We start from the raw sequence: 57,671 nt of genomic DNA, 5'->3' as shown, positions 1-57,671 counted from the left end.
TCATTAAAACGCATTTGAATCGGCTGTGAAAATTCATAACTGTTACCGGGTAACTGATCAATCGCCTGCTCAATGGCCTGAATCAGTTCAGCTCTTGTTTTGTGCGGTTTGGGCCAATCTTTTTTGGGTTTAATTATAATATAAGTATCCGCGACATTGGGCGGCATAGGATCTGTCGCGATTTCAGCTGTACCCAGTTTTGAAAAGATAAAATCAACTTCAGGGACTTTTTTAAGGTTTTTTTCCAATTGATGCTGCATTGCAATCGACTGGCTTAAACTGGTTCCCGGAATGCGCAAGGCATGTAAGGCGATATCTCCCTCATTAAGACTTGGAACAAATTCTGCGCCTAACCGAAAGGCAATCACCACACTGATAACCGCCAGAGCTATGGCCAGGCTGATTACCGCTAACCAACGCTGCAGACAATAGGTCAGTAAATGCTTATAACCAAGCGTGAATTGTTTACGCCAGCCAGATTTTTTCTCCTTTATCGGCCCTTTCAGGAATAAAGCAATCGCAGCCGGAATAAAGGTCATTGAGAACAGAAGCGAGGACAATAGTGCAATAATGACTGTTTCAGCCATAGGCAAAAACATTTTTCCTTCTATCCCAGTCAAAGTTAAAACCGGCAAATACACTGCAGTAATGATTAACACCCCGAAGGCACTTGGCCGAATGACTTCCTGTGTCGCACGTGCAGTAATCTGTATCCGCTCATTACGGGTTAGCAGGCGTTGAGTTCGTTGTTGTTCGCGGGCAAGCTGCTTCATGCAATTTTCAACGATAATTACCGCACCATCAACGATTAACCCAAAATCAAGCGCGCCAAGGCTCATCAGATTTGCACTGATTTTATCATAGACCATTCCGGTAATGGTCAATAACATTGATAATGGAATGACCATAGCCGTAATAAGCGCTGCCCGAATATTACCTAAAAAAATCAACAATACGGCGCAAACCAGTATCGCCCCTTCAAGCAGGTTATTTTTTACCGTATTAATCGTTGCATCAACTAATTTAAGCCGATTATACACCAGTTCGATTTTGGTACCCGGAGGGAGTGATTTATTAATTTGCTCCAACTTTTGAGTTACTCGCTCAGCCACTGTGCGACTGTTTTCACCCATGAACATTAATACTGTACCCAAGACCACTTCCTTGCCATCGGCAGTTGCCGCACCGGTTCGAAGCTCCTTGCCAAGACTGATTTCCGCCACATCTTTAATATGCACAGGCGTACCGTCGTGGCTGGCAACCACGATATTTTTAATCTGTTTAATGGTATGAATCTGCCCGGGAACCCGAATCAGATATTGTTCGCCGTTACGCTCGATATAACCCGCGCCCGTGTTGGCATTATTATTTTCCAGTGCAACCACTATTTCATTGAGGCTCAAACCATAACGAATCAATTTTTTGGGATCAGGCAAAATATGATACTGCTTTGCAAACCCGCCGACCGTATTAATTTCGGCAACACCCGGAACAAACCGTAATTGCGGCTTGATAACCCAATCCTGTATTGTTCGCAATTCGGTCGCATCAAGCCGATTGCCGGGATTATCGACAATATACATCACAATTTCACCCAGACCTGTTGCAACGGGTCCCATCACAGGCGTTACATCGGGCGGTAATTTGTTGCGCGCTTCCTGCAGACGTTCATTAATCATCTGGCGGGCAAAATATATATCAGTGTTATCTTTAAACACAACGGTAATCTGTGACAAGCCATAGCGCGAAAGAGAGCGGCTATAATCAAGTGCTGACATACCGCTTAAGGCCGTTTCCAGCGGCAGGGTAATTCTTTTTTCGACTTCAAGCGGTGTAAGTCCTGCGGCTACAGTATTAATCTGAACCTGAACATTGGTAATGTCAGGTACAGCGTCAATGGGCAAATAATGAAAATTGACGATACCAAGAGCGCTTATAGTCAAAGTCAATAATATAACCAGCCAGCGGTATTTGAGTGACGCATTGATAATCCTTTTGAGCATTGGCTCTCCGTATTTTTAATCATGCTCAATTTGGTTTTTACCCAAATCAGCTTTTAATAAAAAACTGTTTTCCGCGGCATAACTGTCGCCAGCATTCAGGCCTGATTTCACTTCAATCCATTTTGCATCCTGTTCACCAAGCGTTACCGGTGTAGGGATAAACTGCTGCCCTTTACGCACAAACACGACGGTTTTATCCTGCAGCTGCTGAATAGCATCTGGACGAACCGCTACCGGTACGTTGTTTTCTGCCAAAAGAATAGTTCCACTGATATACATGCCAGGCAACCATTCACCAGTCGGATTTGTTAAAATCGCCCGCGCTAATATTGTCTGGCTATCTTCAATGCCGAGTGGGGAAATATAGCTGATTACTGAACGCGCCTCGGTACCGCCGGCATCGGCATTGATGGTAACAGCCATTCCTTTTTTAACCAGGTTTGCCTCTTTACGATAAACAGTCAGGTCAGCCCAGACTGTATCCAGATTGGCAATCTGATAAATCGGCTTATCGCCTTTGGCTAATTCTCCGGCTATCGCCTGTTTTTTTACCACAGTGCCGGCAATTGGCGAATAAATGGTATAGCTTTGCAGGCTTTCGTTACTTTCAACAACCGCAATGGCTTCCCCTTTCACTACAGAATCGCCAAGATTTTTAGTCATTGATTTAATAATGCCGTAATAGCGCGGGAAAATGACTGCGGCATTATCAGTATTTACTCTTATTTTGCCGACGACATCCAGCACTCTCCTGATCGTTGCGCTTTGTGCCTGTTCAATTTTAATCTGATTCCGCGTAACGGCTTCATCCGTGAGTTGAATCTGCCCTGATTCATGAGCATGTCCTGCCGATAGCATAAACAACGCCAGAATAATTGTCAGACTTTGTTTATTTAGCTGCATCATCTCTCCCTAAAATTCCTGCAATCTGTATATAGGCCTTGTGTAATTGTGCATGAGCCTGTTGGTAATGTTTCTCTTCTTCAAATACGGCATTCATTGCGGCAGATAACTCGAAATAACTGTAACGGCCGAGCTTATAACCCTTCTGGGCATAATCAATTGCTTCCCTGGCATGCGGCAACAGAACTTTGGTCACTTGCTCGGCTTCATACGCACTGTTTTCAGCATTAACCGCTAACTGATAGAGATTATGCTCCAACTGCAGACGCAATGATTTTAACTCATAGCATATCTGATTATATTGCGCATAACCGGCAGCAATTTTTCCCTGATTCCGATCAAAAACCGGCATTTCAGCGCCCACTGACATAACGGCGGCATTACTGCCGTCATCCGAAAAATGACGTGCTCCTGCCTGAAGCATCAAATCCGGCCATACCGCTTTTTTAACCGCAATAATTCTTTTTCGCTGCGCTTCTAACTGCAATCTTTTACCAATTAATGCCGGGCTTTGATCCATCTGCTTTTTAATGACTTTCCAGGGCCAAGACCGGTGCCGTAATCCTTTGTCGCTGAATTCGCTATGTGCGGGAATTGCACTGCCTAAAACCCGAGTCAGCGCGGCTTTTGCCACTTTTAAATCAACCAATGCACGGCGCTGATTAAGCACTGCTTCGCCCAAACGAATTTCAGCAAGCTTCAAATCAAGCTGAGCGCCTGCTCCCGCCTGTAATCGGCGTTTAATTTCTGCCACCAGATTTTTATGTAACCGGGTAAGTTTTTGAGTCACCGCATACCATTGCCCAGCATAGTAGGTATCTATATAAGCCGAACCCACATCACGATATATAGCCGATTTTTTAACGTTAATAGCAGCAATTGCTGTCAGATAATCAGCATAAGCGGCGTTTTTTAAGTAATGCAGGCGATTACCCAGCGGTATGGGTTGAGTAATTGAAAACGTTGTTTCAGCAGATTCATAACTTTTATAAACTCCTGATCCGCCAAAATCTTCGCCCTGGAGCAGGAAAAAGGGGTTAGGATATAAACCGGATTGTAATACTTTGCCTTTTTGAACGTTTGACTTGTCAATAGCTGCCTGTAAGTCGGGATTATTCTTCCAGGCAATAATAATTGCCTGCTGGAAAGTAAACAATGACGCAGCAACAGAAATTGGCCATATAACACTGGCAACTAACAGGCTTAACACTCCCAAACGCATTTTATTTGGCATAATATTTCCGCATCAGATACATTGACTGTTTCAATATTTCCTTATCAGGTAAAGCATATTCCATCGGTACCGCCCGTTTGTCAGTAATCATAATATTACCCGAGACTTGTAATGTCGTGAGTCTTTCCTGTTCTACAATCCCCATATTGACATAACTGCCGACCAGCATAAAAGGTTTGCGCTCCTTTTTAAGTAATAAATTCTGGCCAATACTGTAGTCATTAATCGGATTACGGCAGCCGAATATACCCTGCATCAGGGTCGGTACGATATCATAACTGCCAGTCTGATAATTAATTATTCGAGCTTTCTTCCCCGGCCAGTGAATAACCAGCGGCACATGAATCTGGGCATCGGTAAAATTGCTGGCATGTTCCCAGTAGTTTTGATGGTTATCATTAAATTCCTGACCATGATCAGAGGTTAAAATCACAATGCTATTATTCAAGTACCCTTGCTTTTCAATTGCTTCAAGCAGTTTGCCAATTTCGCCATCAACAAACTTTACGGCATTTAAATAGCGGTTATGATAAGGAAGCGGATCAATTTTATTGTTCATTCTGAGCCTGAGACAGTATTGAATAGCCGGTTTAAATTCTTCAGGATAACTCTGGTTACCGCAGTAGCCATGTGCCGCATCATAAAATAAACTGAGAAAAAAAGGCTGTTTTGTTTTTTTTGCAGTATTCTCAGTTAAAAATTTAATTGCCTGACTGGTCATAAAGCGATCTTTGTCGCCAATGTCATAGCCAGGTGCGCCGCCCTTCCAGGCAATATCGGAAATATGATTGAACACAGTTTTATAGAACGGTGGTTTTTTTATACCTTGCGACCATAGAATATGGAATTGATAACCATTAGCAAGGAGCAGATCAATAAAAACCGGAGCAACCTGATAGGATGCCATTGCGCTCCAATACATGGAAGGTAACGAATAAAATAAAGAAAAAATCCCGGCTTGCGTTGAATTACCTCCGCTTAAATGATGCTTAAACTGCAAACCTTTGCCGGCAAAGCGAACCGCGTTCGGCATGGCTTTTTCCTGCAGGGCATCAAAACGCAGGGAATCAACCATTATCAAGATAATATTATAGGGTTTATCAGGTTTTCGGCACTGCATATCCGTCAGTGGGTATTTGACTTTGTCGGTAACAAATAACGGTTGTGAATATTTGTGCTCCGAATAACGATATAAAATATCTTCAACATTGCTGCTGGGAATCAGATAAGAGTACAGCTGAGTATACCAGGGCAAACTGGGTGTCTGCTGGCTGAAAATATTCATATACTTGCTCAGCGACTGGATTAAGGTGAAATAACAAATCAGAAATACACCCAACCACATAATCAGGATGGTATATTCAATATTAAAACGGTTTGCGATAACTATCTTTTGCCAGACCAATCGCACAAGCCAGTACTCAAGCAAAGCTACAAGCACAATTATAATGGCAAAAAACCCCAGCTCCAGTTGCGAAAAACCAAATATCCCCAACATACCGCCGTCAAATACCATGCCGAGGATAGTGGTATTGATGTGAAAACGAAACAGGGAGTAGACCTGACTGTCTGCAATAATAGCCAGCAGGCAGATTACTGCCGTCAAAAAGCTTAAGCATTTTATCAAACGGTTATTGGGGATTAATAATGCAATCAGCAAAATGAGCATTCCTGGCAGAAACGCCAGCAACATCATATAAGTCAGGTAATTCAAAACCGCAAAACTGATAACAACTGCCTTTCCAAGCAGGCTCTCAAAACGGCAGAAAGAATTTTGAAACAAGGTATCCGAAGCCAGCATCGTTTTTAAATAGCCCGCGCCAACGATGCAAAAAATAAACGAATTTAATAAAAATGACCAGATTACAAAGCGTTTGATCAGCCAGTTCTTTTTTAGAAAATTCATTATATTATCAATAAGGTAAGCAATCAGTAATCATAGCTTGCCAATAGCAGAATACCAAGAGGGATCAGGCGTCACTGCCATTAAGTTAAGGGTACTGTCATTCCCGCGCAGGCGGGAATCCATTTCTAAAGTTTGCTCCTTACCTCGTTTGAGGGATGGATCCCCGCCTGCGCGGGGATGACAAGTTCCTTAACTTAATAGCAGTGGATCAGGCGTTACGCACCCGGCGTAACATTTGCTTTCACTTCCGGTTCCGACAAATCCTCCTTCCTGGATTCCAGATTGGTTTTTTCTTTATAAACCTCTTTAACCGCTGAAACGATATAAGTTGCTTTACGTTTTTCGAGACTTTCAGTAGAAGCAAAGGTAGCGGTTACTGCAGAGACAATATCTTTAATCCAGTTAATGAACTTCCTTGCCAGCGAGCTGTTTCTGGACATTTCAACAAGTTCAGGATCTTTAGCCAGATGATGGGCTTGTTGAAAACGATCACTGACAGGTACTGCAGCATCAGTAAACTGCTGTTTCTTTTTATCAATAAAACCTGCCAATTCCGTGTTAGTGATCTCTTTATGATTGTTACAAAATTCATCAAGACCACTGCATACTTTTTGGAGGAAACGATATTGCGGTAAAATCCCCTGTTCAAATTTTGCAATGTCTTTAGTAAATTTTGCTACCGAATATTCTTTGCCAAGCAGTTGCTTGCGATTTTCCTGATAGAATTTATCCAACTCACCCTTAAATTGCTCTCGAAAAGGAGATTGTAACTGGCCCGCCTTAGCCATTGCTTTGGCAAGTATTTTACCATACTCAACATCCAATAACTGTTCATGATTATTTTCATAACTGGTAAGATGCTGCAACCATATCGTATCAGCAAACTCTAACTTATCTGCTTTAATCAACGGATCCAATTCATTTTTCGGATTTGCGAGAATAAGTTCTTTACGCTGTTCTCGCAGGGTATGACGGAAATCATCTATGAAATGACTATCTTTTAAAACAGCGACTTTATCGTCATAAGGTAAATTGAGATTGATAACCAGGGAATAAAACAGTTTGTCCACATACTGCAACGCAGGCACTAACAAAATACCCGGTTTCAGGTAGTTGTCATCTTCAAGCTGACTTACAGACTGGAGCACTTCTTTGTATAACTGCGCTTTCATTTCCGGTAGCTTTTCCATTGCAGCCTTATTAACAGTTCCTAGAGCGCTACCGACACGCTGCAGAAATTTGGAAAGCTGCTGCTTCACAATTTGTATATTTTTTAGCGCATCTCTGTTTCCCCCCTGCTGGGGCAAAAGCTTATCGAGGCTATTCACGAGTTTCCGAATTTCCTTATCCATCATTTCAGGATTACTTAATTCTTCCAGGGTAAAATTTTTAGTCTTTCCTGGTTCCCACTCCAAATTCACCCGCAGCTTCCGCTCGCCTTTCGCCATCAAGCGCGCAACTTCTTTCAATTGATAAATACCATTTTCTATTTGAGTTCTTTGCCTGTTAACATTCGCAAGACCAGTCAATTGATTTTCATTACTGACAATCAATTCTTTAAAATCATTAAGTTTGTCGACTGCTGCCCTATAACGCTCTTGTAGCTCAGGCGCCAAAGACTGAAATGCTGAATTTACACTTAAAAGTTTGATGCCGACATTTTTCATACCCCACATTAATTTCATGACGCCTGCTTCGGGATTAATTTGCTCAAACGCCTCTAAAGCCGAGTTCAGCTCATGAATACCATTTTCCAGCAATTTAACCTGACGCACTATGGCCGGATCATCATCCGCAATGACATGCGGCAATTTCGCGGTAAATCGTGCAGCCACTCTCTTTGACAAAGTAGGTTCACGAGCATCTTGCACATACTTTAAGGCCTGACTGCTGAGCTTCGATATTTTTAATTCCTGCAGAGCAGCAAAATGGCCTCGCATAGTGTTCAAAGAGGACCGTTTTACGGGTAATAATTCGGTTACCGGTTCTGGTTTGGAAAGTGGAACACGCATTGCTTCTACTGACGTTTTTACCGCCTCCAAACTATGCCTGAGCTGATCAGAATTTAAAGTAGCTGCAAGTTCTACCAGTTCCTCCTTGTTACCAGTATTGAGCGCGGCGACAAATTTTTTATCCAACTCGGGATCAAGACGATGGATAATCTCCTGCCCTTTCAGGTATGTTTTTCTGATCGCATCGAGTTCTACTTTAGCGGGCTGAAAAAAACCAGGGCCCGAAGCGGGTCGTTCTGTCAGATACCAGGTTAATTGCCTGGCACACTGGGTAACTGCGTTAACACTGTCCAGGACCAATTTGTTCTGAGCCCGTTGTGTTTCCGGAGAAACCTCAAATAATTCAAGTTTACTTTTGTGCGAGTAAGGCCGCAGCTCATTAAAGCGTATTCCCTGGAGCTTGTGCCGCGCGCTCACAATAACATCCTGTTTTAATACCTGGCTATCTTTTTGTGATTTATAATACTCATTAACGCCAGTCTGCAATTTATCATAATGATTGGTTTCATTCTGAGAAAGAAATTCGACTAACGTTACATTGAATTTTTTCAAATGGTCCCAAATTGATTGTGGGCTTTTTTCATCGTTTAACGCCTCCACAAACATTTTATCCAGTTCCAAATTTTGATGAGCAACAGCAGGCTGAATATCTTTATAATACTGGCGTAACAAATTACGGGTCTTGGCCGGTAAAGCGCTTAAACGCTGCCCCTCGTATTTCCTCAGTAAGCTGAAAAATTTATTACTCTGCCCCTGAAGCCGGTCGACTTCATTAATCGCTTCCTGAGCAGCAATGTTATGATATCCCAGCGCTTCCAGGCGTTGTTTTTGACTACGCTTGATGCACTCCTCAACCACTTCCAGTCCTAACTGTTTTGCAAGCGCAGCCAGTAAAGGGTTGCTGAGAATCCCTGCTTTTAAATAGTTGGTACACTCGATTTCATCAAGCAGGCATAATAAATCACTGATATTTTGCTTAAGCAGCGATTTAAAATGCGCTCTGGTTTCTTCAGTAAGGCTATCTTTTTCAGTATTGATTTGATTAATAAGCTCTTGCAACCCTTGAGCAGTTTTTGCAAATCGATTTAGTGATACATTACCCATTAGTTTATCATCAAATGCAATATCAGCCACCCTGCTCATTGCGTCAAGCTGCACTTGAGATAATCCGATGTTTCTACTCTCCCCTTTATTGTTGAGAGCCTGGTTAATCTGATTAAGAATACCGGGGATCTGGTTTGCGAATTCTACAATTACAGTACTTTGGACACTGGCTTTCGGCGCTGGCTTTAAAGCATTAATTCCCGCAGCAAGCATAGCGCCCGAATTATTGACCGCATCAAACTGCTTAATCTGTTCCCAGGCAGCGGATTGCTCGACAAGTTGCAACGTCTCCGTCAAAACCGGTTGTAATAAATCAATATCCGGGCCAAGCAAACCGCCTGCCTCCGATATAATAACGCTAAAATTACAGACGGTCTGGTAAAGGTTCCAACATGATTTGGCAGTTTGTATCGGACTCAAGACCATATTGCCCAGTGCGGCTTTTTTGTTCTCCAGGCCGTTCACAATCTGCTCGGCGTAATAAAGCGAATTAAGCAACGTTTTGACAGCAGCAACCTGTGGCGCATCCTGTTTAATATCGGTATATGGCAGTGCGCTTAAATCAAACTTGATTTTTTCTATTACAGCATCAGACAAATTCGCTTCCAAATGCGTTACTATTTGCGCCCGAGCCTGTTGAATAGTGTCTTTTAGTGACATAGCAACCAATGAATTATTATGATACATACAGTATAGTTTAAAAACAGCGGCAGTATAGCTTATGGGAGCATATTAAAGCCTGTGTGTCATATTGGCCTGCTGTTGTTGAAAAGCCTCCAGCTCTTGTATAACTTTGGTCAGGGTGGCGTCATCTTTATTTTTTAGCTGGGATAAAATGCGATAGAGTTCATTAGTTGTGGTATTGCGTCCGCGAGCGTGATAATGGAAGAATTGTAAATACCTACTGTATTTGAATGCACACAACTTACTGATTGAGTCGATACAAGCAGGGTTTTCGAGGTTGAGATAACCCTGAAGCTCTATCACGCCCCTGGGTTTTTTACCAACCCTGGTGAACTTCTCCCAATAGCTGTCATTGCTGCAAATGCCAATCAGGAGTTCAAGTAGTTTATCCTGTTGCGTTGCTGCTGCTTGTGTTGCGGTGGAATGTGGCAGCGCGTTGTGGTTGGACGGTTTGGCTTCTTCTTCAGATAATACGGATTCTGGCACAGCGTCTGATGCTGGAACCGGATCTGGTACTGGAGCAGTACCAGATGTTGCAACCGGGTCTGGTGCTGCAACAGCACTTGGTGCTGGAAAATCGCATGGAGAAACCGTTTTGTTTATGGGCGCTGCTCTTTCTAACAATTCCTCTGCTTTAATTTTGCCTTTGATAATATGTTTTGTCAGCCGCATTAAATGGCGAAAAGTTGGAGCAGGTTGCTTGTTGTGGCGGCGTGCATACTCGGCCTGCTGTTCAAATACCCTTATTATTTCCTGTGCCATTTCCTCTTCGATGCCCTTCTCTTTAACAATAGCGAGCATTTCATCACCCGCTAATGGCTGGAGCCCGGTATTGATTAACCGCCGAGCGAGAGCGGTACCTGTCGGCCTTCGGCCAGCAAGGGTGATGGGATTTTGCGTACCAATCAAGGCGCCGCCTGGCTGCCCGTGTTTTTCTCCATTGGGTAAATTTCCCGACAGCAAATCATTATTCAAACGCTCCATCATTGGAGAACTGTTGATTTCATCGGCAATAACAAACGCGCCTTGCTTAAACGCTTTTTTAAGCAGCGCTTCCTTCTCGGCAGGCGACATACTCACTGGCATACGGTAAAACGCTTTTGCGGGAACCACGGCATCACCCATATACGCCTCTTTAAACCCATGGGCAAGCAAGCGATCCATGACCAGCTCACTTTTACCGACCCCCGGATCACCCTCGATAATCATTCCGCCCAATCCGCCAAATTTTTTTACTGAATTAGTGGCTTGCTGACGAAAGTCATGCAAATTAAGCAAATCATCGAGTTGCTGGCAAAGGGGTTGGCGGGATGGCGTGATAATGAATTTGGTTTTTACTTCGGAATTAAGGTGCGCTGGCGCATGAACAAATTGCGTTTTCGGCTTAAATTCGGTATTAAAGGCATTTTTCCTGTGCGAAGGCACACAGGCCAGTCCTAATTGCCAGGCATAATGTTCTGCCAAAATCAGCGGGTCGCTCTCCGGGTGTTTGGCATGATAGCTGGCCGTTAGCAGCGCCATCATTTGTAATTCGCGTGGCGAAATGAGCACTTCGGTTGTTGAGCATTCAACCAGAAAACGATAGACAGCCAGAATTTTGTGTGCAATTGCCTCGGCTTTGCCAGCACAGGCTGTATTGGCAAAAATTGGTTTCAGGCTATCTTCATAAATTGCCTCTGCTGGCAAAGGTTCAAATACAATCGCATTACCATGCTGTTTAAACAAGGCAGGCAAGATACGTTCGCCGCCATAGTTTAGCGGATTGGCTGCAAAAATGACTTTATGGTTGTCAGTTAAAGGATGCAATATGCCATCAATCAATATCGTTGGCGGTTTATTGAATAAGCCTTCAAACATAGACCAGTTATTGGAGCCGATATTGGCCTCATCAATAAACAGCACTTTAAGCGTGTCTGATGTATCTTCAGCCCAGGCACGCAAGTTATTTTCCCCATAATGAACTTTAACGCCCGAGGGCTCTAATACCTCCTTAATAAATGTCGTTTTCCCCACTGCAGTCAGACCAGTTAAAAGCGCATAGGGGGCATAGGACAAGACCTGATTAATTATTTTAAGGCGGCTTGCATTAAAAGCACTGGCAATAGCTGCACTGTTTGTCAAATCAAAATCTGGTAATTGGGTGTAAGCTGGAAGAGCGGTAATACCTTGCCAGGCTTTATCACTGTTTGCTTCTGGATTAGCTCGTAAATACTGGAGCCTTGCTTTTAATTGGGCTAACCCCTCGTTGTCATAATAGTGCTGATCCAGACAGGTAATTTCACTCTCAGTATACTCTGTTTGCAAGATAGTCAGTTTATCGCTTGCAGTAACTGACTGGCGTGTGATTGGCAAATAGTGAAAATATTCCGCTTTATCCGTAACCAGCGTTAATTGACCGGAACCTGATTTAAGCAGCCAGGGTGATAGCGCATCGGCCATTTCCCGGCTAAAACGCCCTTTGAGAATGATCTGTTTATTAGCGGCTAACATCTTTGGCAAGGTACGCCCTTCCTTCCAAAATTTAAAAGCCAGCGATTTTTCATCCAGATGACAATGAATATGTTCAATCAATTCATGCGGGGCACACTCTGAGATATCAATAACAACCGCCTCCGGATCGGCCGCAGTGAGCGTGGCGACACTGGCATCGAGATCACTGCTTTCAATGATCTTAACCTGGTCTGCATTAAGCGCATAAGGCGGTGATTTTAGTGCAGGCGCCTTAAGCTCAGGCGGTAAATCAAGGCTGGTTGTGCAATGAACTTGCAAGCGCACCTGATGTTTCTGGCATTCGGCGAGCAATAGCGCCCATTGATCTTCTGTGAGTTTACGGGTCAGGTTGACTGCCAATGTTTTATTCGCCGAGTCTGCGATAAGGCCTTGAACCGTATCAAGTGTTTCCCGCTTATTATCGCAATGATACTGCTGTAAAAAATTATAGAGTTTCCCAGGGTTTAACGGGAGGGCCTCTGAACTTAAGCCCTCCTGCCATTGCACCTGGTTTATCAGTGACGCCCAGTCATATCCCTTTTTTGTAATTAATGAGAAATTCTCTGGTAATTTAATCCGTTCGTTGCCGTGCCTGATTTCGCCAAGCGTTTTTGCCTGCTCCCAGAAATAGACAAATTCCGGATCATCCCACGGCCCGTTTTCGATCACTACCGGCTTGCCGGATTCAATGGCTTCTGCAAGGCTGCCAGGTTGGAAAATCAAATCCTGGCCTTTAATTATCCATCCCCCCAGCAGACGTTCCTTCCAGTCTGCCCCGTTAAATAGTTGAATAGGGATGCTGTCGTTGGGAATAGCTGATGAGACAGACAAAGCTGGATAACTTGCTTTAAGGTTTTCAAGCGGCACACTGCAAGCGATGCACTGCTCAAAACGGGAATAAAAATCACTACCTTGATAACAGGTTGGTTTATTCTTGTTTTGTATCCCAATCACCAGGGCGCCTTTAGGCAGCGCGGTGCCATCGGCATGGCGTTTATCATCGAGCAAGCCATTAAAACAGATTAAATCATCGTCGCTGAATTTATCATAATTGACCACCAGAACCGGTGGATTGGCTGGATCATTATGGGCCTGGAGGAAATCAAACAAAGGGCCACCCGGACCTTTTGTGATCACTCCTTTGCCATTAAGGCTTTTGACAAAAGGCGCTGAACATACTAAATCCTCTGCTGAATTGATATAAAAAACTGGCCGCGAGCGGGCAACGCACTGCGTTTGTAATGTTAATCCAAGGGCGTTTACCTGTTCCTCTGAATCACATCGTACCAATAATTTTTTGTGTTCCTTGCTTAATAAGGTCTGGCAAAATGATACAGGCTCGGTAAGCGGCAGCGTGGTTTCTTTCCATGTCGTGAAGTAATTTTCTAACGCTTTATTCGCCCGCAGGGGCGGGTTATCCGGTTGTTGTTCGTGTATTTTTGCTGCTAATGGTGCAGGAATTTCTGACTGCGAAGGTTGTGAAGCCGTAGGCTTACGGTTAAGGTTATCATGAATATTTACTTTGGCCGGATAGCCGCCCAAGTCATGCGCTACCCAACACCCATTATGCAAAGTTTCCACATAAGCGTGGCAACCATTCTCTACTATTCGGGCTTGAATATCAGGGCATTGTTGTTTTAGCAAATCGCAGAAAGCAAGGGCGCGATGGCGGCATGCACCTGCTTGTTGTTGCTCAATAGCTGTAAGGTATTCCTGACCCGTAAGCGGACCGGAAGGCAGCTTGAGTTCAGCTACCTTATACTGCCTAACTGTTTGCGCCAGTTCTTTTACTTCATTTGGCACGGAAAAGTTACTATTTGGTACTTCTACCAAAAAATCCAGAACCGTTTCAACAGGCTTCCCTGTAGTACGGATATAATACAGGTTATCACGTTGAGAATAGGCCATCTCTACAGGCCCTGGTTCAACATGGTAATGAGTGACGTTTTCATTGGCGGATAATGAGCGAACAGCCTGCCATTTATGGGTTAAATGCAGCACCTGCTTACCATAAAATCGCCGGCCATTTTTGACTTTGGCAAGCGTTTTTTCCAAGGCCAAAATATCGCCTTGACAGGCAATGGCAGGCCGTTCGACAAGATCAAGTTCACCTTTATTATAGATAGTGAACGCATCATTGACGTTACAAGGATCAGGGTTAACACTATAGGCATTAAATACCGCATGACGCTCCTTACTCACATCAGGCGGGTTACCCCCATCAAGCGCATAAAAGACACGTTCGACATTAAACTCTTTATCAGGGTCAGGTTTGGTGTCTGCATCCAGTTTATGCTGGTGGTTTTCATAAATCGGTGGTGTTGCCGTTAAAGAAAGTTCTTGAGTTCCTGGAGCAAACTCTTGAGTGTCTGGTGGAGCATAATTATTTGAACTCTGGCTAAACTCTTTTCTTATATGATTAATGCTTTCCCAGTCCAATTTTTGCCGTTCAAATTTTTGTCTTAACTCGGCTGAAAGCGATGGACAATTAGTTATCCGAATAAGGTATAATCTGGGGGCTTTGGCTATAAGCGTCAACAAGGTTTTGTCATCAATACCGCAGGTGTCGATAGTCAGTTCTTCCAGATTATCAAAATCAAAGGCACTCACTAGCTCAGAAATTGAACCTCTGACATGTTTAAGGGCAATTTTTTTGAGCCTCGAGGAGCCTTTTACGGATTGTTGCGGGTTTTCTGCTGTAAGAGTAACATCACGGAGATTTAAATATTCTAACTTTGACAGGCTAAGTATTCCCATATACAGGGGCACTATGCCGGTCTTATCCAGGCTAAGTGCAGTTAAATTGGGAATTTGGCTAAAGATACTTTGAAAAACACCTTCTTTAATATGCGTACATGAAATCTCAAGATGTTCGAGAGCATTTAAAAATAATTTGATGGTCGCATCTTTGCGTAGCCCATCGCAGTTTAAGATAGACAAGCGCTTGATATTGGGTAGGGCTTGCAAAAAATTTTGCAATTGTTCTGGGTAGATAACGCATTCATCTAGCGAGAACTGTTTAAGTGTGGGCCATTCAGGAAGCGGCGTATCTGTATTAAAAGCTCCCTTTTTAGTTACCTTTTCCAATTTATACGTATGCAGGGCAGGCAAAGCAGACGCACCCCATACTTCACCATTAAATGCACCTGAGAGGGTAAGCTCTTTTAAATGCTTGCTTGTTTCTTTATCGAGCAGGAAGGTTTTTGTATTAGCTTCAGGGATACTAAGGCTGACTAATTTAAATTTTTGATTGGGTATTGATAAACTTTCTTTGTTATTCCGGCAGGCTTTTGTCAGAAGATTTAATTTTTTTAGATTAGGGCAACCTGCCAGAAACGCCTCTATCTGATTGTCCGTAACCTCAGCATCACAAAGACTAAGTTCTTCCAATCGGGGTAATGACATTTTTTCAATTTGGGTTAGGTTAAAACTGCAGTAACTGGTTTGAAATATTTTAAGGGTACTTGCGTTAGGCGCGAGCAGATTCTTGATAAAACCATCGTCTATGTCAAAGCCACTGTATCTCATTGTAATGTTTTCAAGGGCAGGAAGGCAGCAGGGATGCGTTACAGTAAAATCAGAGATATAGGATGCGAAAAGCAGTTTCTTTAATTTTGGGGTTTTTGCCAGGATTTCAGGGAGCCTGGCTATTGCTCTATCATCTAAATCACCTAACCGCAATTCTTCAAGATCAGCAAGCTGTTCAATATTAAATATAAAACCATTGCATTCAATGCTTCCAGTTTCTATCAAAACATTTAAGTTATACTTATTGAGTGTAAGGCGTTTGATTTTTGTCAGGCATTTTGCTTGCGGCATTAGGGTGTTTAATTGCTTTAGCAGTGCATTTGCATTATCGGAAAAGGAACTATGAACTATCGTTGTAACCAAAGGAGAGCATTGAGGTAAAAAGGCTGCCAGCTTTTCATCCAAATGTACATCAAAAAAGGGATAGCCGGAAGAAATAAAGTATTCGACATCCCATTGATCAAGATAATGCTCATTGGGATCAGCTTGCTCGTCCAGTAAAGAGTCAAGCCAGTAATCGTTAACAATATGAACTTGATCATGCCCTAGTTTATAATCAGCTGCTGTCTTTTTTAAAATATCTTCGTTCTTAACTGGCGTGATATTTTTTCTGATTTGCGGATCGTCTAGTAACTCGATGTTATCCGTGCTTAGCTGGAGAAGACGTGAGTCTTGCCAGATGTAGATGGGAAATTGCTTTTCAAGCAGTGCCCGGATGAGCGACTTGATTTTCTCTCTTTTTTCTTCTGCCCAGTTTGCAGCACGCCAATCAGCTAAAACTAGCGTTTTCGGTTTTAAATTAACCTCCAGCGTATTGTTACGCCAATAAGGCAAGCCTCTTAACAGCCGATTGATATCGATACTGCCTTGCGGTGTAGCGCTGTATTTTTGTTCGCTGGTTTTTTCCCTTAAATATAAATCGTTCAGATTAGGCATTCTGCTGGTTTTATTTGGGATCGATATGATTATTATAGATCAGTATGCATATTATTGCGCCGACATGAAATGATCACTGAAATCAACTCTTTGCATACATTGGACGAAATTACATCCTTCTTCGGAAATCTCCAGCGTTACATTCACTTTAAATAGCTTTATAATAAATGCTTTCCCAGGGACTTGGATTTTAAAAAAATGGAAGAACTTGATTTAAAAAGAAAAGACGTATTCTTTTTACGCGCCCTGGAGCTTGACGAGCTCCTGCTCATCGTTTTTGGCGTCACGCTGGCTATAATCCTGTTTAGCGTTTATCTTCATGACAAAACCCAGAAAAAACACGCAGTATTGCGTAATTTCCCAGTTATTGGACATTTTCGTTATCTGTTTGAATACCTTGGCGAATTTTTCCGTCAATATTTCTTTGCCGGCGACCGGGAGGAGCTTCCGTTTAATCGCGCAGAGCGCTCATGGGTATACCGGGCGGCAAAAAACATCGATACCACCATTGGTTTTGGCTCTACCCGTCCGCTCAATCTGACTGGTACAGTATACTTCGTTAGCGCTCCGTTTCCTCCGCTTGGAACCAATGAGGCAACTATAGAACCGCTGATCATTGGCCCATTCTGCTCCAAACCCTATTCCTCCAACCATATCTTTAACATCTCCGCCATGAGCTATGGCGCCATCTCAAAACCCGCTGTTCGCGCTTTATCGCTCGGCGCAAAAAAAGCAGGATGCTGGCTGAATACCGGCGAAGGCGGTGTTTCACCTTATCATCTGGAATCAGGCTGTGATGTGGTTGTTCAGATAGGCACCGCGAAATACGGGGTCAGAGACAGAGACGGCAATCTGTCTGACGCCCGTTTGCGTGAATTGGCTGCCCACGACAATGTGAAAATGTTTGAAATCAAATTAAGTCAGGGCGCCAAACCCGGGAAAGGCGGTATCCTGCCAGCAGTCAAAGTAACCGAAGAAGTGGCTGAAATTCGCGGTATTCTGCCGCACACCGATTCAATTAGTCCTAATCGCCATACTGATATCAGTAACGTTGAAGAATTATTGAATGCCATTGAACATGTCCGCCGGGTAACCGGTAAACCGACTGGCTGTAAATTCGTACTGGGCAGTTATGAGTGGGTACATGATTTATGTCTGGCTATCCATAAACGCGGTGTGCAATTTGCGCCTGATTTTATCACTCTCGACAGTGCAGACGGCGGTACGGGTGCATCGCCTCAGGGGTTAATGGATTATCTGGGTATTCCGATTCAGGAGTCACTGCCGCGTTTAGTTGATATTCTGGTGACTTATAATCTGCGCAAACGGATCCGGGTTATTGCCAGCGGCAAATTAATTACCCCGGCCAATGTTGCCTGGGCGCTTTGCGCCGGTGCAGACTTTGTGAATTCAGCACGCGGTTTTATGTTTGCTCTGGGCTGTATCCAATCTATGCAATGCCATAAAAATACTTGCCCAACCGGTGTGGCAACCCACAATCCCAATCTGCAACGCGGTCTGGTTATCGAGGATAAGGCCGAGCGAGTCTATAATTATGCGAATAACATGGCTCACGAAATTGCTATTATCTGCCACTCTTGCGGTGTGGAAGAACCGCGCCAATTGCAACGCCGCCACGCCCGTATTGTGCGGGAAAATGGCTTTTCAGTTCCTCTCTCAGAGCTGTTTCCGGATCAGCAACCGTTAGAGCAATACCGTTAATATCAAATGATCGGGCAAATTATAACTTATTTGCCCGATAATCATCGTACCCTTTAACCGTAATTTCCATATCCTCGCCTTTTTTATAAGGAATAGTCGCTTTAACTGGTTTGTTAACGCTATCATTCAGGCTATTTTTAAGCGTATCGGGAAGCTTATTGTTGATAGAATTAAGATCCCTGATAAATTTTTTATAACTGGTCCATGAACTGCTTTCAACATTTTTAAACCCGGCAGAAAAAAATCCAACAGCCTTATCCACGGTTCGATGCCGACGATGGTGCGATATAATTGCAGTCTGGTTAATGAAATTGGTTACAGTTTCCGTCTTTAGTTGCGGCTCTTGTAATGTCTGCCTGATTTCTTGGGCCAACTGAGTGTACAAGGCTATTTTATCGCCGCTCCCTTGCCTGGAATAAGCAGATGCTGCTGTCGGGGAGTTTTGCGCCTCCAGACGTTTTAGCTCGCCGTTAATATGAACCAGTAATGATGCAAGCACCCGATGCTCTGGATGCTCGTGCTCATTCTGAATTAAAGATAAAGAACATATAGGCTCGCTCTGTTCAATTGTTTGTGCAAGCCTGATTTTTTCAACATCGGCACTAGCTGGAATACCATTTTCTTGTAAAAATCGGCTGTGGCCTAGTTCTTGTAGCGAGCTTTTAACCAAATCACAATACCAGGCAGGGTGTCTTCCTGTTTGTTTCCACTGGTTGAAATGCTGTCTGGCATTGTTTTCGACATAACTCTCGGGATTAATTGGCTTCATAAAAGGCGCAACCGTCTGATAAAATTTAACCAGATAGGTATAAACAGCCTGCTCTTCTGTAGTCAAATCATTCAGTGGCGGAATATTCTGATTTGAATTTGCAAGGTTCTGTATCACTTGCAGCCTTTGTGCAACATACCTTTGCTGATTCGCAATTGCTTCTTCCGGATCAACCCCATTCGCCAGTTGCAGCGCTTCATCATAAATTGTCTGCCACTGCTGCCAATCAATTGCCAGTTCGGGTAACTGGCTGCATTCGGTAACCAATTTCTGCGGATCAATATGTTGACCTGATTTTAAAAAGTCAAAACCGGTTTTTCGCGCTATCTCATAAAGACTTGCGGTCAGGTTAATTTCCCTCTCATCGTCTTCCCTGAGCCTTAATGCCGCACCAAAATCAAAACGAAAAGTATTCCCATTTCTGGCCGCAATATTTTTTGCAACACAATCGACATCGCCAGCAACAAAGGAAGCAATAAGCATTTTTTCCATGCCCGGCGCAGTCGTGGAAAAGGGCTGCAGATCATTACACCATTTGGAAGCAACCATCCACTGGCCCGGCGGAGGTTGCTTTATTAAACACACCTCAGGCGCATTATCCGGGCCGGCAAGTTGCCGATAAATCTGGCTGGCGATAACTTCTCTTACCGCATCAATTGGCTCAGAAGGTTTAAACAACCAACGTTGCCCGGCTTCATCCTGATAAACCCCACCGACATGAATACCACCGGTTTTAGGCTCTATAAAAGAAAAGGTTTGTTGAATACCTTCAGCGGGCGATAAAAATGCTGTGGTAATTTGCTGGGGTAAATCAGGCATAATCTTTCCATTTTCAATTTGATTATTTTAATTATAGATTGATTATATTAAAAGCATATTAGAGAGTATGAATGTATTTTTTAAAGGAGTGCTGTAAAGCCTAACACTCCTTTCTTAATTAAATAAAGAGCGAAGCCGGTTCACCAACTCACCCAGCTCCTCACTACCATACGGCTCATCAACAATCCCCGCCTGCCAAAGGCTATGCGGCCAGGCCTCATCGTGTTTAAAACGAGCAATAATATGTATATGAAGCTGATTAACAATATTACCCAATGCGCCAATATTTAATTTATCTGGCTGGAAAAAAACTTTCATTTGCGAGGAAACCCGAGAAATTTCCTGCATTAACACAATTTGCTGCTGCTGATTCAAATCAATAATTTCACTGCAATTACTCACGCGGGGCACCAAAATTAACCAGGGGAAATGACGATTGTTTTTAAGCAGAATAGTTGACAGCTTGCCTTCTGCAACCGCAATTGAACTTGCCAATAAACGTGGATCAATCTTAAAAAGCTCGGACATGGATAACAGCCGCAGACAAAAACAGGCGGCAATTATGCCGCCCTTTTTATTGATAATGCAAATACAGACAATGAAAACAAATTTTTTTGCAAAAAAATAAAAAAAACTATTGTTAGTTCTCCCTGTTTTGCGCTATGTTGAATTATCCCATATGGTTTATGGGTCGTTTATGGATGAATGCGGCTATTGAAATTCAGAAACAATAGCTGATGCTTAAGCAAAAAGGAGGATTTATGGCTACGGGCGAAGTTAAATGGTTTAATAACGCCAAAGGTTGGGGATTCATTATGCCGGCAGATGGCGGCGAAGATATTTTCGTTCACTTTTCTGCAATTAGCGGCACAGGATACAAAACTCTTGTTCCAGGACAGCAAGTAAGCTATACACTGGAAAAAGGGGATCGCGGTCTGCATGCCTCTAATGTTGTAGTAACAGCTGAATCAGTTTCAGAAGAAATGGCCTGAATCTGATAAGCAGACTCCCGGCGTAAAGCATCAGGGGAAATCCAAGGTAGTGTCCATTATGCTGCTTGACGCCGTTTTTTCATTGTTGTGAATCATATCTCTATGCTAAGACTACTCGGTTTTCTGGTACTGGCTCTGGCTGCGTCTTCAATACATGCAATTGATCGCGGTTATGAAACGCATGAGCACCGTACTAAAAAAATGAAGATTGCTCCGCAGCTGCAACAGCCGGATATGGAAATTTATATCCTTGGTCTGACTATTCATGACAATAAACGCACGGTCACCTTCAGCCTGCTTCGTAAAGAAACCAAAGCGCCGGTAATTTTTGAAGAACTTGCGCTGGTACACACGCAACGCATCCATGCCATGATTATTGATGACAGCCTGGAAGATTATAGCCATGTCCATCCGGTAGCAACGAACAAGCCCGGCGTGTATAAAATCACTTTTGATGCCAAAAGGAGTACTGGCAATTACACCTTATGGCTTGATATTACTCCGCAAAAGACCAGAAAACAGCTTATTCTTTCATCGATTTTGCCCTTTGGTAAATTTAAACCGGCAATTATCAAGCGCGTCCCATCCATGACTGCTACCGTGAATGGTTATACCTTCAAACTCTCGTTCAATACCCCTGCCCTGATCGTAGGCGAACCATCCATGGGTAAAGTAGAAATTTTTGATTCCCAAGGACAGCCAGTCAAAAACCTGGAACCAATCATGGGCGCCTATGCCCATATTGTCGGCTTTAGCGATGATCTGGAATCACTGGTACATATCCACCCTATGGGGCCTGAGCCAGTGAATATGACTGACAGAGGCGGTCCTGTACTTGAATTTCATTTAGAGCCTGAAAAGGCTGGATTCGTCAAATTGTTTGTACAAGTAATGATTAACGGTAAGGAGATATTTGCCCCCTTTGGCCTGGATATTGTGAAAGGCTATTAATAAAGGTCCGGAGCGCTGCCAACTGCTTAATGTTTCCATGCTGGATTGTTTCACTTCGTTTGCAATGACAACTGAATATTATCTATACTGAAAAGGCCGTAATATTCTTTGCACAAAATTATCTTGCAGGTTCCTGCGGTGAGGCAATTCTGTGCCGAGGTTATATTTAACTGAGGGGATTAACCATGAAAATAAAAACAATTTCAGCCGTTGTATCAGCGTTAATTTTAATCAGCTCTGCCGCTCACGCCAATTGGGTATGTAATGTGGCAAACAAACGTGGCGAGCATTGGACATTTACCGCACCAACTCAATCAGCAGCGCAAGGTATGGCGCAAACCGCCTGTGATAATAACAGCTATAACATCGCTAATTGTAATCCAGTCTGCTTTGACAACGGCGTTTCAGGCGGACGCTGGCATTGTGTGGTAAGCAACCTGCGTAATGAGCATTGGTCGTATTTTGCGCCCACTCAGGATCAGGCAATGGCTTTGGCTAAAAATGCCTGCGATGCAAATAGTATTAATCCTAATAATTGCAATCCGTCTTGTGTGCCAGAGTAGAAAGGTAAAATCCGTCTGGGCTGAAGAAGCGCTGTCTCGAAGTCTCAACGCAAGCCTTCGAGACGGGGCTTGCGCCCCTCCTCAGGCCAAACCAGCTGCTAGTCCAGCAAACCTAACTCTTTTACCATATCACGCTCTTGACGCAACTCATTCAGCGTAGCATCGAATTTGGCTTTACCGTATTCATTCAGCGGCAAACCTTCAATAACACTCAAGTTACCGTTATCACGACGGCAAGGGAATGAGAAGATTAAACCTTCATCAACGCCGTACTGGCCAGTAGAGCTCAGGCACATTGAGAACGACTCGCCTGCTTTGGTGTCAGTCACCAGATGATTGACACCCTGAATAGCCGCGTTAGCTGCAGAAGCTGCAGATGAAGCGCCACGGGCTTTAATAATCGCAGCGCCGCGCTGTTGTACAGTCGAGACAAATGTGTCTTTTAACCAGCTTTCATCAGTAATCACTGTTGCAGCGGATTTGCCATTAATTTTAGCGTTATAAAAATCAGGGTACTGAGTTGCTGAATGGTTGCCCCAGATAGTCATATTGCTGACAGCAGTAATATCAACACCAGCTTTTTGAGCCAATTGAGTGCGGGCACGCAGCTCATCAAGCGTCGTCATCGCATAGAATCGGTCATTTGGGATATCACGCGCATGGTGCATGGCAATCATACAGTTCGTATTACATGGGTTACCAACTACAAACACACGGACATCATCAGCAGCGCGATCATTAATAGCCTTACCTTGTTTAGTAAAGATACCGCCGTTAATCTGCAGTAAGTCAGAACGCTCCATGCCTTGTTTACGAGGCACTGAACCCACCAGCAATGCCCAGTTAATTCCGTCCATTGCGTGATTCAAATCAGCCGTACAGACAATTTTTTTCAACAAAGGAAATGCGCAGTCATCCAGCTCCATTGCAACGCCTTCCAGCGCAGGCAGAGCCGGCTCCAGTTCAAGTAATTGCAACTCAACTTCGGTATTGGGTCCGAACATCTGCCCTGAAGCGATACGAAACAGTAAAGCATAACCAATTTGGCCTGCTGCCCCAGTGACTGCTACTCTTACACGGTTACTCATTATTCTTATCCTTCTTTAACCACTGTTTAACTAATAACAACGCAGCAATACTGCGCGCCTCCGACCTTGCATAACGGTTTTTCACGCATTATACCCTTTCTGTTTTGCCGGTAAACCTTAATTCATGATACTATTGCAAGCATTAACAAGCCAGCCCGTTTTTAATACAATGCTACCCGTATCGCTTTATATTCATATTCCATGGTGCATCCGCAAGTGTCCTTATTGCGATTTCAACTCTCACAAAAGCCCCGGGCAATTGCCTGAACAACATTATATCGACGCGCTGCTGGCTGATTTCAAGCAAGATTTAAGCCATTTTCCGCACCGGTTTATCCATAGCATTTTTATCGGCGGCGGAACGCCAAGCCTGTTATCAGCCGATGCTTACCACTCTCTGTTGACCGAGCTGCAAAAACATGTGACGTTTGCGCCTGAGCTTGAAGTCACGATGGAAGCTAATCCCGGCACCGTCGAACAACAGCGATTTAATGATTACCGGCAAGCCGGTATTAACCGCCTTTCGCTGGGAATACAAAGTTTTAATGCCGATAAACTGAAAACTCTTGGCCGCATCCATGACGACAAACAAGCGCATAAAGCGATAGAAACCGCACGCCGTGCCGGGTTTGACAATTTGAATATTGATATCATGCATAGCCTGCCTGGCCAGTCTGCCGCCGAAGGGCTGGCAGATTTGACTACAGCACTGACTCATCAGCCAGAACATTTATCCTGGTATCAGCTGACGATCGAACCGAATACTATATTTTACAAACAACAACCCCAGCTGCCTGATGAAGATACCAATGAAGCGCTGGAGCTGGAAGGTTTTGAGCGCTTGGCCGCCTACGGTTTCCAACGTTATGAAATATCAGCCTTTTCCAAACCCGGACGCCAGAGCCGTCACAATCTGAATTATTGGTTATTTGGCGATTATTACGGCATAGGCGCTGGAGCTCATGGAAAATTAACTGTTTCTGCTCCCCATCAAATCTATCGCACCCGAAAGCAACGGCAACCCACGGATTACCTCAATCCAGACAAGCAGATCATGGCCGCCAGTGAACTGCTATCCGCAGACTCTCTCCCCTTTGAGTTCATGCTCAATACTACCCGCCTGCAGCAACCGATTCCGCTGTCTCTTTTCACTGAGCGTACCGGGCTTGATTCAGAATTGCTGCAACCTCGTCTTGAAAAAGCAGCCAGCCTTGGTTTGATTACATTAAATGACAAACATTGGCAAGTGACTGAATTTGGCAGGCGCTATACTAATAATTTACAGGAAATGTTTTTACCAGAACAGGTAATTACCTGAGTCGCCCTGGTTTCAAAAATATTCCCGGACTCAATCTGCACCTCCCTTAATGCACATCAAACAACAAGACTGCCTTATTTTTGACACTCCGGCAGGTTTTCGCTACAATAATGGCCATACAGTCCATTTTTAAACCCTCATTATGAGCCGTCCCAGTCATTTTTTTAAAGACGCCGCCTCCACGATCAGAATCGGCAAAAAAAGGCAGAAAAAAAATCTTCAGAAAAAGAAGCCTGAAACAATCCGCTCCCGTGCGTATGCTAAAATTGGCGGAATAGAGCTCGTTACCGCATTGTTACAAGTTGCAGAAACCCTCTGTTATGCCCTTGAAATCCCTTATCTATTATTAAAAGGTAAAATGGCAGACAGTGTTAACTCAGTGGGTAATATAATACTTACCGCGTTAACAGCCACTTTGAATTTTATTAAATTCGCCTGTTCTCTCCTATTGACGCTACTTAATATTCCACGAGATACAATCAAAGCATTGCAATCAAGCCCGGATACAACCAGTAGCCTTGATAAAGCGCAGAGTAATCAAAATTTACCATCAATGTGAGCTTGTTATATGAATTTAATTTATTCTTCACATTACTCCCGCTTTCAATGATAATAGCGCTTCTATTTGACCAGGAGACGTCATGGGCGAGATTCTGTTATTCTTTTTATTAATTGCTATTGGTTATATTTGCGGCTCTTTTTGCTCAGCAGTTATTGTCAGCAAACTGTTCGGCTTACCGGATCCACGCAGCGAAGGCTCCAAAAATCCGGGCGCAACCAATGTCCTGAGACTGGCCGGAAAAAAATATGCAATTATGGTACTGGTTACCGACATGCTTAAGGGCGTTATCCCTGTCATCCTGGCCAAAATACTGGGAGCCGGCTTAACTACCCAGGGATTTGTCTGTTTCACTGCCGTATTAGGACACATGTACCCGGTATTTTTCGGTTTCAAGGGCGGTAAAGGCGTTGCGACAGCTCTGGGCGCTATTCTTGGCTTAAACCTGATTGCAGGCGCTGCGGTTATTGCAACCTGGCTGCTGATTGCCAACTTCTACGGTTACTCCTCACTGGCATCAATTATTTCAATCACCTTGGCTCCGTTATATTCAATTTTGATTCTAAAAAACATGGATGCGTTTCCGCCGCTGTTTTTCATTACCCTGCTTATCCTTTATAAGCATGCCGACAATATCACCCGGCTATGCGACGGCGAAGAACCTAAAATCAAATTCAAGCAAGACAAACATCAGTTATCCGACATAACAGACGAAATTATCGTTGAAAGCAGCTCCAAAAATCCCGAGGAATAGTAGGTTGGGTCGTTTCGACCCAACAAAAACCTACGCCTCCAGCGGCCAGCGCGCCTTAACCTCTACCGACCAATTCTCGTCCCGTTGCCCCGCCAGCAACCGCAAACAACCCGCATAAGCAACCATTGCGCCATTGTCCGTACAATATTCAATACGGGGAAAATAAAGCTCTCCCCCAACATCCTTGACCAGGCGCGCTAATCCCTCCCGCAACGCCCGATTGGCCCCTACCCCGCCAGCAACCACCAGACGTTTAATCTGAGTCTGCTGAATAGCCCGCTTTGATTTAATCAATAAGGTTTCAACTACCGCCTGCTGAAAAGCATAGGCAATCGCCGCCCTTGCCTTTTCATCCTTGCGCGAATTACTCCAGGCCGTTAACGCATGCGTTTTTAAACCGCTGAAACTGAAATCCAGCCCCGGCCTGTCAGTCATGGGCCGCGGAAATACCGGCGTCACTTCGTCAGGCAATGGCTTGTACTGATCTGCAAGGCCGGCAAGCAATGCACCGCCGGGATAAGGCATGCCCATTAATTTGGCCGTTTTATCAAACGCCTCTCCTGCCGCATCATCAAGCGTATCGCCAATAATTTTATATTTTCCCAGCCCCTGCGCCTCAAGCAATTGAGTATGTCCACCGGACACCAGCAAGACCAGAAAAGGAAATTCCAGCTCAGGCATATCCAGTCTGGCCGCCAGTAAATGCGCCTCCAGATGATGTACCGCGATAGCCGGAATCTGTAACCCCAAAGCCAGACTCTTGGCAAAACTGGCGCCGGTTAACAATGCGCCGATTAAACCGGGACCAGCGGTATAGGCAATCGCATCAAGCTGCGACTTTTCAAGCCCTGCCTGCTTCAAAGTCTGATCAACTAAAGAAACAATGTATTTTACATGATCACGCGAAGCAAGCTCAGGTACAACGCCGCCATACTGCTCATGCAATTTAACCTGAGAATGCAGAGTATGCGCCAACAAGCCCCGTTCAGAATCATAAATAGCAATCCCGGTCTCATCACAGGATGATTCCACCCCTAAAACACGCATTTCTTCTCCTGCTTCATTTTCGAGTTATAAATCACGGGAGCCAAGTATACCGGTAAAAAAATAACATACCAGACAAAAAACCTTGACGATTTGACAAACTGCCACTAGAATTGCCAACCTATTACATTTAATTATATCAGAGGACTTATTAATGCCCACAGTTCGTGTGAAAGAAGGTGAAAATCCTGAATACGCACTCCGTCGTTTCAAACGCTCTTGCGAAAAGGCTGGAATTTTAACTGAATTACGCCGCCGTGAATTTTACGAAAAACCAACTGCTGAGCGCAAGCGCAAGCAAGCCGCTGCTATCAAGCGTCATTTGAAAAAAATCTCTCGTGATGCCAGTTCTTCTTCCCGTCGTGGCGGTAAGAGACGTAAATAAATGAGTATCAAAGACCGTATAAATAGTGATGTTAAAGAAGCGATGCGTGCCCGTGAAAAGCAAAAGCTGGACACGCTGCGTTTAATCACTGCTGCAATCAAACAAATCGAAGTCGATGAGCGTATTACGGTCGATGAAGAACGCATGCTGGTCATCCTTGATAAGCTGGCCAAGCAGCGCAAAGAATCCATTAGCCAGTTTGAAGCCGCAGGCCGAACTGATCTGGTAGAGCAAGAGCAGTATGAACTTGAAGTTATCAGTCAGTATTTACCAGAGCCGTTGTCGGAATCAGAAGTTAACGCCCTCATCGAGAAAGCAATCACTGAACTCAACGCTGAGAAAATCAGCGACATGGGTAAAGTCATGAACTACCTGAAACCGTTGCTTCAGGGTCGTGCCGACATGAGTAAAGTTAGTGGATTAATCAAGGCCAGACTGAGCTAATAAGGTAATGTCCGGCTTGATACCTCGGCCTTTTATCGATGAGCTTCTGCACAAAACAGATCTCGTTGAGCTTATTGACGGCTATGTTCCGTTAAAAAAAAGAGGCAACAGTTATTTAGCCTGCTGCCCTTTTCATTCTGAAAAAACCCCATCCTTCAATGTCGTTGCCAAAAAGCAGTTTTACCATTGCTTTGGTTGTGGCGAAAGCGGCAATGCCATCAGCTTTGTGATGAGTTACTTAAACCAAAGCTTCGTTGATGCGGTGGAAACACTTGCCTCCCGCCTGGGTATGCAAGTTCCCCGCGATAGCCAGCCTGAAAAGACTCAACAAACTCTAAGCCTGTATCAGCTCTTACAACGAGTCAGCCAGTTTTACCAGCATAGCCTGAAAAATAATGGTGCAGCCGCCGTCGATTACCTTAAAAACCGTGGCTTGAGCGGTGAAATTGCCAAACGCTATCAATTAGGCTATTCGCCTGCCGGCTGGAATACGCTGGAGCAGCATTTCAAGCCCAATAAAGCCGAGCTTATTACTACCGGCATGCTGATTAAAAACGATGATGGTAAAACCTACGATCGCTACCGCAACCGTATTATGTTCCCTATCCATGATCGCCATGGCCGGATTATCGGTTTTGGCGGCCGCGCTATTGATTCGGATCAAAAACCGAAATATCTGAATTCGCCCGAAACCGTTATTTTTCAGAAAAACCGGGAATTGTACGGCCTGCACCAAATTATTCAGAATAATAAAACCATTGACCACATTTTAATTGTCGAAGGCTACCTCGATGTCATCGCGCTAGCTCAGCATGGCATTAATAATGCCGTAGCGGCACTTGGTACAGCAACCAGTACGTACCATATCCAGCTGCTCAGCAAACATACCCGGCAAATTATTTTTTGCTTTGACGGCGACGCTGCTGGCCGGCAAGCAGCATGGCGCGCGCTGGAAAACAGCCTGCCGCAGATGGACGGCGACTTAGACGCCCGATTCGTATTTTTACCTGAAAATCACGATCCTGACAGCCTGGTCAGAGCCGAAGGCAGTGAAGCATTCAAAAAACGGCTGGCACAAGCAATACCGCTTAGCCAATACTTCATCGATACATTAAGCGAAGGCATTGACACGCACAGCATTGCCGGTAAAAGCCGGTTGCTCAATGCCGCCACCCCATTCCTGCAAGCTATGCCTGAGAGCAGTTATAAAATTCTGCTGGTTGAAGAACTGTCGCGGGCGACACATATTGAAAACCATCGGATTACCCAATTAAGCCAAGAGAAAAAGGTAACCCAGGCTGATCGCCCCAAAAACTCACCAATCAAGCGCTCGCCAACCCGTTTGGCAATTGCCCTTCTCATCCAGCATCCGGAAATTTTTAGTAAATGCCAGAACGACATTGCAATCGATGAGCTCGATAGCGAGGAACAGGCGTTACTGCAACAACTCCTCAGACAAGTTGCAGACGCTCCGAATACCAATACTGCGGCACTTATTGAGCCCTGGCGCAACAGCGATTACTTTGATTCCCTTATTAAACTGGCCAGCTGGCAACATCAAGTGCCTGAAGAAGCATTAGTCAAAGAATTTATTGATATTATCAATTTTTTACAAAAACAGAGCCTTGAAAAAAAAATTAACCAATACATTGCAAAATCCCGAAAAGAAGGCTTAACTGTGTCTGAACGAATGTTATTACAAAATATGCTGAAACAGCGCCACCAAACCGTGCATGATAAAAAATAAAGCACTTTTTTGCTGGCATGTTTAGTATAGCGGGTTTATAATTAAATCCTTTTGTAGATTTAATCACTCTTGATAAGTGCCTATGACCATGAATGAACAAGAACAGCAGCGCTCGCAGATCACTAAAGTGATAAGCCTTGGTAAAGAACAGAATTATCTGACTTATGCCCAGATTAATGATTTGCTTCCCAATATTGTTGATACGGAACACTTTGATGTCATCATCAGCATGCTTGAAGGCATGAACATCAAAGTATTTGAACTACCGCCCAGCGAAGATGAACTGGCACTGTTGGGTAACACCGAAGAAGCGCCTGAAGACGTTGAAGAAGCGGCGGCGGTTCTTGCCTCTGTCGACAAAGAAACTGGTCGTACAACCGATCCTGTACGTATGTACATGCGTGAAATGGGTACTGTTGAACTGCTGACTCGTGAAGGTGAAATCCGCATTGCCAAACGCATAGAGGAAGGTATTTATCAAGTACTGAAATCACTGGCTCACTATCCGGAAACTGTCCAGCTGGTGCTTGACGATTACGAACGTGTTCTGGTTGAAGAAATCCGGCTTAGCGAAATTATCAGCGGTTTTGCAGACGGCGAAGGCGATGAAGCCGCCCCTGCCTCCAGCATCGGCTCCATGCTCGAAGAATCAGATGACGCTGTTAGCGAAACTGCCATATCGCTTGACGATGAGGATGAAGACGGCGACGGCGATGGTACTTTGTCTGAAGCTGATGACGGCCCCAGTCTGGAACAGGCACAAATTTATTTTGATGAGTTACGCGCTACCTATAATGACGCGATGGATAGTCTGCGCAAGCTTGGCCGCAATAACAAAAAAACGCTCCAGCTGCTTGAGCTCATGTCAGAGGCATTCCTTAAACTCAAACTGACATCAAGACAGGTTGATAAACTGACACGCCACTTCAGACAGCTGCGCAACCACATTCGCGAATTTGAGCGCACTATCATGCGGTTATGCATTGAAAGAGCCCGCGTTCCACGCAAACTGTTTATCGATACATTCCCCGGTCAGGAAACCGATCAAAACTGGCTGCCAGACCTAATTAGCAAACACGGCAAAAAGCTTGATATGACCCGTATTGAAGAATACAGCGAAGAAATCAAGCGCCTGCAATCGAAACTGGCCGCTTTTGAAGACGAATACGGCTTAACGATTGCGGAAATCAAAGACATCAACAAAAAGATGTCAATCGGCGAAGCCAAAGCACGCCGTGCCAAAAAGGAAATGGTCGAAGCCAACCTGCGTCTGGTTATTTCAATCGCCAAAAAATACACCAACCGCGGTTTACAATTCCTCGATTTGATTCAGGAAGGCAACATCGGTCTGATGAAAGCGGTCGATAAATTCGAATACCGCCGCGGCTACAAATTCTCAACCTACGCCACCTGGTGGATTCGTCAGGCCATCACTCGCTCTATCGCGGATCAAGCCCGCACAATCCGTATCCCGGTACATATGATTGAGACCATTAACAAACTCAACCGCATTTCCCGCCAAATTCTGCAGGAAACAGGCCGCGAGGCAAGCCCTGAAGAACTGGCGCAAAAAATGGATTTGAGCGAAGATAAAATCCGCAAAGTATTAAAAATTGCAAAAGAACCCATTTCGATGGAAACACCGGTAGGCGATGACGATGATTCACACTTAGGCGACTTTATCGAAGACGTGAACATCGAATCCCCAATCGACAAAGCCACCGCAGCCGGCTTGCGCGAAGCCACTCTGGAAATCCTGGAGACACTTACACCAAGAGAAGCCAAAGTCCTGCGCATGCGCTTCGGTATCGAAATGAACACCGACCATACACTGGAAGAAGTAGGCAAACAATTCGACGTAACCCGCGAAAGGATCCGTCAAATCGAAGCCAAAGCCCTACGAAAACTGCGCCACCCCTCCCGCTCCGAGAAACTGCGCAGCTTCCTGGAGGGAGATGACACCTAGTCTTCCCCCAAAAGTTGATGGATAATGCCCACAAGCATTATCCATCAAAAAAATAAAAATATTCTGGCATTATGCCGAATAAGCGATTACAATTACACCGTTTTCGGGCCTATAGCTCAGTTGGTCAGAGCAGCGGACTCATAATCCGTTGGTCCTAGGTTCAAGTCCTAGTGGGCCCACCAATTAAAGCCAGTTAAATCAATAACTTACAATCGACTATCCCAACCCCTCAAAAACCATTGTGGGGATTTTGTGGGGCACAGTAAACACAAACTCATAAACTAACTACCTTACGTCCATGAGATGTATCTTTTTCTTTCCTATTATTTGGATTACGAAGCAACGTGAGAATTACCCCACTTTGTTGCTTTTCGCAAACCTTATTTCCAGCTTCATATAGATTCTGCAATTCAGCTGATGAGTAATGTGTTGTAATACGACCTGAACGATGCCCAAGCAGATCCTGCCTGTCTTCAAAACTCACTCCCACAGAACGCAAGCGTCTGCCAAAGGTGTGTTTCAGATCATGAACACGCACAAACTCCAAACCAGCTTTCTTACGAGCCTCTTTCCAGCCTGTATTATTTATACGGGTAATCGGATTGCCTTTAAAGGTAAACACAAACTGCTGATGCTTTCCTCTTTGATTATCAACTACCGATTTTGCCGTTTGATTACAGACAACCAAGCGCTCTTCACCATTTTTAACCATTTCAGGCGGAATGATAAAAACCATTAAGTGTGACAACTGAGGGATCTTAATTTCCCAATCCCATTGTAAGTGACACACTTCACTCTCTCTGCATCCTGTATTCACCGCAAATAGAGCCATTTGCTCTAAATGCGATGGCAACTCAGCAAAAAGCTTATGTTGTTCATCCCAACTTAACGGATAAGGCTTACGTAAATCATCTTCTGGCAATAATTTAATTTTGGGTGCATGCAACAACCAAGTTAACCCAAATTCATCAATCCATTCGGTTGCAGCCAAATTACAGATACGACGTACTATTTTTAGACCATGGTTAATCGTTCTTGTTTTAACCTGATCCTGACGTCGCCCGTCAATAAATGGCTGTAAAGTTCCCATATGAATCGAGTCTAAAGGCATTTTACCTATATACTGAACCAGAACACGTAAACGCCCTGCATCAGAATCAATGCTGCGCTTATGTTGGTTTTCATCCAAAAATTTAATTGCTGCTTCCATAAACGTGCGTTTGGGTCTTACTCCAAACACACTCGCTTGCCTTATTTCTTCTAAACGTTTTGCAAAGTATTTTTCTGCTTCTTCGAGGTTGCCCGTACCAGTGCTTTCTCGAATTCTGCATCCAAAGACCGCTTTATCGATGTGCCAATAGTCACCTCTTTTGAAGAGACCCGGCGATTTTTTTCGTCCCATTGTTCCAAACTCCTCTGCTTGGTTACCGCAGGACGACCACTACACTGTATATAATCGTCCACCCAGGCGTCTAAATCAAGTCGATCAAATGCAACCCCCTGAACTCCCATTGGAATTTCAACCAAGTTAGGTCTGACATCTTTATTAAATCGATGACGATCCATACCTACATAGGTAGGAGCGTCTCTAAGACGGATTAGCCTTGGTAAAATGCTACATATGCTCATATGTCCTCCAAACCCTTGGTGAAAATAGTGATTTTCTTCACCTGGGTTAATACCTGGTTTATTTTGCGTTCCATAAAAAATTCAGCCGTTTATTGAATGTTGAGTGATTTCATACTTGATTACCTTGGGCTTACCCCATTGATACATTAATTTGTCTAAAGCTTTTAGGAAGAGGTAAATATTTTTTAAACTGCTTTTCTTGAATATGTATTTCAAGAATCATTTGATATAAACGTACTAATTGCATATCGGAAGAAAAATTACTTGGTACAACATTATCACAATAAATTGTACGAATATTTTTTATTGAAGAATTAGAAAGATCCGCAATATTCTGTAAACTGTAGTTGGTAGATTCCAAAATATATTGAATAATTCCTTTATAAATTTGTAACTTGGTATTCATCTCCATGAACAACACTCCTTTAACTATCTTATCGGGTAGCTAACTTATTCATTACAAATTCAAATTATCCTCTATTTTATTTGCTGGTATAATCAACAACGTGATATATTGACGATAATTATTCTATTTAAGAATGTGATAGCATATTAATTGAATAAGTATATTCAATTAATGATAAATTATATGCGTATGCACATTTTGTCAACCATGTAATGAATAATTTTATTCATTTTAATTGGAATATTTTCTAAATGACGATGACGTTAAGTAACAATTTACAACAACTCATGCGAATTCATGGCAACACATCTGTAAGTGAATTAGCTCGATTAACAGGAATACCGCAACCAACTATTCATCATATCCTTACTGGTTCAACAAAAAATCCACGCAAAAAGGCTTTAGAAGAGTTGTCGCGCTTTTTTTCTATATCTGTAGAACAATTAATTGGCCAGGAGCCATTACCCACAATTATTCCTGATGGAGTAAAGAAGGATTTGCAAATTAGCGCTATCCCTATTGTTGAATGGAATGTATTAAAAAACTGGCCAGCTAGTAAAGCTGATATTCGAGACAATCAAGAAATACTACTCAATAAAACAATAGCAAACGATTCTTTTGCTTTGATAATCCCTGATGATTCAATGCTGCCTCGTTTTCAGCAAAATACATTGTTGATTTTTGATTCTGGTAAGACGCCTAAAGATAGAGACTTTGTAATAGTACATTTATCAAAAGACAATAAAATTGATTTCAATCGTTTGTTTTATGAAAATAACTCTTTCTATTTACGCCATGATTTAGGTGATGGAAATTTGCAGTTAACCAAATTAGACCCGTCCCATGATCGCATCCTTGGAGTACTCATTGAAGAACGGATCCAGCACTAATTTGTTGTTCGATTTCAATGGGTCCTTCATTTAAGCTAAATACGAAGGGATTAAAGTTTGTATGGATGTCGTAATGATCTACTTGCTCGACCTTTTTAAGATACTTGACCAATAACCATGCAGGAAAAACCATAAGTACTGCGCAGCCCATTTTCCATAGATAACCACAAACCATCATCCATCCAAGATGGTGATCTGTCAATTTACCAAAATAATTAAGTAAGTCCACGATAACGGTCAGCAATGCTTGGCCTAATGCAGTGGAAAGTAAACTTCTTAAAATGAAGAATTTACCTTTTAGAAAAATTTTCCATTTTGATAGCAAATAAATGTTCGTCAACTCTCCAATGAGCAAGCCTATTAGCCCTGAGCAAACATATCTTAATGTGGGATCGAAAACGATTTGATAAGCTGTAGCTTGCGTAAAAAACTCCGGTGCAGGAAGGTGGGATACTGTAATGACAACCAGGGAAAAAAGAAACTCTGCCAACACACCAATCCAGATAAACAATCGGGGATAGGCATAACCATATACTTCACCAACAATATCACAAATACTAAAGGTTAGAGGAAATACAAAAATACCTCCAGGCTCTAGCATTGTACCAACTTGAGTAATTCGGCTTGCCAAGCAGACTGTGGACAATAAAAACGTTAGATAGAGACCTAATAATAGATAAGGATACTTATATTGCTTCTTACGTTCCAAAGCGGCAAAAACTGAGACTGTAAATAATTTTGTGTAACTACATTTTTCAAAAAACTTCCTTTCTCAAAACAATACTCCTTACACTAAAACTATATACCTTTTTTGATTTCGTATTCTTTTACTGTTTCTCTAACACCAGCCATATAACCAATTCTATTAGCATCTTCAGGCTTAAACTTTGCTATTAATTCTTTATCTTTCGAAAGTTCAGAAGGTGATTTTTTTATCGTAGTTGCTTTGAATTTAGATTTTATTTCAAGCAGATATTCATCGACTTCAGACGTCATATGCTGGACTACAATAGAGTAATCAGGTTTTAATCGCTCTACTGTAGCGATATAAGTAAGAGTCCGAACGGTTTTAGAATCCAGATTATCTATTAACTCATTGTCCATGATGATATCACTGATATTTTTTTCTTTTATATGTCTTTCGGACAATTTAACTACTGCTTTTGTAAAGCCAGTTTTTTTACACTCAAAAATATCAACGATCTCATACTGTGGCTTTTTTGCTGTTTCAGCTACAAACTCCTTTAGCATGCAAGCTAACCACTCATACCAACCAATCTTTTGTTTCATAATCCTTTACTCACATCATCCCAATTGCACCAACACTCTCTTTACCATACTCAGGCAATAATAAGTCTTCAGGAAATTGTCCACTTCTATTGATGTACTCGGAATGTTCCACTGAGAAACCAGCTTTTACTAAACTACGATCTAATACTTCCTTAGTGATCCAATGTACAAATTTAGGCAAAGAGCTTGCCCTCCCACTGCTTTCATATTTTGCTGGTTCGGTGATTTCACCAGGCCATTCCTCATTATCCTCAACACGTCTATTGAATTCAGGAATAAAGCGTTGCCAATTTCTTAAAAAAGGTGTTTCACAAACGATGTATATCTTTCCTTTGGGAGCTAACAATTTTGCTAACAAGGCTAATGATTCTTCTATCTTACTGCCAGTGAAAAAGTGTAAGACACGACAAATCAAAATAGCATCAAAATGCTTCTTAGGAAGGCCAAGTAACTCATTGGGTAACTCACCAGGTACAAGAACTAGCTTACTGCTATCTCCAGTTAAAGAGTCAGTGGATTCCTCTACTGTTTCCAAAAAACGTTTACGAACAACGGCTAAATTTTCAGGATCAATATCATTACAAAAAACAGTTGCTCCTTTTGCAATCGCTTCTAATGTTGCCGCACCAAAAGCTGCACCTATTTCTAATACTTTACCCCCATTTTTAGCGGATAAAGCTGCATGCTCAATGAACTTCTGTGAAACGGGATCACATGGAGTTGTTGTAAACCCTCCAAAAGGATTATGGGTTTTTGTAAATATACCTGTGCTTTCTCTTGAAGATGGGGCTTCTACATGTGCAATACTTTTTGGATCTGTAACAATATTGTTATCGAGATCTATGCTAAATCCGTCCATTTTCGAGATACTCCACGGAGACTGGATCGGTGACTCCGTTTCTAAAATCTGTTCATCGAATAGTTTAGTTGTTTGATCAATCTGTGCTTTGAATGATAAAAGAAATGTAATTGTGGGCGTACCAAAATGATGCTCCCATCGTTTAGCTCTAAGATGCTGAAAATCCTTTATAAGTGATTCACTACTTAGATGACGATAAAAGCCTTCAAATAAAATGGTTGCTTGAGTCATGCAGAGAGATTTATTAGCTTCTTTACTTTTGATTATCTTATCTAACTCGGAAAGAAAAACCAGGCTCTTTTCTGAACTACCATAGGTGTTGTTGTTTTTTCCAACGATCTCTTGAATGCCATTACAAAAATCTAAAAACTCCATTTAAAACACTCCTACATCCTAAAACCATTGCAATATATAATTAAGACTAATTAATTTCAATAATTTTATTCAAATATATGATGACAGCACTTCGAATCGCAATTTGTGCAGTTATTCCTGTTTTAATTACAACATCCTCATTTTTTAGGCATTCAATTGCTAATTTGATCTATATCCAGACGATTTCTTTTCAATCAATTGTTTTGTATAGCGCAATGCATTATAGTGCATTACATTTGCTATCAATTTTGGAGGCTATTTTGGCGACCAATAAAACCGCAACCTTAACAGTAAGAGTTGAACCAAACTTAAAAGAAGCTTTGCGTTTAGCCGCGCAAGTAGAACATCGTTCTATTGCTAATATGCTAGAGGTATTAATAAAAGACCATTGTGAAAAAAAGGGCATTACCCTCACACATAAAAATCAACGAGAGGAAATCGAGTTATGATTAAGACAGTCAAGCAGGCATGTCGTTTTAACCCTGTTATTCATGATTATAGAATGAGTTCCGGCATTGAGAATCTCGCTGACCTAATTAATGACCAAGATGATGGTGAAGTTTTTTTCTCGAGAAATTTTGTTACTCATGGTATGGAACAATTGTTTCGTGAAGGTATGTTGAGATTATCAGGAAAATCTGATCAAGCTGTCTTTGAATTAACACAAGCTATGGGTGGTGGTAAAACCCATATGATGATAGCTCTTGGGCTTTTAGCAAAACATACGCATTTGCGTCCAAAAGTTCTAAGCAGAGAACTAAATTGTCGTTTACATTTTGATAAAGCCCGCATAGCGGCATTCAATGGAAGAAATAATCCAGACAATTATATATGGGGAGATATTGCTACCCAACTTGGAGCAGCAGAGGAAATTAAAGAATACTGGGTTACTGGCCCTAAAGCCGTAGATCAAAAAAAATGGAAGGATATTATTGGTGATAAACCCACACTGATTATGATAGATGAACTTCCTCCTTATTTAGACAATGCTAGTACACAAGTATACGGTTCCGGCACTTTGGCAAATATGGTCGTGTATAGCCTTAGTGCTCTGATGAGCGCTGCTTTAGAATTACCAAATTGCTGTATTGTTATTGCCAATTTATCTGGAAGTTACAAAGCTCAAACAAAGGCATTGGCCGATTCAATATCGAATTTGCAACAAGAAACTCGTCGTCAAGCTATGACTATCACCCCTGTGCAATTATCGGGGAATGAAATTTATGAGATTTTAAAAAAACGTCTAATTGATGAATTACCCGATGAGAAAATAATTAACGGTATTGCGGAAGAATATGCACAACAAATTAAAAAAGCAGAAGATGGCGGATATATTGTTGCAGCAAGTATAGAACAAATAGCCGATCAAATTCGTGAAACCTACCCATTTCATCCTTCATTTAAGCACCTCGTAGCACTTTTTAAAGAAAATGAAGGTTTTAGACAAACTCGTGGTTTGATGCAGTTTACTGCCAGGTTGCTCAAAAGCGTTGAGCAACGTCAAATTGATGATGTTTTTCTTATTGGGACACAACATCTTGATTTAAATGATGAACAAGTTAAAGATGAAATCGAAAGGATTTCACCAAAATTGGTTCCAGCTATTACTCGGGATATCGCAGATAAAGGTGATGCAACAGCAGAATTAATTGACTCTGAGCATAGCACAGATGCTGCCACTCAATTAATGACTTTATTGTTGGCTTCATCATTATCTCGAGTAGTTGGTGGGCGGATAGGATTATCAGAAAGCGAAATCATTGAATTTTTAGCTGCACCAAATAGAAAAGTTGATGAGTTTTTAGATGTCTTACAGAAGCTACGAGAGCAATCCTGGTACTTGCATCGTGAAGATCAACGATTTTTTATCAAAGAAACAGAGAATTTGTCTCGTCAGATAGAGCGTAATGCAAAGGAAATTCCCCAACCTAAAATTGATCAGGCGTTTATCAATAGAATGGCTGGAATCTTACAACCCAATACGCGTAACGCTTACCAGGATGTTCAAATCCTTCCACGTATGGATGAACTGAAATTAAGTGGTCCTAGAGCATTAATTGTTATCAAACCTGACGGGAAGGTGCCACCCAGTGAACTCAAAAATTTCTTTGACTATCAACAAGAAAAAAACAATTTTCTAGTTCTTACAGGGCAAGATAGCATCATGGCTGATGCAGTAGAAGATCGCCTCAGAGAACTTTATGCCATTGAGCAAATTACGGGAAAATTAAAGCCTGGAGATACATTATATGAAGAGGCACGTGACAGATTTGAAGAAGCAGGAGGAAGATTTACGAAATCACTATCAGCTGCCTACAACACTATTTTATTTCCTGGCATTGATGAAACAGATGGTTCAGATAGTTTATTAAAAGTCACCATAGATAATGGGCTTAAAATAGGCATCGGAGATCAATCTGCGGAAACCCAAATAGAAAAACTTATGGCTGATCCTCGCGCAAATTATAAATTGGCTTCTGATTTAAAAGATAATTTTAGTCAATACTTTTCTCTTGCTGAATCGGAGCTTTGGCCATCGGGAGTTTCTAACCGTCGAACACCTTGGAAAGATGTAATTAATAGGGCTAAATGCAACCCTGGTTGGCCTTGGATGCCAGGAAATGGCGGCATGGATACACTCAAAACGGAGGCTCTCAAGCAGGGACGATGGCGTCTTGGGGAAGATGGGTACATAGAAAAGGGCCCTTTTCCTAAAGAAAAAACCAATGTCAATGTAACAGTACTAAATACACATCCTGATACTGGAGAATCAATCCTTAGCCTTACACCTCGTAACGCGGGTGAAAGCCCTGTGATTCATTACTCAACAAAGCCGGAAGTAACGGAGGCAGATCATAAAGTAGAGGATTTAGAAAATTTCATTACCAAGGAAGGTACGCTGTATTTCTTAGTAAAAGATCCAAGCGGAAAATATGAAAGTGGAGCCCCTGCTCGATGGGTTGCTGACTTAAAAATTCGTCATCAAGTAGAACCATTTGCAGATAAACGAAAAATAATTTTACAGTGTACACCTCGTGCAGAAATATCATATACACTAGACGGATCAAATCCAAAAGATGGCAAGATCTACTCTGAACCTTTTGAAATTGGTACAGCTTCGGCTCGTCTGCTTGTTTTTGCAAAATCAGGTGAGGCAACCGGCAGAGATGACTTTCAAATTCCTGATAGCGGCGACAAAACCATCCATATCAATGAAGTAAAACCAGCTCGTTTAAAGAGTTCCAAACGTATACCGTTAGATAGTACTGACAAAGTGTTTGGAGTTATTAACCGATTTAGAGATCAAACCTCTACCCTTTTCAAAGGTGTGAGAATAGAAATCGGTGAGGGTGAAAATACTGTTGCTATTCGATTTGGTGAAAGGCAACTAACCGCAGCAATGATCGAAACGACTATTAATAGCTTGCGAGATATTCTAAGGGAATCGGATGCACCTATCGCAATAGCGGTTAAAGATGGAATAAATTTTGAAAGTGGCTTTGAAGCGAAAGAGTTTGCCAAGATAGTTGGTATTGAGCTTTGCCCAGGTGATATTGCTCAGGATGAATAAGAAGCTCAATTATTTATCAAAGCTAAAGAGGACAGATAAATGATACAGGAAAAAACAAGAATAGGTTCGTTCAAACATGTGACATTGGGGTTTGGTGTACCTGCATCAAGTGATCCACACCATTTTAAAGTCATTATACCTAAAGCTAACAGTGGTAAAGTTATAATTAGCGAATACCTGGGGTTGCAAGCGCAGCGAGATGATTACGCAGTGATTGATAGAGTTATGCTTGAACGATCTCGCTGGACTTGTATTCAGCCTGAGGTACAGCGGACTTTTAACTCTCGCTTGAAGGAGCATGGTGTAAAAACCTCCTCGTGGAAAATAGGTGAAAATGTTGTTGATCGACTTCTTGGCAAAGAATTATGTGTCCTTGCTTGGGCAGTTGAGAAGATGGAATTGGAGAATATTCCCATTGCGGTTCGCAATTGGTTAGCACTTCGTCCAGAAGAACGATGGTGGTTATTTGGTATGAATGCCATAAGTACTGGAGGTATCGAAGATGGAAATAAAGGATGGCGTATTGCCCTACGTCATGCACTTGGCGATATTCCACAGAGTGATTATTTAAAATATGATATAGTCAGTAACGCTTCCGTTGGTGTCTCTTTAAAATCACATGACATAAATTCATTAAAAAATCATATCAATGCGCCGACACTGATTGATACAAATGCACCTTCATCTAGTGATACAAATTCGTTAGCTCAAGATGATATCAACTCATTTCCTTCCAATGAGTCTAACGGAGAAAACACAAGCGCTGTGGAAACTATATTCTTGTTCGAAGCAAAGAGGGCTAAGGCTGAGGGTTATCCCGTAGGTGAAATGAGCAAGCCTGAATTTATCGTAAAAAAGAGCTCTACTGCAAATATTGCACAAGCCAACTCACAGCGACCTGCTATCCGTGAACTGCGTCAGAAGCTTTTGGATGAGGGTGTTTTCCTTAAAGAGGGTGAGATCTATATCTTTACACGCGATTACCAGTTTAACAGCCCAAGCGCCGCCGCTTGTCTGATTGCTGGCAACCCGCGTAGTGGCCTGGATGCTTGGCGGGATAGCAATGGACTTACCCTAAAAGAGCTGGGTTACGGTAAAAAATGTTAACTAATATTCTGATCCCAGAAAAGAGAATAACTCGGAGCCGTGGAATTGTAACTAATACATTGCAGATAAGGCACGATACCTATGCTTAATCTGTTTGGAGATGAAAATTAAATGTCAGAATTAACTCCTCTCGCGCTAAAAGATGCTCCCGCACTGATTGAGGCTGTATTTCCAGCACAAAAGATTTCATTTGAAGCACAGAGAGAACGTAAGTCAGGATCAAATCAAACCCTGACTGCGATAGGCTCTTTTTGGAAAGGTAGAAAACCCCTAATTTTAGTTAGGGCAGTCGTTTTAGGGTGTCTTTTGCCTCAAACAAGTAAAACTGAGAAAGACCTAGAAATTTTCGAAATGTTAATGGGAATTGACGATGATGGCTTAGCCAGAAGAGCGCTAAAACAAAATTCATTAACTCCGAAACAATTAGCTGCACTTATTGAGATCGACAAGCCATGGAAATATTTCAGTTTTTCTGCAAAGGGGTCAATTACTGAAGATGAGATCCAAAACCTTAAATTTCCAATCAACGTTGATGACGCCAAGATTGATATACGTTGGGCAAGAGATATTACAGATGATTTAAAAATTTTTCTGTATCGGTTAGCAATGAAATCAATCACGAGCTATGAAGAAAAAGCTATAAATTGTAAACGCCCTGAAGAGGTTGATGAGGACTGGTTATTACAGCCTGTCTGGTCAAAGATAAATAATTACTATAGCAACTTAGGGATTCAAGCAAATTCGTTGAATGAACTCATCAAACAACTTGGTATACTTCGTTACGGACACAGACCCCTAGTTGGAGATTCCTTTAGTGGCGGCGGGTCGATACCTTTTGAGGCTGCTAGGTTAGGTTGCAACGCATACGCTTCAGACTTGAACCCAGTCGCATGCATGTTGACTTGGGGGGCTATTAATATAATTGGTTCCGACAATCAGAAACGAGAAGTAATATCTCAGGAACAGCAAAAACTTTTCAAAGCTGTGGATGCTGAATTAACTCAATTAGGAATAGAACACGATACTGAAGGTAACAGAGCGAAAGCGTTTTTATATTGTTTAGAAACTACCTGTCCAGAAACTGGATGGTCGATACCACTTGCCCCAAGCTGGGTTATATCAAAGAATCGAAATGTTGTCGCAAAATTAATACCTAACTACTCAAAAAAAACATTTAATATCGAAGTTTTTGAAGGAGTTAGTGATGATGAAATGAAGGTTGCAGAGAAAGGGACGATTCAAAACGGTCACATGATCTACAGATTAGATGGGAAAAATTATCGAACGTCAATTAAAACCCTGAGAGGGGATCATAAAAACGAGACAGGAGAAATTGTCAACAAATTACGAAAATGGGACAAACTAGACTTTCAGCCTAGAAAGGATGATATATTCAGAGAGCGACTGTATGCAATCCAGTGGATTACAAAAGATTCGATATATAATTTTAGGCCATCCACATTTTTTACAAGTGTTAGGGATGAAGATCTGTCAAGGGAAAATAAGGTAAGCGCTATTTTAGAGAAGAATATCTCGTCTTGGCAGGAAAAAGGTTTTATCCCGGATATGTCAATCGAGGCCGGTTACAACACTGATCAGCCTAAAAGAGAGAGAGGCTGGACTCACTGGCATCACTTACATACTCCGAGAAATTTATTAGTCGGTGCAATTACAGCAAAACATATTACTTCAACTACGGCTTTTAATTTTTTAGACCTTCAGAACTTCAACTCTAAGTTATGCAGATGGGCAACCTCAGGTAAAAGAATAGCTAAGGATGGTTCCGGGAAGCAAGTGGGTGGAGCTAGTGACAATGCTACAGACACATTTTCAAATCAAGCGCTGAATCCTAACTATAACTATGCTCACAGAAGTTTTTATGGTTTAAAAGACTCGTATACACCCAAATATCATGCCCGAGGTGTAATTACTACTGACACAAAAATTGTTAATTGTGAATCAAAAAATGTCACTGAGATTTGCGATATATGGATAACAGATCCCCCTTACGCTGATGCTGTCCACTACCATGAAATTACAGAATTTTTTATAGGGTGGTTGCGTAAGAAGGCCCCTGAACCGTTTAATCAGTGGACTTGGGACTCGCGCAGAGCATTAGCTGTTAAAGGTATTGGTGATGATTTCCGAAAAGGAATGGTAGACGCATACTCTACAATGGCCAATCATATGCCAGACAATGGCATGCAGTGCGTAATGTTCACTCACCAAGACTCAGGCGTATGGTCAGATATGATCGGCATATTCTGGGCTGCAGGACTGCAAGTTGTAGGTGCTTGGTACATTGCTACTGAAACAAGTACTGAGCTAAAGAAAGGTGGCTATGTTCAAGGCACTGTGATTTTGATGCTGCGTAAACGACCTGAAGGGGAAAATGCAGGCTTCAAACAGCGTCTTTTGCCCGCAGTTCGTGCTGAAGTGAAAAGCCAGATCGAAACGATGATGCACCTCAACGACGAGGTGAAAGACAAGATGGGCGAGCCAGTGTTTAATGACTCCGACTTACAAATGGCAGGTTACGCAGCTGCTTTAAAAGTGTTGACATCGTATACGCACATTGGTGGCGAAGACGTCACAACCTTCGCGTTGCGCCCTCGCACTAAAGGTGCAGTGACAGTGGTTGATGAAATCGTCCAGCAAGCTGCCGAGGCAGCAAACAGCTTGTTAGTACCAGAAGGCTTGAGCACGAATACCTGGCAAAAATTGAGTGGGGTTCAGCGTTTTTATCTACGTATGATGGATATTGAAACCACAGGTGCAACAAAATTAGATAATTATCAAAACTTTGCTAAGGCGTTTCGTGTTGAAGATTACACCCGCATAATGGGAAACATGACTGCGAATGAAGCAAGATTACGACGTATTTCAGAATTTTCTTCACGTGATTTAACAGAAAGTAATGAAATTGGAGCAACATGGCTTGGTCATATTATTATAGGTCTGCAACAGTTATTGATCGATGTAGATCCTCAAGCAGTGATTAGTCAGTTACAAGCTGAACTACCTGATTTTATGGAAATTAGAAATTTATTAGTAGATATCCTGAAATTTATCGAAATTAAAGCTCCAGAAAAAGAAACTCGTGTAGCTGCTGAAACATTTGGCGCCCGGCTAAGAAACATGCGCGTCTTAAGTCAATAAAGCTTTAAGCACATTTATTTTGAAGAAGGTTAAAAAAATATGGCAATAAGAAGGCTTTCATCAAGAACCCATCGACTTGATACCATTTTTTTATTGAAACAGCTTAAAAACGCCAAGAGCTATAAACGCATAGCAGGCTATTTTACAAGCTCACTGTTTGAAGTTGCCAATGAGCTGATTGAGGATATTCCAGACGTAAAAATCGTATGTAATGTTGACATTCATCCTGATGATTTAAAGATAGCGCAGTTACGCGAGTCAAAAATGATTGGGCGTTGGAATGAGCATGATATTGAAGCCGAAACTCTTCTCAATCGCGACCGTTATCGAAGATTAGATAGTTTTTTAGCCAAACATGGACAGGTGATTCGTGTTGCACCAGATAGCATTTGTGGTTTTCTGCATGGCAAAGCCGGCGTCATTGAGTTAAACGATGGCCGGAAACTTGGTTTTATTGGCTCCATGAACGAAACATGTAGTGGATGGAAGCGGCATTATGAGATTTTATGGGAAGATGATTCTCCGGAAGGGGTCGCATGGATCGAAGAAGAATTTAATTATCTCTGGAATGCAGCTCGTCCATTACCTGATGCTGTAATACGTGAGGTAAAACGTCGTGGGTATCGACGTGAAATTATATTCGATGAAATTGATGATGATGACAACCTTGCGCCAGCAGCGCTTATTGAATCACCACTATATCGCCAAGGCTTTTCACTACAACCCTGGCAACAAGGTTTTGTAAGTGAATGCGTTCGCCACTACCGTAACTATGGTTTTGTGAGGTTATTACTTGCTGATGAAGTTGGATTAGGAAAAACACTATCAATGGGGACTGCAGCTTTAACTTTGTGTTTGCTAAGTGACAAAGGGAATAATAAAAGAAAGCCTGTTGTAATTTTTGCACCTGCGACATTGTGTGAACAATGGCAAACAGAGATGATTGATAAATTAGGTATCCCCTGTGCCCGTTGGCATACCTTAAAAAAATCCTGGCTAGACCCTGACGGAAGAATTATTTCACCATCTGGACAATCTTATATTGCTAATTGTCCATTACGAATTGGGATTATTTCCACTGGTCTCTTGATGCAAGACTCTTTGGAAAAGAACTACTTACTCGGTTTGAATTTTGGTCTTGTCATTCTAGATGAGGCTCATAAAGCAAGAAGCCGACAAGGATTTGATAAGGATGGAGGTTCCCATAATAACTTACTTGCTTTTATGCGCGAAATAGCTGCACGTTCAGATCATGTACTACTTGGAACAGCAACTCCAATCCAAACACGCCCAGAGGATCTTTGGGATTTAATAGGTATATTACAACAATGCAATGGTAGTTTCGTTCTGGGTAACAATTTAGCTAAATGGCATCGTCCTAAAGATGTATTGCCCATTTTGTCCGGTACACAGATAGTCACTGAGCTTAATTTTGCTTGGGAACTATTACGTTCACCGTTCCCTGTTGTAGATTCAACGGATGAGCAACATTCCAGAAAATTAATTCGATCGATCAGAGAGGATCTGGGGATAATAAATAACAATGAAAAATGGGATATTAAGAACCCATTAACTGATTTATCGGAGGACTCCCGAGATTATTTAGAAGACGAATTAAGCAGAGATATATCTGGTGCCAGTTTCTTCCAAAGAGAAAACCCATTTGTTCGTCATATAGTGTTACGTAAACGGGTAACTTTGGAAGATGCAAATCTACTATCGCGTATTGGGGTGGATATCCATCCAGAGCGTAATTTATCAAAAAGCGAACATAAATTTAATAGCCTCTTTGAAGGCAAAGCATTAAGAACAAGTGAAGATTTTCGTCAAGCATACACTGAAGCGCGAAATTTTGGTAAGGTGCTAACCCAAGGTGGTAAAGGTAGCGGTTTTATGAAAAATCTCATGGAGCAACGTATATGTTCAAGTATTACAGCAGGCATTAATACAGCAAAAATGCTCTTAGAAGGTAGAACTGTTCTAGAAGAAGGAGATGAGCAAAGTTTCGAGCTGGAAATTCATAGCCCAGATGAAATTATAGTGCTTGAGCGAATGATCGCTAGACTCGAAAAAATTAAAGAAGATCCTAAACTTCAAGCCGTTATTCATTACCTTGAAGAAGAACAATGGCTGAAACATGGAGTAATTATTTTTAGTCAATATTATGATACTGCAAAATGGATAGCTGATTCTTTAGCTATTCGATATCCGGAACAAGCAGTAGGATTATATGCTGGTGCAGGACGAAGTCGGTTATATCAAAAAGGTGATAGCGTGAATATTGAACGCGAAACCTTAAAGCGCATGGTTGCTGAACATCAATTAGAAATCATGGTTGCAACGGATGCTGCTTGTGAGGGACTGAACTTGCAAACACTTGGGACATTAATAAATATAGATCTCCCTTGGAATCCTACAAAATTAGAGCAGCGAATTGGTAGAATTAAAAGATTCGGCCAAGTGCGTAGTAAAGTTGATATGTTAAATCTGGTTAATGAAAAAACCGTCGATGAGAAAGTATATGAAAAACTTTCTGAAAGAATGCAGGATCGCTATAATTTATTTGGATCATTACCTGATACAATTCGAGATGAATGGATAGAAGATATTGAAGCGTTGGGAGAAAAAATGGATGAGTATATTAATAATCAAAAAAAAGCCAACGCATTTGATTTACGCTACAAATCCACTATTGAACCTTCTGACAAGGATTGGCGTGATTGTTCTGATGTGCTCTCAAGAAGAGATTTTCTTGAATTAATGACCTTAGGTTGGGGTGTTACTAAATGACATAATGCTTTTGAAATTTCATAGCACCTCCTTTGTATATTAAAACTGACCAACAAAAGAAATTCGATTCTACATGTATTAACCTGACTTTATTAAATAATCTGTCCATCCATAAGAGTAATTAAAAGGTATTTCAAATTTATTGTTAATTCCTTTTTATTAAAATTAAGGAACCCAGCAGTAAAAAAATGATTAAATTACTCTTTTTACATTATAGCAGCCAATAATGTCGCCAATAGCGAATTAAAAGCATTGACTTGGCGAACAGATTAAGATTAAATACCAATCACGGAATAGCTCCATTATCTGGCACTCCTCTGGAGTGCGGAGTCTTAGACTCCAACAATTTTGTTTCCTTATGCACGTTTGTACTAGTGGTATCAGATCTAGGCGCAAGCAAACAACCCGTTCCTTATACAAGGGGCAGGCTTGTATAAGGAACGGTGATAGTTCAGGCTTAGAGGAATGTGTTTTTGTTTTTATCCGTATCTTTCTGTTTAAAAGGGGCAAGTACAACAATATCGTTGTGCTAAACAGAAAGGAGTCATAATGGCTTTAAAAAAAACAAAAACCGCCAAACGAAAAAGCTGTAAATTTAAATTAATGAAAGCTTTAATTACTGTAGGGATAGTTATAGTAAAAATACTACGTATTATCGATCGAATTAATGATTTATTTGGCTAACCCCTAAGCCGCCACTAATCACAAAGAGAATCATTATGTTGGGACAAGCATTAAAATATATTCGTATGTATCACCAATTAAACCAAGCAGCACTTGCTCAGGAATTAAATATATCTCGTTCATTTCTTTCTGAAATAGAATCAAATAAAAAACAGCCGTCTATTGAATTATTAGAAAAATATTCTTCCTTTTTTGGTGTTCCAGTTTCCTCTCTTCTATTTTTTTCCGAACACTTAAGTGCCAATAATATTTCTGAAAAAGGCCGTGTTTTTATTGCGAAGAAAATATTAAATATTATGGGTTGGTTGGCTGATAAGGATAGTCATAATGGTAAAACAAATTGATCGATACCCACTTGAAAGAAGCCCATTATATAATTCTAAATCTTTAAAAAAAATTTCTTGCCTGTTATCCCTGAAACCAGCGTGGGTAAATAAAAATGATCGCTCTAAACCTATATTACAAAAATTATATAAACTCACTACAACCGATTTAGATAATTTTGCAACTAACGCGAATTATACAATAAAGGACATAGTTGATAAAAAGGGAAAATCAAGAAGCACTGAAATTCCAGCAATCGATTTAAAATGGCTTCACTACAGACTCGAATACTTATTAAAAAAAATCGAGCCGCCACCCTATCTATTTTCCGCGATAAAGGGACGCTCATGTAAAGACAATGCAAGAATGCATGTTAATAATACCCAACTATTCAAAATAGACATAAAAACATTTTACCCCAACATTACCTTTGGAAAAGTTTATAATTTCTATCGCTACATTCTCAACTGCGAGGATCATATCGCAACAGTTTTAACAAAAGTATCCACATACAACGAGCACTTACCTACCGGAAGTCCTTTAAGCCCTATTTTATCCTTTTATGCATGCAAACCCATGTTTGATGAAATTTATCAATTGGCATTAGAACATAATTGCGTAATGACACTTTATGTTGACGATATTTGTGTTTCTGGTGATAAAGCAACAAAAGCTCTTTTATGGAAAATTAAACAAATCATTCACAGGTACGGACTGCGCTACCACAAAGTGAAATTCTACTCAAAAACACAGCCCAAAACAGTCACTGGAGTTATTGTTACTGAAAATAGCATTAAACTACCGAATAGACGTCATCAAGCTATTACCGAAAGAATTACTTATATTCAATCTCCATCCCTTACGACAAAGGAAAAGAGACAAGCAAATAATTCCCTATTAGGACAGTTGAATGAAGCCATGCAACTAGAACCCAAGCTGACAAAAACGAAGGCACATCTCATCCAGAAGGGCCTATTAAAACCACATATGAGCTTGCCTCGAAGTAATTCAAAAAGGAAATCAAAGTAATCGCAATCATAAGCACCTGATAAATGCCAGAACAACACCAACAATACGGTGTGTACCTGTCTGAACGATTCGAATTGTCGCCCAATTTTCATTCTTTGGAATCAACTCAAACTCATTTATAATATTTCCTGCGGACAACTGCTTATAACGACGCACTATCACATCATTTGTCTCCTGAAAGGTGGCAATAACCAATCCTCCTGGTTGACTTGATTGATCCGGATCAACAATTAAAACATCACCAATTTTTAACTCGGGATACATGCTGTCATCTTGTACACGAAAGGCAAAAGTATTCTCACTCAGTTTCTGGGATATTTCGGGGCTGAGTGGAATAAACGTAACAGAGTGCTGCCCTGTTTCATCTCTAATCGATTGAATAACAGATCTTGGATCACAAGCCTGTTGAGAGTTTAATAAGGGAACCAAAGCACCTAGCCACGGAAATTCCTGCTTTACCTGCTTATCATCCGTCAAACACATCAAATAGGCAGGTGCGATATTCAAGGCCTCAGCCAACTGCTTAATTTCTTCAGGTCCTGGCGTTCTTAATCCTCTTTCCCAGTTATTAATCCTGGAGGGCTTTAAGTCGTCTGTAAGCTCTGCAAGAGCTTTTCTGGTTAGTCCTTTAGCCTGACGCTCTTGAAAAATTCGTTCACCAATCTTTTCTTTGATGTTCATCATTGAGTTATACCTTTTCTCAAATTAACAAATTAATCCATTGACAATTTACTATTGGTGCAATATTGTCATATTTAATTACACGTAACGTGTAATTAATAAGTTAAATATCTCAAAATAAGATAACACAAAATAAAAATAATAACGATATGTACAAACCAGGAATGTGTATCAATTATGGATTTTATGTTGAACAGTGAGGAACTTGAGGCGCAAGAGTAAAATTTAAAATAACTGTGACAATCAGTCTAAATGGCTAACAACCACTTATTTAAGTCATTAATAACTGTATCTATCTTTTCTGGCAAACCAAGTGCCTGAACTCTATCAACACCTAAAACACGTAAATGCCCAGACCAAAGAAGCTGCATTCGTTCTAATTCATCAGACTGAAAATGAACTGGAAGAGAAAATACTGTTCCCCGGTTTTGGAATGTTTGGGTAATATTATCCTTTAACCGAATTTTATCAATCAGCTTACTCTCGCTGCGACATAACAATAACAGATCATGATAATCTTTCATGCGACTATTAGCTGCTCCCCGAGAAATGAGGGTTTCTAGTTTTTCGGCAAAAATGGTTTCTACGGGATATACTTCCAACGAAATATGATCTTCAAACAATGGCTTTTCTTTGTAATTAAAGGATGGCCACTCTAGTAATACTGGATCAACAATATCACCCACACCGATGTCCACAAAAAATTTATCGCTCATCACCCCAAATTGAACGGCGATCCCTATTTGAAACCCAGGGTAATTCATATGTTGGTGATCTAAATCATCAAGATTGATGAATTGCATGTGAAACCCATCATCCAAATTGAGTAAACAAATTTCTTGCATGATTAATTCTACATTGGATTTTTCTGCATTTAGTCGTCTAGCTAATAGATCAATATCAATGGTTTCTCTGCCAATAGTCAGGTAATAGGATAATAGCAAGCCGCCTTTGAATATGAATTTATCAGAATATTCAGAACTAGAAAGTCTAGCTAAAAATCGCTCTAAAACTAATAACTTCCAGACTTCATTAAAACTCTTACCTTTTTCTTTGCCAATATGTTTTAAGCGTGTTTTTAAGGCTTGTTCATTCATGTTGTCACCGTCAAAATATAAGGTTCAAGATTAAGTCCAAATTCTCTCGCATACTGCTGAAGCTTTTTAATATCCAATTTTTTTGTCGCTCTACCACTCACAGCTGCTTTAAGCGCTTTAATGGCAATTTCTTTACTGAGATAGCGAAAAGCGTCTATTATCGTTCTTTCTCTGTCAAAAATGACAACTGTTTCCCGCCCTATTGGGTACAGTGTTTTACCTGTTTCTATATCTCGCATTCTAACAATACGGGTATGATCTCGTTTTGGTGCCGTAGTAGAATGAGGAACGGCTATCCAATGCTCTCTTGGCATTTCATCTGTCAACTCATATAGAGCCAAAGCAGAGACTAGACAGACCACACCTTGTGGGATACTTTTGGCAATGATAATCAGATCTTCCCATTGAAAATCCGCATCAATAGAGGATTCTACACCTCGATAAACACCGTGACCAATGCGTTCAATCCTATTAGTTTTTACATAATAGCTGAGCCGGCTGGGATGGATACCTGCTTCACGTGCCTCTGCGGCGTAAAAGACTGGTCTTGCAAACAGATCTTTCAGTGTCATTTCATTATTTAGTTTCATACCTATAATTTTAATATTAAAACCCAATAACGTCAAATGGGTTTCAATATTAAAATAACTCCGTAAAAACCCATTGTGGGGAATTTGCGTATTTGAGTACGACTCTGTTATACTTCGTACGACAATTGTAGTGGTTTCCTGCGATTAAAATTATAATAAAATCAATTACTTATTTTGGCATTGACGGGCTCATAATCCGTTGGTCCTAGGTTCAAGTCCTAGTGGGCCCACCAATAAAATCAAGTAGTTACGAGCAGTTCCAAAAAATTGAAGACCTCTGAGGGGCACTGATGGGGCACTCAGAAATAATAAATACCAACACATAACGATAATAAACAGTGATTTCATCAAATTTCTAAAGTTTAATTTGATGCATTTACCAGTTCGTTCTTTCCTCATTAAAGAATTCTCCCCATTGTCCGATAAATTTAATTAAGGATATTCCTTCAAGCACTTCAATAAATCATAAGGACGGATATTGGAATGTATCTTGCAAAGCTTGCAATTAAAAACTTTCGTTCTATGTCCTCTTGTGAAATAAATTTTCAAATAGGACTAAATATCATTGTTGGTGAAAATAATATTGGTAAAAGTACAGTCATAGATGCATTAAGAGCCCTATTACCCAGTATTGATCAACAAAATCCTAGTCTCACTGATTTAGATATCTGCTCAGAAAATCCAGAAAGCCCTATTGAGTTTGCATATATATTTGATGGATTAACTAAAAATGAAGAAGCGATTTTCATTGAAGCGTTAGTTCCTTATGAACAAAGATTCCAAGCACATTTTTTTGTGCGACTTTCTCCTGGTAAATATGGGAGAAAGCTATTAACAAAAAGATGGTGCGGAGCACATGAAAATCAAAGTCTCCCTTCCGAAACTCTCGAAGAACTGGTGAGCGTGTATCTCCCTCCTCTTAGAAACCCAACAGATGGACTAAAACCTGGTTATATTAGCCAGATAGCTAGACTTGTGAAATGTTTCTCTTCAAAAAATGATGAAGAAAATTTAATCAATCTCGTTAAAAATGTAGATGAAGAATTAAAGACACAACCCCCCGTTTCCAAAGCCTCCGAAGCAATTAACCAAAAAATAAAAGATATTACTGGGAAGGAGTTATATCGCCAAATTGAACTCTCATTTTCTGGGACAGAATTCAATAAAATCCTTGGACGACTGGCTCTTTTCATTGAAGGTATGGATGTCGAACAAAATGGGTTGGGATATAATAATGTTATTTTCACAGCTGCAGTACTAGGCCAACTAACCCACGAACATAAGGCAACGTATCGAGCCCTTCTCATTGAGGAACCAGAAGCTCATCTCCACCCACAATTACAGGTTCTTTTGTTACAGCATTTAAAAAAACAAGCAACAAATACTCAGAGCTATGAAAATGGAAGATTCAATGAACAACAATCAGAACCTTTGCCTGTACAAGTAATTGTTACATCCCATTCGCCAATATTTGCAAGTCAAGCTCCTTTGGATAGTATTGTGAGTCTTTGCGGGAAAGGAAAATCTTTTAGTATCGCCTCACTAAAAAATAATCCGCATAAGAAAAAATTAGAACGCTATTTGGACTCGACTCGAGCTGAATTATTTTTTGCAAAAAAAATAATAATGGTTGAGGGAATTGCTGAGGCTTTACTTATATCACTTTTTGCAAAAAGAATTGGCATTAATCTCAAGGAAAAATCGGTTTCAATAGTAAATGTACAAGGTCTAAATTTTGATGCATTTCTTTCTATCCTCTCGGAGGGAATTGAAATCCCATGCGCTGTAATTACAGATTCAGATCCACAAAAAGATTTCTATCCTACCGCTACAGAGATAGTTACATCTTCACCTACAGCATCTGCATTGAAAGATAAAGAGACAAATTTAATAAAAGTTTTTTTGTCTCAGAAGACATTTGAATATGACCTTGCACTATATCCTGATAATTTGCCAACACTTACCAAAGCATTTAAGGCTTGTCATTGTCAGGTCGGACATAAACTTGAGGCAGAATTAGACACAATTGAAGATAGTTTTGAAAAGACCAAAATGTTTTTTTCCTATTTTAATAATTCCTGTAGATCCAAAGGGGAGTTTGCACAAGAGCTAGCTAATTTACTGGAAGAAAATATAAACTTTACCGTCCCTAACTACATTATTAATGCAATCAAATACATTACAGATGAACACATTAAATCTTTCATGGGCGATAAAGAATGTTAGATTTTAATGATGCATTTTCAAAAGCAACGCCCGAACAACAAGATATTATTAAAAATGCATCAACATCATCAGCAATTATATCTTGCCCCGGCAGCGGAAAAACATTCACTGTAGCACTTCGAATGATTTATCGTCTTGCTAATTGGGAATCTACACATTCAGGTATTGCACTCCTATCACATACAAACATAGCCATTACAAGCTTTGAAAAACAGTTCAAAGAATTAGGATATTCTGCCTTACCAATATCTCCGCATTTTGTGGGTACATTAGATGGATTCATAACAAGATTTTTACTTTTAAATTTTGGCCACATTGTGATGGGATGTGAAGGCTCGCCAACTTTAGTTAGAGGAAATGAGAAAATCTTTAATAATCAGACTCAATTAAATGTATTTTTCTCAAAATTTCCTATTAATGTAGTCAAATTAAAAATAGGAATAGATACAGATGGCACACCTTTATTTTATTCCCAAGAAAAAGGCATATCCTACCCAATAAAACAATCTCAAGCACTTCAAGCCTTAACCATTTTAGGCAAGCAAGGTTTTTATACACATGATCACGCAAGATACTGGGGGAGCAAAATTTTAGATGAAATTCCAAGGTTGCGTGAGATTTTAGCTAGACGCTTTCCTGAAATTATTGTTGATGAAGCACAAGATACGAATATATGGCAACAACGAATTTTATGTAATTTGGAACAAGCAGGAACCCAGCTAATGTTGGTAGGTGATCCAGACCAAGCTATATTTGAATTTGGTATGGGTAATGCCGATCATCTGAATCATCATGCCCAGAAAAAGAATGTAGATAACAAGAAAATTTCTAAAAATATTCGCTCCAATCAAACCATTGTTACAGCGATAAAACCCTTTGGCGAAGCAACTGATATGTTTTCAAATAATATATGTTCTGAGCAATGGCAAGGAGCTTTTTTTATTAAGTATAATACTAATGAAGAAAATTCGGCTTTGGAGAAATTCAGCCAATACATAAGGTGTAATAAATTAGATGAAAAACATTGCGCAGTTATCGCCCGCTCCAGAGATATGGTAAAAAAATTGACAGGTGATAAGAGTACCTATAAAAGTACTGTAACTCACCGATTCGCTAAAGCAAGCTTAGAACGAGATTGCCATAAAAATCTACTCAACGCCTTTGATCAATGTAAAGAGCTTGTTTTAAATTTGTGTGAAGCTACTCAAAAATGGAAAGCGTTGGAGAGGGATAATACTCGCAATGAAATTCGTAAAGAGTTTATAAAGAAACTATGGAGTTTTGTAAGCGATGTAGAAAATGGGCTTCCTTGTGCAAGTCTAAAAGCCAAAAGTGAATGGCACCCCCAATTAAAAAAAGCACTTCAAGCTTTATGCGAAGAACTATCCTCTCTGGAAGGATTCATTTGTCCTCAAAAACTGGGAGTTACCATAAAAAATACAGATCTTAGTGATGAGCCTATTTCAAGTAACGTAATTCCGAATAAAGAAAATGGAATACATATAAACACAGTCCATGGAGTAAAAGGTGATACCTTTGACGCAGTTCTCTACATAATGACAGAAGAACATTTAAAACCTCTTGTGAACAAACTTAAAGGAGAAAATTTCAATAGCGAACTTTTAAAAATTGGATATGTCGCTATGACACGTCCTCGTCACCTACTCTGGTTAGCAATACCTGCTAAGGCGTTTATCAAATATCAACAATTACTTATTAATGTTGGATTTCAACACATTCCAAGCCAACAAGATGACTATAAATAGAACAATTAATGTTAATAACTCGACATATTTCACACTAGCTGCCCCTTAAGTGCCCCAATACGAAAAATAAAATATATTTTTTATTATTTTTCAGTAGGTTAAATTATAAGATCATAGGATTAATCATCACTTGTTGTTATTTATTTTGATTTATCGTAATCTTTTGCCCTTTATAATAAAGTTGTAAATATTATGGCAAATATAGAGAAACGAACTAGCAAAGAAGGAAAAACTAGTTATCGAGTAAAGGTACGATTAAAAGGATTCCCAACACAGCAGGCAACCTTTGATCGCCTAACTGATGCTCGTAAATGGGCACAACAGACCGAGGCAGCGATAAGAGAAGGCCGTCATTTCAAAACTACCGAAGCAAAACGTAGAACTCTATGTGAAATGATCGATCGCTATATTAAAGATATTCTTCCTACAAAACCTAAAAATAGCAAAAATACTTTACTACATCTGACATGGTGGAAAGATGCTTTAGGGCAATATAGCCTGGCTGAAATATCTCCTGCCCTTATTGCAGAAAAAAGAGATCTCTTGGCCTCTGAAATGACTAGCCGAAAAACCCTCCGCTCCCCTTCTACAGTAGTACGTTATATGGCGGCTCTGTCACATGCTTTTACAATTGCTGTTAAAGAATGGGGTTGGTTAGAAGACTCCCCTATGCGAAGAGTAACAAAACCGAAGGAACCACGAGGCCGAGTACGTTTTCTATCAGATGAAGAACGCAGCCATTTACTACATGAATGTAGGAGTAGCGAAAGCAAATATCTCTATATTGCAGTAGTTCTTGCCCTATCAACTGGTGGAAGAAGAATGGAAATATTGGGTCTATGTTGGAAAGATGTTGATTTAAACAGAGGCATTATAACCTTACATGAAACAAAGAATGGTGAACGCAGAATTTTACCATTAGCTGGACACGCACTAGAGCTAATGAAACAGCACGCAAAAATTCGTCATGTAAACAGTGAATTTGTTTTCCCGAGTAATAACTTAAAAAATCCCATTGATCTCCGAACACCTTTTGAAAATGCTTTAAAAAGAGCAGGAATTTCTGATTTTCGTTGGCACGACTTAAGACATAGTTGCGCCTCTTATTTAGCTATGAATGGCGCCAGTCTTGCCGAAATCGCAGAAATCCTTGGGCATAAAACTTTACAAATGGTAAAGCGTTACGCACATCTATCAGATGCTCACACTAGTACTATTTCCATTTAATTTTGACATGTGAGGCTAGCATAAGCCTTATCAAATTTTTGCCTGGCATC

Annotated in this window: 40 protein-coding genes, 1 tRNA gene and 1 pseudogene (1 of these 42 running past the window's edge); 24 read left to right on the top strand and 18 right to left on the bottom strand. The window is 41.2% G+C overall.

Annotated elements, in window-relative coordinates; genetic code table 11:
* From ACFORL_RS11545 to ACFORL_RS11520, 6 genes are all read right to left on the bottom strand, one after another.
* Positions 1 to 2,003, bottom strand: the 5' portion of a protein-coding gene (locus ACFORL_RS11545; protein ID WP_382344168.1) for an efflux RND transporter permease subunit. The gene continues 1,093 nt to the left of window position 1, outside the view; 2,003 of the gene's 3,096 nt are visible here — the first part of the coding sequence; its start codon is at positions 2,001 to 2,003; its stop codon lies beyond the left edge, outside the window.
* 15 nt (positions 2,004 to 2,018) lie between these two features.
* Complete coding sequence (locus ACFORL_RS11540) at positions 2,019 to 2,906, bottom strand: efflux RND transporter periplasmic adaptor subunit (protein ID WP_382344166.1); 888 nt, start codon at positions 2,904 to 2,906, stop codon at positions 2,019 to 2,021.
* Positions 2,893 to 4,128, bottom strand: a complete 1,236-nt coding sequence (locus ACFORL_RS11535) for a TolC family protein (protein WP_382344202.1) — start codon at positions 4,126 to 4,128, stop codon at positions 2,893 to 2,895. Before ACFORL_RS11535 ends, ACFORL_RS11540 begins: the two co-directional genes overlap by 14 nt.
* A 1-nt stretch (position 4,129) precedes the next feature.
* Complete coding sequence (locus ACFORL_RS11530; protein WP_382344164.1) at positions 4,130 to 6,046, bottom strand: DUF3413 domain-containing protein; 1,917 nt, start codon at positions 6,044 to 6,046, stop codon at positions 4,130 to 4,132.
* 215 nt (positions 6,047 to 6,261) lie between these two features.
* On the bottom strand, positions 6,262 to 9,822 hold the full coding sequence (locus tag ACFORL_RS11525) for a hypothetical protein (protein WP_382344162.1): 3,561 nt from the start codon (positions 9,820 to 9,822) through the stop codon (positions 6,262 to 6,264).
* Positions 9,823 to 9,894: 72 nt separating this feature from the next.
* Positions 9,895 to 16,800: a hypothetical protein gene (locus ACFORL_RS11520; RefSeq protein WP_382344160.1), complete on the bottom strand. Its 6,906-nt coding sequence runs from the start codon at positions 16,798 to 16,800 to the stop codon at positions 9,895 to 9,897.
* Between the two features lie 198 nt (positions 16,801 to 16,998).
* Between ACFORL_RS11520 and ACFORL_RS11515 the strand changes: the two genes are divergently transcribed.
* Complete coding sequence (locus ACFORL_RS11515; RefSeq protein WP_382344158.1) at positions 16,999 to 18,522, top strand: FMN-binding glutamate synthase family protein; 1,524 nt, start codon at positions 16,999 to 17,001, stop codon at positions 18,520 to 18,522.
* A 19-nt stretch (positions 18,523 to 18,541) separates the two neighbouring features.
* On the opposite strand, the gene ACFORL_RS11510 is transcribed toward ACFORL_RS11515, so the two are convergent.
* Both ACFORL_RS11510 and ACFORL_RS11505 read right to left on the bottom strand, forming a co-directional pair.
* Entirely contained in the window at positions 18,542 to 20,110 is a 1,569-nt protein-coding gene (locus ACFORL_RS11510) for a hypothetical protein (protein WP_382344156.1), read from the bottom strand.
* Positions 20,111 to 20,224: 114 nt separating this feature from the next.
* The gene (locus ACFORL_RS11505) at positions 20,225 to 20,638 is read right to left on the bottom strand and encodes an HIT domain-containing protein (RefSeq protein ID WP_382344154.1); all 414 of its coding nucleotides are present in this window, start codon (positions 20,636 to 20,638) and stop codon (positions 20,225 to 20,227) included.
* A gap of 233 nt (positions 20,639 to 20,871) precedes the next feature.
* Between ACFORL_RS11505 and ACFORL_RS11500 the strand changes: the two genes are divergently transcribed.
* The 3 genes from ACFORL_RS11500 to ACFORL_RS11490 all read left to right on the top strand — a co-directional run bounded on the left by ACFORL_RS11500 (position 20,872) and on the right by ACFORL_RS11490 (position 22,616).
* Positions 20,872 to 21,102 (top strand): cold-shock protein, encoded by a 231-nt coding sequence (locus tag ACFORL_RS11500; protein WP_382344152.1) that lies wholly within the window; start codon positions 20,872 to 20,874, stop codon positions 21,100 to 21,102.
* A gap of 102 nt (positions 21,103 to 21,204) precedes the next feature.
* On the top strand, positions 21,205 to 22,053 hold the full coding sequence (locus ACFORL_RS11495; protein ID WP_382344150.1) for a hypothetical protein: 849 nt from the start codon (positions 21,205 to 21,207) through the stop codon (positions 22,051 to 22,053).
* 185 nt (positions 22,054 to 22,238) lie between these two features.
* Positions 22,239 to 22,616, top strand: coding sequence for a hypothetical protein (locus ACFORL_RS11490; RefSeq protein WP_382344148.1), 378 nt, complete (start codon positions 22,239 to 22,241; stop codon positions 22,614 to 22,616).
* Between the two features lie 98 nt (positions 22,617 to 22,714).
* Here ACFORL_RS11490 and ACFORL_RS11485 read toward each other — a convergent pair whose 3' ends face one another.
* Positions 22,715 to 23,704 carry a malate dehydrogenase gene (locus ACFORL_RS11485; RefSeq protein WP_382344146.1) on the bottom strand — a complete coding sequence of 330 codons (990 nt, stop codon included), beginning with the start codon at positions 23,702 to 23,704 and terminating at the stop codon, positions 22,715 to 22,717.
* A gap of 169 nt (positions 23,705 to 23,873) precedes the next feature.
* On the opposite strand from ACFORL_RS11485, the gene hemW reads away from it, so the two are divergent.
* The 3 genes and pseudogenes from hemW to plsY all read left to right on the top strand — a co-directional run.
* Entirely contained in the window at positions 23,874 to 25,022 is a 1,149-nt protein-coding gene (hemW, locus tag ACFORL_RS11480) for a radical SAM family heme chaperone HemW (protein WP_382344201.1), read from the top strand.
* Between the two features lie 142 nt (positions 25,023 to 25,164).
* The gene (locus tag ACFORL_RS11475) at positions 25,165 to 25,581 is read left to right on the top strand and encodes a hypothetical protein (protein ID WP_382344144.1); all 417 of its coding nucleotides are present in this window, start codon (positions 25,165 to 25,167) and stop codon (positions 25,579 to 25,581) included.
* Between the two features lie 91 nt (positions 25,582 to 25,672).
* Positions 25,673 to 26,332, top strand: a pseudogene (plsY, locus tag ACFORL_RS11470) (glycerol-3-phosphate 1-O-acyltransferase PlsY); the annotation flags it as partial.
* Between the two features lie 33 nt (positions 26,333 to 26,365).
* Here plsY and tsaD read toward each other — a convergent pair.
* Positions 26,366 to 27,382 (bottom strand): tRNA (adenosine(37)-N6)-threonylcarbamoyltransferase complex transferase subunit TsaD, encoded by a 1,017-nt coding sequence (tsaD, locus tag ACFORL_RS11465; protein WP_382344142.1) that lies wholly within the window; start codon positions 27,380 to 27,382, stop codon positions 26,366 to 26,368.
* A gap of 151 nt (positions 27,383 to 27,533) precedes the next feature.
* Here tsaD and rpsU point away from each other — a divergent pair, with 151 nt between their 5' ends.
* The 5 genes from rpsU to ACFORL_RS11440 all read left to right on the top strand — a co-directional run bounded on the left by rpsU (position 27,534) and on the right by ACFORL_RS11440 (position 32,103).
* A complete protein-coding gene (rpsU, locus tag ACFORL_RS11460) occupies positions 27,534 to 27,764 on the top strand; it encodes a 30S ribosomal protein S21 (protein ID WP_382344140.1) in 231 nt (76 codons plus the stop codon).
* The gene (locus tag ACFORL_RS11455; RefSeq protein WP_382344138.1) at positions 27,765 to 28,208 is read left to right on the top strand and encodes a GatB/YqeY domain-containing protein; all 444 of its coding nucleotides are present in this window, start codon (positions 27,765 to 27,767) and stop codon (positions 28,206 to 28,208) included. It abuts the gene before it with no gap.
* Between the two features lie 7 nt (positions 28,209 to 28,215).
* A complete protein-coding gene (dnaG, locus tag ACFORL_RS11450) occupies positions 28,216 to 29,955 on the top strand; it encodes a DNA primase (RefSeq protein ID WP_382344136.1) in 1,740 nt (579 codons plus the stop codon).
* An 82-nt stretch (positions 29,956 to 30,037) separates the two neighbouring features.
* On the top strand, positions 30,038 to 31,921 hold the full coding sequence (gene rpoD / locus ACFORL_RS11445) for an RNA polymerase sigma factor RpoD (RefSeq protein WP_382344134.1): 1,884 nt from the start codon (positions 30,038 to 30,040) through the stop codon (positions 31,919 to 31,921).
* A gap of 105 nt (positions 31,922 to 32,026) precedes the next feature.
* Positions 32,027 to 32,103: transfer RNA gene (locus ACFORL_RS11440), tRNA-Ile, on the top strand.
* A 92-nt stretch (positions 32,104 to 32,195) separates the two neighbouring features.
* Here the strand turns inward: ACFORL_RS11440 and ACFORL_RS11435 are convergent.
* A complete protein-coding gene (locus ACFORL_RS11435) occupies positions 32,196 to 33,323 on the bottom strand; it encodes a tyrosine-type recombinase/integrase (RefSeq protein ID WP_382344132.1) in 1,128 nt (375 codons plus the stop codon).
* 357 nt (positions 33,324 to 33,680) lie between these two features.
* Positions 33,681 to 33,962 (bottom strand): hypothetical protein, encoded by a 282-nt coding sequence (locus tag ACFORL_RS11430; RefSeq protein WP_382344130.1) that lies wholly within the window; start codon positions 33,960 to 33,962, stop codon positions 33,681 to 33,683.
* Positions 33,963 to 34,207: 245 nt separating this feature from the next.
* Here ACFORL_RS11430 and ACFORL_RS11425 point away from each other — a divergent pair, with 245 nt between their 5' ends.
* On the top strand, positions 34,208 to 34,846 hold the full coding sequence (locus ACFORL_RS11425) for a helix-turn-helix domain-containing protein (protein ID WP_382344128.1): 639 nt from the start codon (positions 34,208 to 34,210) through the stop codon (positions 34,844 to 34,846).
* On the opposite strand, the gene ACFORL_RS11420 is transcribed toward ACFORL_RS11425, so the two are convergent.
* The 3 genes from ACFORL_RS11420 to ACFORL_RS11410 form a co-directional block, all read right to left on the bottom strand.
* Positions 34,821 to 35,555, bottom strand: a complete 735-nt coding sequence (locus ACFORL_RS11420) for a queuosine precursor transporter (protein WP_382344126.1) — start codon at positions 35,553 to 35,555, stop codon at positions 34,821 to 34,823. The two genes, ACFORL_RS11425 and ACFORL_RS11420, sit on opposite strands and share 26 nt — an antisense overlap.
* Before the next feature lie 89 nt (positions 35,556 to 35,644).
* Complete coding sequence (locus tag ACFORL_RS11415; RefSeq protein ID WP_382344124.1) at positions 35,645 to 36,136, bottom strand: hypothetical protein; 492 nt, start codon at positions 36,134 to 36,136, stop codon at positions 35,645 to 35,647.
* Positions 36,137 to 36,146: 10 nt separating this feature from the next.
* A complete protein-coding gene (locus ACFORL_RS11410; protein ID WP_382344123.1) occupies positions 36,147 to 37,370 on the bottom strand; it encodes a class I SAM-dependent methyltransferase in 1,224 nt (407 codons plus the stop codon).
* 77 nt (positions 37,371 to 37,447) lie between these two features.
* On the opposite strand from ACFORL_RS11410, the gene ACFORL_RS11405 reads away from it, so the two are divergent.
* The 8 genes from ACFORL_RS11405 (at position 37,448) to ACFORL_RS11370 (ending at position 50,034) form a co-directional block, all read left to right on the top strand.
* Entirely contained in the window at positions 37,448 to 37,819 is a 372-nt protein-coding gene (locus ACFORL_RS11405) for a hypothetical protein (RefSeq protein ID WP_382344121.1), read from the top strand.
* A complete protein-coding gene (locus tag ACFORL_RS11400) occupies positions 37,816 to 40,941 on the top strand; it encodes an anti-phage-associated DUF499 domain-containing protein (RefSeq protein WP_382344119.1) in 3,126 nt (1,041 codons plus the stop codon). The genes ACFORL_RS11405 and ACFORL_RS11400 overlap by 4 nt, the downstream gene beginning before the upstream one ends.
* 39 nt (positions 40,942 to 40,980) lie before the next feature.
* Positions 40,981 to 42,048 (top strand): anti-phage-associated DUF3780 domain-containing protein, encoded by a 1,068-nt coding sequence (locus ACFORL_RS11395; protein WP_382344117.1) that lies wholly within the window; start codon positions 40,981 to 40,983, stop codon positions 42,046 to 42,048.
* Between the two features lie 111 nt (positions 42,049 to 42,159).
* The gene (locus ACFORL_RS11390; protein ID WP_382344115.1) at positions 42,160 to 45,207 is read left to right on the top strand and encodes an anti-phage-associated DUF1156 domain-containing protein; all 3,048 of its coding nucleotides are present in this window, start codon (positions 42,160 to 42,162) and stop codon (positions 45,205 to 45,207) included.
* 39 nt (positions 45,208 to 45,246) lie between these two features.
* A complete protein-coding gene (locus ACFORL_RS11385; protein ID WP_382344113.1) occupies positions 45,247 to 47,997 on the top strand; it encodes a phospholipase D-like domain-containing anti-phage protein in 2,751 nt (916 codons plus the stop codon).
* Positions 47,998 to 48,546: 549 nt separating this feature from the next.
* Entirely contained in the window at positions 48,547 to 48,681 is a 135-nt protein-coding gene (locus ACFORL_RS11380; protein WP_382344111.1) for a hypothetical protein, read from the top strand.
* 35 nt (positions 48,682 to 48,716) lie between these two features.
* On the top strand, positions 48,717 to 49,025 hold the full coding sequence (locus tag ACFORL_RS11375; protein ID WP_382344109.1) for a helix-turn-helix transcriptional regulator: 309 nt from the start codon (positions 48,717 to 48,719) through the stop codon (positions 49,023 to 49,025).
* On the top strand, positions 49,009 to 50,034 hold the full coding sequence (locus tag ACFORL_RS11370; RefSeq protein ID WP_382344107.1) for a reverse transcriptase family protein: 1,026 nt from the start codon (positions 49,009 to 49,011) through the stop codon (positions 50,032 to 50,034). The genes ACFORL_RS11375 and ACFORL_RS11370 overlap by 17 nt, the downstream gene beginning before the upstream one ends.
* Positions 50,035 to 50,040: 6 nt before the next feature.
* On the opposite strand, the gene ACFORL_RS11365 is transcribed toward ACFORL_RS11370, so the two are convergent.
* The 3 genes from ACFORL_RS11365 to ACFORL_RS11355 form a co-directional block, all read right to left on the bottom strand.
* A complete protein-coding gene (locus tag ACFORL_RS11365) occupies positions 50,041 to 50,718 on the bottom strand; it encodes a helix-turn-helix domain-containing protein (RefSeq protein ID WP_382344105.1) in 678 nt (225 codons plus the stop codon).
* Between the two features lie 245 nt (positions 50,719 to 50,963).
* The gene (locus tag ACFORL_RS11360; protein WP_382344104.1) at positions 50,964 to 51,812 is read right to left on the bottom strand and encodes a nucleotidyl transferase AbiEii/AbiGii toxin family protein; all 849 of its coding nucleotides are present in this window, start codon (positions 51,810 to 51,812) and stop codon (positions 50,964 to 50,966) included.
* The gene (locus ACFORL_RS11355; protein ID WP_382344101.1) at positions 51,809 to 52,402 is read right to left on the bottom strand and encodes a type IV toxin-antitoxin system AbiEi family antitoxin domain-containing protein; all 594 of its coding nucleotides are present in this window, start codon (positions 52,400 to 52,402) and stop codon (positions 51,809 to 51,811) included. The genes ACFORL_RS11360 and ACFORL_RS11355 overlap by 4 nt, the downstream gene beginning before the upstream one ends.
* A gap of 483 nt (positions 52,403 to 52,885) precedes the next feature.
* Between ACFORL_RS11355 and ACFORL_RS11350 the strand changes: the two genes are divergently transcribed.
* The 3 genes from ACFORL_RS11350 to ACFORL_RS11340 all read left to right on the top strand — a co-directional run bounded on the left by ACFORL_RS11350 (position 52,886) and on the right by ACFORL_RS11340 (position 57,621).
* Positions 52,886 to 54,628 carry an ATP-dependent nuclease gene (locus tag ACFORL_RS11350; RefSeq protein ID WP_382344099.1) on the top strand — a complete coding sequence of 581 codons (1,743 nt, stop codon included), beginning with the start codon at positions 52,886 to 52,888 and terminating at the stop codon, positions 54,626 to 54,628.
* On the top strand, positions 54,622 to 56,394 hold the full coding sequence (locus ACFORL_RS11345; RefSeq protein ID WP_382344097.1) for a UvrD-helicase domain-containing protein: 1,773 nt from the start codon (positions 54,622 to 54,624) through the stop codon (positions 56,392 to 56,394). Before ACFORL_RS11350 ends, ACFORL_RS11345 begins: the two co-directional genes overlap by 7 nt.
* Before the next feature lie 192 nt (positions 56,395 to 56,586).
* Positions 56,587 to 57,621 (top strand): tyrosine-type recombinase/integrase, encoded by a 1,035-nt coding sequence (locus ACFORL_RS11340; RefSeq protein ID WP_382344095.1) that lies wholly within the window; start codon positions 56,587 to 56,589, stop codon positions 57,619 to 57,621.
* The last annotated feature ends 50 nt before the right edge of the window (positions 57,622 to 57,671 follow it).

The sequence above is a fragment of the Legionella dresdenensis genome, from assembly GCF_042649825.1.
Taxonomy (GTDB): Bacteria; Pseudomonadota; Gammaproteobacteria; order Legionellales; family Legionellaceae; genus Legionella_C; species Legionella_C dresdenensis.
The sequence above is the reverse complement of the archived record's forward strand: the minus strand, read 5'-3'. Positions and strand labels throughout refer to the sequence as shown.

Bases quoted from the DNA above. Each gene is read 5' to 3' on its own strand.
- rpoD (WP_382344134.1), top strand. From the start codon at position 30,038: ATGACCATGAATGAACAAGAACAGCAGCGCTCGCAGATCACTAAAGTG.
- ACFORL_RS11520 (WP_382344160.1), bottom strand. From the start codon at position 16,800: ATGCCTAATCTGAACGATTTATATTTAAGGGAAAAAACCAGCGAACAA.
- ACFORL_RS11525 (WP_382344162.1), bottom strand. From the start codon at position 9,822: ATGTCACTAAAAGACACTATTCAACAGGCTCGGGCGCAAATAGTAACG.
- ACFORL_RS11485 (WP_382344146.1), bottom strand. From the start codon at position 23,704: ATGAGTAACCGTGTAAGAGTAGCAGTCACTGGGGCAGCAGGCCAAATT.
- ACFORL_RS11425 (WP_382344128.1), top strand. From the start codon at position 34,208: ATGACGATGACGTTAAGTAACAATTTACAACAACTCATGCGAATTCAT.
- ACFORL_RS11540 (WP_382344166.1), bottom strand. From the start codon at position 2,906: ATGCAGCTAAATAAACAAAGTCTGACAATTATTCTGGCGTTGTTTATG.
- ACFORL_RS11490 (WP_382344148.1), top strand. From the start codon at position 22,239: ATGAAAATAAAAACAATTTCAGCCGTTGTATCAGCGTTAATTTTAATC.
- ACFORL_RS11535 (WP_382344202.1), bottom strand. From the start codon at position 4,128: ATGCGTTTGGGAGTGTTAAGCCTGTTAGTTGCCAGTGTTATATGGCCA.
- ACFORL_RS11435 (WP_382344132.1), bottom strand. From the start codon at position 33,323: ATGGGACGAAAAAAATCGCCGGGTCTCTTCAAAAGAGGTGACTATTGG.
- ACFORL_RS11430 (WP_382344130.1), bottom strand. From the start codon at position 33,962: ATGGAGATGAATACCAAGTTACAAATTTATAAAGGAATTATTCAATAT.
- ACFORL_RS11345 (WP_382344097.1), top strand. From the start codon at position 54,622: ATGTTAGATTTTAATGATGCATTTTCAAAAGCAACGCCCGAACAACAA.
- ACFORL_RS11500 (WP_382344152.1), top strand. From the start codon at position 20,872: ATGGCTACGGGCGAAGTTAAATGGTTTAATAACGCCAAAGGTTGGGGA.
- ACFORL_RS11350 (WP_382344099.1), top strand. From the start codon at position 52,886: ATGTATCTTGCAAAGCTTGCAATTAAAAACTTTCGTTCTATGTCCTCT.
- ACFORL_RS11415 (WP_382344124.1), bottom strand. From the start codon at position 36,136: ATGAAACAAAAGATTGGTTGGTATGAGTGGTTAGCTTGCATGCTAAAG.
- ACFORL_RS11405 (WP_382344121.1), top strand. From the start codon at position 37,448: ATGATGACAGCACTTCGAATCGCAATTTGTGCAGTTATTCCTGTTTTA.
- ACFORL_RS11475 (WP_382344144.1), top strand. From the start codon at position 25,165: ATGAGCCGTCCCAGTCATTTTTTTAAAGACGCCGCCTCCACGATCAGA.
- ACFORL_RS11515 (WP_382344158.1), top strand. From the start codon at position 16,999: ATGGAAGAACTTGATTTAAAAAGAAAAGACGTATTCTTTTTACGCGCC.
- ACFORL_RS11380 (WP_382344111.1), top strand. From the start codon at position 48,547: ATGGCTTTAAAAAAAACAAAAACCGCCAAACGAAAAAGCTGTAAATTT.
- ACFORL_RS11365 (WP_382344105.1), bottom strand. From the start codon at position 50,718: ATGATGAACATCAAAGAAAAGATTGGTGAACGAATTTTTCAAGAGCGT.
- ACFORL_RS11375 (WP_382344109.1), top strand. From the start codon at position 48,717: ATGTTGGGACAAGCATTAAAATATATTCGTATGTATCACCAATTAAAC.
- ACFORL_RS11510 (WP_382344156.1), bottom strand. From the start codon at position 20,110: ATGCCTGATTTACCCCAGCAAATTACCACAGCATTTTTATCGCCCGCT.
- ACFORL_RS11505 (WP_382344154.1), bottom strand. From the start codon at position 20,638: ATGTCCGAGCTTTTTAAGATTGATCCACGTTTATTGGCAAGTTCAATT.
- ACFORL_RS11395 (WP_382344117.1), top strand. From the start codon at position 40,981: ATGATACAGGAAAAAACAAGAATAGGTTCGTTCAAACATGTGACATTG.
- ACFORL_RS11385 (WP_382344113.1), top strand. From the start codon at position 45,247: ATGGCAATAAGAAGGCTTTCATCAAGAACCCATCGACTTGATACCATT.
- ACFORL_RS11410 (WP_382344123.1), bottom strand. From the start codon at position 37,370: ATGGAGTTTTTAGATTTTTGTAATGGCATTCAAGAGATCGTTGGAAAA.
- ACFORL_RS11495 (WP_382344150.1), top strand. From the start codon at position 21,205: ATGCTAAGACTACTCGGTTTTCTGGTACTGGCTCTGGCTGCGTCTTCA.
- ACFORL_RS11370 (WP_382344107.1), top strand. From the start codon at position 49,009: ATGGTAAAACAAATTGATCGATACCCACTTGAAAGAAGCCCATTATAT.
- ACFORL_RS11340 (WP_382344095.1), top strand. From the start codon at position 56,587: ATGGCAAATATAGAGAAACGAACTAGCAAAGAAGGAAAAACTAGTTAT.
- tsaD (WP_382344142.1), bottom strand. From the start codon at position 27,382: ATGCGTGTTTTAGGGGTGGAATCATCCTGTGATGAGACCGGGATTGCT.
- ACFORL_RS11455 (WP_382344138.1), top strand. From the start codon at position 27,765: ATGAGTATCAAAGACCGTATAAATAGTGATGTTAAAGAAGCGATGCGT.
- dnaG (WP_382344136.1), top strand. From the start codon at position 28,216: ATGTCCGGCTTGATACCTCGGCCTTTTATCGATGAGCTTCTGCACAAA.
- ACFORL_RS11390 (WP_382344115.1), top strand. From the start codon at position 42,160: ATGTCAGAATTAACTCCTCTCGCGCTAAAAGATGCTCCCGCACTGATT.
- rpsU (WP_382344140.1), top strand. From the start codon at position 27,534: ATGCCCACAGTTCGTGTGAAAGAAGGTGAAAATCCTGAATACGCACTC.
- ACFORL_RS11360 (WP_382344104.1), bottom strand. From the start codon at position 51,812: ATGAATGAACAAGCCTTAAAAACACGCTTAAAACATATTGGCAAAGAA.
- ACFORL_RS11400 (WP_382344119.1), top strand. From the start codon at position 37,816: ATGATTAAGACAGTCAAGCAGGCATGTCGTTTTAACCCTGTTATTCAT.
- hemW (WP_382344201.1), top strand. From the start codon at position 23,874: ATGCTACCCGTATCGCTTTATATTCATATTCCATGGTGCATCCGCAAG.
- ACFORL_RS11355 (WP_382344101.1), bottom strand. From the start codon at position 52,402: ATGAAACTAAATAATGAAATGACACTGAAAGATCTGTTTGCAAGACCA.
- ACFORL_RS11530 (WP_382344164.1), bottom strand. From the start codon at position 6,046: ATGAATTTTCTAAAAAAGAACTGGCTGATCAAACGCTTTGTAATCTGG.